This is a genomic window from Flavobacterium sp., from assembly GCF_004211145.1.
In the GTDB taxonomy this organism is placed as follows: domain Bacteria; phylum Bacteroidota; class Bacteroidia; order Flavobacteriales; family Flavobacteriaceae; genus Flavobacterium.
The window spans coordinates 1-57,671 of record NZ_SEBS01000013.1 but is presented as its reverse complement, the minus strand read 5'-3'; the positions used below and the strand labels follow the sequence as shown (position 1 = coordinate 57,671).

At 47.0% G+C, this 57,671-nt stretch carries 58 protein-coding genes and 1 tRNA gene (1 of these 59 running past the window's edge); 7 read left to right on the top strand and 52 right to left on the bottom strand.

All coding sequences use genetic code 11. The annotated features are described in order from the left end of the window. Positions 1-2,562, bottom strand: the 5' portion of a protein-coding gene (locus tag EOO50_RS08240) for a T9SS type B sorting domain-containing protein (RefSeq protein ID WP_290839174.1). 489 nt of this gene lie to the left of the window's left edge; only the first 2,562 of its 3,051 coding nucleotides appear in the window; its start codon is at positions 2,560-2,562; its stop codon lies off the left edge, out of view. Between the two features lie 338 nt (positions 2,563-2,900). Here EOO50_RS08240 and EOO50_RS08235 point away from each other — a divergent pair, with 338 nt between their 5' ends. Beyond that, the gene (locus EOO50_RS08235) at positions 2,901-3,707 is read left to right on the top strand and encodes a hypothetical protein (protein ID WP_290839173.1); all 807 of its coding nucleotides are present in this window, start codon (positions 2,901-2,903) and stop codon (positions 3,705-3,707) included. Between the two features lie 269 nt (positions 3,708-3,976). On the opposite strand, the gene EOO50_RS08230 is transcribed toward EOO50_RS08235, so the two are convergent. The 3 genes from EOO50_RS08230 to mce form a co-directional block, all read right to left on the bottom strand. Continuing rightward, a tRNA-Ile gene (locus EOO50_RS08230) sits at positions 3,977-4,050 on the bottom strand. Positions 4,051-4,241: 191 nt separating this feature from the next. Continuing rightward, entirely contained in the window at positions 4,242-5,123 is an 882-nt protein-coding gene (locus tag EOO50_RS08225; protein WP_290839172.1) for a bestrophin family ion channel, read from the bottom strand. 40 nt (positions 5,124-5,163) lie between these two features. Beyond that, positions 5,164-5,565 carry a methylmalonyl-CoA epimerase gene (gene mce, locus EOO50_RS08220; RefSeq protein WP_290839171.1) on the bottom strand — a complete coding sequence of 134 codons (402 nt, stop codon included), beginning with the start codon at positions 5,563-5,565 and terminating at the stop codon, positions 5,164-5,166. 266 nt (positions 5,566-5,831) lie between these two features. Here mce and rbfA point away from each other — a divergent pair, with 266 nt between their 5' ends. Then, the gene (gene rbfA / locus EOO50_RS08215) at positions 5,832-6,224 is read left to right on the top strand and encodes a 30S ribosome-binding factor RbfA (protein ID WP_290839170.1); all 393 of its coding nucleotides are present in this window, start codon (positions 5,832-5,834) and stop codon (positions 6,222-6,224) included. Next, positions 6,224-7,420 (top strand): FtsX-like permease family protein, encoded by a 1,197-nt coding sequence (locus EOO50_RS08210; RefSeq protein ID WP_290839169.1) that lies wholly within the window; start codon positions 6,224-6,226, stop codon positions 7,418-7,420. Before rbfA ends, EOO50_RS08210 begins: the two co-directional genes overlap by 1 nt. Here EOO50_RS08210 and EOO50_RS08205 read toward each other — a convergent pair whose 3' ends face one another. Next, positions 7,421-8,296: an AraC family transcriptional regulator gene (locus EOO50_RS08205; RefSeq protein WP_290839168.1), complete on the bottom strand. Its 876-nt coding sequence runs from the start codon at positions 8,294-8,296 to the stop codon at positions 7,421-7,423. 91 nt (positions 8,297-8,387) lie between these two features. Here EOO50_RS08205 and EOO50_RS08200 point away from each other — a divergent pair, with 91 nt between their 5' ends. Further along, positions 8,388-8,774, top strand: a complete 387-nt coding sequence (locus EOO50_RS08200) for a DUF983 domain-containing protein (RefSeq protein WP_290839167.1) — start codon at positions 8,388-8,390, stop codon at positions 8,772-8,774. A gap of 94 nt (positions 8,775-8,868) precedes the next feature. Here EOO50_RS08200 and dusB read toward each other — a convergent pair whose 3' ends face one another. Beyond that, positions 8,869-9,861 carry a tRNA dihydrouridine synthase DusB gene (gene dusB / locus EOO50_RS08195; RefSeq protein ID WP_290839166.1) on the bottom strand — a complete coding sequence of 331 codons (993 nt, stop codon included), beginning with the start codon at positions 9,859-9,861 and terminating at the stop codon, positions 8,869-8,871. Positions 9,862-9,991: 130 nt separating this feature from the next. Here dusB and EOO50_RS08190 point away from each other — a divergent pair, with 130 nt between their 5' ends. Beyond that, positions 9,992-11,050, top strand: a complete 1,059-nt coding sequence (locus EOO50_RS08190; RefSeq protein ID WP_290839164.1) for an endonuclease/exonuclease/phosphatase family protein — start codon at positions 9,992-9,994, stop codon at positions 11,048-11,050. A 42-nt stretch (positions 11,051-11,092) separates the two neighbouring features. On the opposite strand, the gene EOO50_RS08185 is transcribed toward EOO50_RS08190, so the two are convergent. The 33 genes from EOO50_RS08185 to EOO50_RS08025 form a co-directional block, all read right to left on the bottom strand. Further along, positions 11,093-12,382 (bottom strand): AMP-binding protein, encoded by a 1,290-nt coding sequence (locus EOO50_RS08185; protein WP_290839163.1) that lies wholly within the window; start codon positions 12,380-12,382, stop codon positions 11,093-11,095. Then, complete coding sequence (locus EOO50_RS08180; protein WP_290839162.1) at positions 12,379-14,055, bottom strand: C45 family peptidase; 1,677 nt, start codon at positions 14,053-14,055, stop codon at positions 12,379-12,381. The genes EOO50_RS08185 and EOO50_RS08180 overlap by 4 nt, the downstream gene beginning before the upstream one ends. Before the next feature lie 451 nt (positions 14,056-14,506). Continuing rightward, the gene (locus tag EOO50_RS08175) at positions 14,507-16,021 is read right to left on the bottom strand and encodes an NAD(P)/FAD-dependent oxidoreductase (RefSeq protein WP_290839161.1); all 1,515 of its coding nucleotides are present in this window, start codon (positions 16,019-16,021) and stop codon (positions 14,507-14,509) included. Next, a complete protein-coding gene (locus EOO50_RS08170; protein ID WP_290839160.1) occupies positions 16,005-19,673 on the bottom strand; it encodes a 1-acyl-sn-glycerol-3-phosphate acyltransferase in 3,669 nt (1,222 codons plus the stop codon). Before EOO50_RS08170 ends, EOO50_RS08175 begins: the two co-directional genes overlap by 17 nt. Continuing rightward, positions 19,673-20,839 (bottom strand): DUF2062 domain-containing protein, encoded by a 1,167-nt coding sequence (locus EOO50_RS08165; RefSeq protein WP_290839159.1) that lies wholly within the window; start codon positions 20,837-20,839, stop codon positions 19,673-19,675. Before EOO50_RS08165 ends, EOO50_RS08170 begins: the two co-directional genes overlap by 1 nt. Positions 20,840-20,853: 14 nt before the next feature. Next, on the bottom strand, positions 20,854-21,336 hold the full coding sequence (locus EOO50_RS08160; RefSeq protein WP_290839158.1) for a hypothetical protein: 483 nt from the start codon (positions 21,334-21,336) through the stop codon (positions 20,854-20,856). Between the two features lies 1 nt (position 21,337). Then, positions 21,338-21,709: a 3-hydroxyacyl-ACP dehydratase gene (locus tag EOO50_RS08155; RefSeq protein ID WP_290839157.1), complete on the bottom strand. Its 372-nt coding sequence runs from the start codon at positions 21,707-21,709 to the stop codon at positions 21,338-21,340. A gap of 1 nt (position 21,710) precedes the next feature. Next, positions 21,711-22,307, bottom strand: a complete 597-nt coding sequence (locus tag EOO50_RS08150; protein ID WP_290839155.1) for a porin family protein — start codon at positions 22,305-22,307, stop codon at positions 21,711-21,713. Position 22,308: 1 nt separating this feature from the next. Beyond that, positions 22,309-22,896: a porin family protein gene (locus tag EOO50_RS08145; RefSeq protein ID WP_290839154.1), complete on the bottom strand. Its 588-nt coding sequence runs from the start codon at positions 22,894-22,896 to the stop codon at positions 22,309-22,311. A gap of 9 nt (positions 22,897-22,905) precedes the next feature. After that, the gene (locus tag EOO50_RS08140) at positions 22,906-23,484 is read right to left on the bottom strand and encodes a hypothetical protein (protein WP_290839153.1); all 579 of its coding nucleotides are present in this window, start codon (positions 23,482-23,484) and stop codon (positions 22,906-22,908) included. Positions 23,485-23,488: 4 nt separating this feature from the next. Beyond that, positions 23,489-24,115, bottom strand: a complete 627-nt coding sequence (locus EOO50_RS08135; protein WP_290839152.1) for an outer membrane lipoprotein carrier protein LolA — start codon at positions 24,113-24,115, stop codon at positions 23,489-23,491. Then, a complete protein-coding gene (locus EOO50_RS08130; protein ID WP_290839151.1) occupies positions 24,102-24,878 on the bottom strand; it encodes a polysaccharide deacetylase family protein in 777 nt (258 codons plus the stop codon). The genes EOO50_RS08135 and EOO50_RS08130 overlap by 14 nt, the downstream gene beginning before the upstream one ends. 102 nt (positions 24,879-24,980) lie before the next feature. Continuing rightward, on the bottom strand, positions 24,981-26,036 hold the full coding sequence (locus tag EOO50_RS08125; RefSeq protein ID WP_290839149.1) for a beta-ketoacyl synthase N-terminal-like domain-containing protein: 1,056 nt from the start codon (positions 26,034-26,036) through the stop codon (positions 24,981-24,983). Next, positions 26,036-27,235 (bottom strand): beta-ketoacyl-[acyl-carrier-protein] synthase family protein, encoded by a 1,200-nt coding sequence (locus EOO50_RS08120; protein ID WP_290839148.1) that lies wholly within the window; start codon positions 27,233-27,235, stop codon positions 26,036-26,038. Before EOO50_RS08120 ends, EOO50_RS08125 begins: the two co-directional genes overlap by 1 nt. A 189-nt stretch (positions 27,236-27,424) precedes the next feature. Then, the gene (locus EOO50_RS08115; protein WP_290839147.1) at positions 27,425-27,682 is read right to left on the bottom strand and encodes a phosphopantetheine-binding protein; all 258 of its coding nucleotides are present in this window, start codon (positions 27,680-27,682) and stop codon (positions 27,425-27,427) included. A 1-nt stretch (position 27,683) separates the two neighbouring features. Then, positions 27,684-28,286 carry a 3-oxoacyl-ACP synthase gene (locus tag EOO50_RS08110; RefSeq protein WP_290839146.1) on the bottom strand — a complete coding sequence of 201 codons (603 nt, stop codon included), beginning with the start codon at positions 28,284-28,286 and terminating at the stop codon, positions 27,684-27,686. A 39-nt stretch (positions 28,287-28,325) separates the two neighbouring features. Then, positions 28,326-29,453, bottom strand: a complete 1,128-nt coding sequence (locus EOO50_RS08105) for a beta-ketoacyl synthase N-terminal-like domain-containing protein (RefSeq protein WP_290839145.1) — start codon at positions 29,451-29,453, stop codon at positions 28,326-28,328. Next, positions 29,450-29,899: an acyl-CoA thioesterase gene (locus EOO50_RS08100; RefSeq protein WP_290839144.1), complete on the bottom strand. Its 450-nt coding sequence runs from the start codon at positions 29,897-29,899 to the stop codon at positions 29,450-29,452. Before EOO50_RS08100 ends, EOO50_RS08105 begins: the two co-directional genes overlap by 4 nt. Next, positions 29,874-31,157 carry an ABC transporter permease gene (locus tag EOO50_RS08095; RefSeq protein WP_290839142.1) on the bottom strand — a complete coding sequence of 428 codons (1,284 nt, stop codon included), beginning with the start codon at positions 31,155-31,157 and terminating at the stop codon, positions 29,874-29,876. Before EOO50_RS08095 ends, EOO50_RS08100 begins: the two co-directional genes overlap by 26 nt. Beyond that, complete coding sequence (locus EOO50_RS08090; protein WP_290839141.1) at positions 31,150-31,899, bottom strand: ABC transporter ATP-binding protein; 750 nt, start codon at positions 31,897-31,899, stop codon at positions 31,150-31,152. Before EOO50_RS08090 ends, EOO50_RS08095 begins: the two co-directional genes overlap by 8 nt. A gap of 1 nt (position 31,900) precedes the next feature. Beyond that, positions 31,901-32,899, bottom strand: a complete 999-nt coding sequence (locus tag EOO50_RS08085) for a BtrH N-terminal domain-containing protein (RefSeq protein WP_290839140.1) — start codon at positions 32,897-32,899, stop codon at positions 31,901-31,903. After that, positions 32,899-33,303 carry a hypothetical protein gene (locus EOO50_RS08080; protein ID WP_290839139.1) on the bottom strand — a complete coding sequence of 135 codons (405 nt, stop codon included), beginning with the start codon at positions 33,301-33,303 and terminating at the stop codon, positions 32,899-32,901. The genes EOO50_RS08085 and EOO50_RS08080 overlap by 1 nt, the downstream gene beginning before the upstream one ends. Before the next feature lie 367 nt (positions 33,304-33,670). Next, positions 33,671-34,156, bottom strand: a complete 486-nt coding sequence (locus tag EOO50_RS08075; RefSeq protein WP_290839138.1) for an ABC transporter permease — start codon at positions 34,154-34,156, stop codon at positions 33,671-33,673. Then, positions 34,156-34,590, bottom strand: a complete 435-nt coding sequence (locus EOO50_RS08070; protein ID WP_290839137.1) for a hypothetical protein — start codon at positions 34,588-34,590, stop codon at positions 34,156-34,158. The genes EOO50_RS08075 and EOO50_RS08070 overlap by 1 nt, the downstream gene beginning before the upstream one ends. Next, a complete protein-coding gene (locus EOO50_RS08065) occupies positions 34,591-35,724 on the bottom strand; it encodes a beta-ketoacyl-ACP synthase III (RefSeq protein WP_290839134.1) in 1,134 nt (377 codons plus the stop codon). It abuts the gene before it with no gap. A 17-nt stretch (positions 35,725-35,741) separates the two neighbouring features. Continuing rightward, positions 35,742-36,644: a dialkylrecorsinol condensing enzyme DarA gene (locus EOO50_RS08060; protein WP_290839132.1), complete on the bottom strand. Its 903-nt coding sequence runs from the start codon at positions 36,642-36,644 to the stop codon at positions 35,742-35,744. Between the two features lie 49 nt (positions 36,645-36,693). Beyond that, positions 36,694-38,349: an NAD(P)/FAD-dependent oxidoreductase gene (locus EOO50_RS08055; RefSeq protein ID WP_290839130.1), complete on the bottom strand. Its 1,656-nt coding sequence runs from the start codon at positions 38,347-38,349 to the stop codon at positions 36,694-36,696. A gap of 34 nt (positions 38,350-38,383) precedes the next feature. Then, positions 38,384-39,271, bottom strand: coding sequence for a lipid A biosynthesis acyltransferase (locus EOO50_RS08050; protein WP_290839128.1), 888 nt, complete (start codon positions 39,269-39,271; stop codon positions 38,384-38,386). Further along, entirely contained in the window at positions 39,271-39,525 is a 255-nt protein-coding gene (locus EOO50_RS08045; RefSeq protein ID WP_290839126.1) for a phosphopantetheine-binding protein, read from the bottom strand. The genes EOO50_RS08050 and EOO50_RS08045 overlap by 1 nt, the downstream gene beginning before the upstream one ends. Before the next feature lies 1 nt (position 39,526). Next, positions 39,527-40,753, bottom strand: a complete 1,227-nt coding sequence (locus EOO50_RS08040) for a beta-ketoacyl-[acyl-carrier-protein] synthase family protein (RefSeq protein WP_290839124.1) — start codon at positions 40,751-40,753, stop codon at positions 39,527-39,529. 21 nt (positions 40,754-40,774) lie between these two features. Then, positions 40,775-41,506 (bottom strand): 3-oxoacyl-ACP reductase FabG, encoded by a 732-nt coding sequence (fabG, locus tag EOO50_RS08035; RefSeq protein ID WP_290839123.1) that lies wholly within the window; start codon positions 41,504-41,506, stop codon positions 40,775-40,777. A gap of 22 nt (positions 41,507-41,528) precedes the next feature. After that, the gene (locus tag EOO50_RS08030) at positions 41,529-42,644 is read right to left on the bottom strand and encodes a WG repeat-containing protein (RefSeq protein ID WP_290839122.1); all 1,116 of its coding nucleotides are present in this window, start codon (positions 42,642-42,644) and stop codon (positions 41,529-41,531) included. Between the two features lie 38 nt (positions 42,645-42,682). Continuing rightward, positions 42,683-44,203 carry an aromatic amino acid ammonia-lyase gene (locus tag EOO50_RS08025; RefSeq protein ID WP_290839121.1) on the bottom strand — a complete coding sequence of 507 codons (1,521 nt, stop codon included), beginning with the start codon at positions 44,201-44,203 and terminating at the stop codon, positions 42,683-42,685. 131 nt (positions 44,204-44,334) lie between these two features. Here EOO50_RS08025 and EOO50_RS08020 point away from each other — a divergent pair, with 131 nt between their 5' ends. Beyond that, the gene (locus tag EOO50_RS08020; RefSeq protein ID WP_290839120.1) at positions 44,335-45,594 is read left to right on the top strand and encodes an NAD(P)/FAD-dependent oxidoreductase; all 1,260 of its coding nucleotides are present in this window, start codon (positions 44,335-44,337) and stop codon (positions 45,592-45,594) included. A 91-nt stretch (positions 45,595-45,685) separates the two neighbouring features. On the opposite strand, the gene EOO50_RS08015 is transcribed toward EOO50_RS08020, so the two are convergent. The 5 genes from EOO50_RS08015 to EOO50_RS07995 form a co-directional block, all read right to left on the bottom strand. Further along, the gene (locus tag EOO50_RS08015; RefSeq protein WP_290839118.1) at positions 45,686-46,267 is read right to left on the bottom strand and encodes a hypothetical protein; all 582 of its coding nucleotides are present in this window, start codon (positions 46,265-46,267) and stop codon (positions 45,686-45,688) included. Between the two features lie 30 nt (positions 46,268-46,297). Continuing rightward, positions 46,298-46,906, bottom strand: a complete 609-nt coding sequence (locus EOO50_RS08010; RefSeq protein WP_290839117.1) for a hypothetical protein — start codon at positions 46,904-46,906, stop codon at positions 46,298-46,300. A gap of 62 nt (positions 46,907-46,968) precedes the next feature. Then, positions 46,969-48,654 carry a hypothetical protein gene (locus tag EOO50_RS08005; protein ID WP_290839116.1) on the bottom strand — a complete coding sequence of 562 codons (1,686 nt, stop codon included), beginning with the start codon at positions 48,652-48,654 and terminating at the stop codon, positions 46,969-46,971. Between the two features lie 99 nt (positions 48,655-48,753). Next, positions 48,754-50,493, bottom strand: a complete 1,740-nt coding sequence (locus EOO50_RS08000; RefSeq protein ID WP_290839115.1) for a hypothetical protein — start codon at positions 50,491-50,493, stop codon at positions 48,754-48,756. 123 nt (positions 50,494-50,616) lie between these two features. Then, positions 50,617-51,195 (bottom strand): hypothetical protein, encoded by a 579-nt coding sequence (locus EOO50_RS07995; protein ID WP_290839114.1) that lies wholly within the window; start codon positions 51,193-51,195, stop codon positions 50,617-50,619. Positions 51,196-51,425: 230 nt separating this feature from the next. Between EOO50_RS07995 and lepA the strand changes: the two genes are divergently transcribed. Beyond that, a complete protein-coding gene (gene lepA / locus EOO50_RS07990) occupies positions 51,426-53,222 on the top strand; it encodes a translation elongation factor 4 (RefSeq protein ID WP_290839112.1) in 1,797 nt (598 codons plus the stop codon). Between the two features lie 104 nt (positions 53,223-53,326). On the opposite strand, the gene EOO50_RS07985 is transcribed toward lepA, so the two are convergent. The 8 genes from EOO50_RS07985 to EOO50_RS07950 form a co-directional block, all read right to left on the bottom strand. Beyond that, the gene (locus EOO50_RS07985; RefSeq protein WP_290839110.1) at positions 53,327-53,677 is read right to left on the bottom strand and encodes a nuclear transport factor 2 family protein; all 351 of its coding nucleotides are present in this window, start codon (positions 53,675-53,677) and stop codon (positions 53,327-53,329) included. 15 nt (positions 53,678-53,692) lie between these two features. Continuing rightward, a complete protein-coding gene (locus EOO50_RS07980; RefSeq protein ID WP_290839109.1) occupies positions 53,693-54,337 on the bottom strand; it encodes an NAD(P)-binding domain-containing protein in 645 nt (214 codons plus the stop codon). Positions 54,338-54,427: 90 nt separating this feature from the next. Beyond that, positions 54,428-55,030 carry a Crp/Fnr family transcriptional regulator gene (locus EOO50_RS07975; RefSeq protein WP_290839108.1) on the bottom strand — a complete coding sequence of 201 codons (603 nt, stop codon included), beginning with the start codon at positions 55,028-55,030 and terminating at the stop codon, positions 54,428-54,430. Positions 55,031-55,122: 92 nt separating this feature from the next. Then, on the bottom strand, positions 55,123-55,845 hold the full coding sequence (locus EOO50_RS07970; protein WP_290839107.1) for a hypothetical protein: 723 nt from the start codon (positions 55,843-55,845) through the stop codon (positions 55,123-55,125). A gap of 6 nt (positions 55,846-55,851) precedes the next feature. Then, positions 55,852-56,379 (bottom strand): hypothetical protein, encoded by a 528-nt coding sequence (locus EOO50_RS07965; protein ID WP_290839105.1) that lies wholly within the window; start codon positions 56,377-56,379, stop codon positions 55,852-55,854. 20 nt (positions 56,380-56,399) lie between these two features. Then, positions 56,400-56,927: a GNAT family N-acetyltransferase gene (locus EOO50_RS07960; RefSeq protein WP_290839104.1), complete on the bottom strand. Its 528-nt coding sequence runs from the start codon at positions 56,925-56,927 to the stop codon at positions 56,400-56,402. Continuing rightward, entirely contained in the window at positions 56,924-57,322 is a 399-nt protein-coding gene (locus EOO50_RS07955) for a GNAT family N-acetyltransferase (protein WP_290839103.1), read from the bottom strand. Before EOO50_RS07955 ends, EOO50_RS07960 begins: the two co-directional genes overlap by 4 nt. Position 57,323: 1 nt before the next feature. Continuing rightward, on the bottom strand, positions 57,324-57,623 hold the full coding sequence (locus EOO50_RS07950) for a PfkB family carbohydrate kinase (RefSeq protein ID WP_290839220.1): 300 nt from the start codon (positions 57,621-57,623) through the stop codon (positions 57,324-57,326). Positions 57,624-57,671: the final 48 nt, after the last annotated feature.

The window sequence follows — 57,671 nt, the reverse complement described above, 5'->3', positions numbered from 1 at the left end:
AATCGTCGCCGATGTCTCGCAGGTCACTGTCGAATAGACAAACCCAGTCGTCACCGTATACGTATCGGGCTGTGAAACGATGATGTCGCTCGTGGTTTCTCCAGTCGACCATAAATACGTATCGAATCCCGCGGGCGCGCTCAACGTCATGCTCGTCCCTTCGCACAACGGCAGAACCGACGGCAAATCGAGTTCGGGTTTCGGGACCGCGTTGATCGTAAACGACGTCGTGTCGAAACAAGTGCGATTCGATTTGTTCGTCACGCGCACGTAAATGGTTTGCGGATTTATCGAATTCGTGTAATTGGCGGGCAAATAGCTCGTGTCCAAAATGGCTTCCTGTGACGTGAGATGATACGTGACGTCAAAATTGGCCGACGATTGGCCCAACAGCGCCGCAACATTCTGGGACGTGAGATCAAACGTTTCCTCGCCGTCATTTCCTTCGTCGCAGATTTCAAGTATCGGCAACGGATTCGCGACGGGAAGTTGGCTTACCGTGATTTGGAATTGCGTCGTTTCGAAACAATCGGGCATCGCATTATTCTGGATGCGGACGAAAATTGTTTGGGGATTCGTCGTATTTTGATAGTTCAACGCCAACGCGTTCGAATTCAGGTCGGCTTCCGCTTGCGACGGATGGAACGAAACCGAATACGCCGCGGCATTCTGTGTACCGAGGACTTCGATGATTTTACTTTGGAGGTCGAAAATCTCAAGCCCATCGTTACTCGAATCGTCGCAAATCAAGTAAGCTGTGGGCGTATTTGCGATTGGCTGACGATATACGTTGACCATAAACGACGCGATGTCGTAACACGCCGGATTTCCCGTATTGAATACTTTTACGAATATTTCAGTCGCGCCGACGGGGAAAGTCGCCATCGTAGCAAGCGGATTCGTGTTCGACGTCGCATCTTGCATCGAGGCGAAATACGCGACATCGAACGTTCCGGTTTGAGCGCCGATTGCGGTAGTGCCGGCATTGAGCAAACTGACCGACGCCGTCGCATTGGCCGAACAAACGTCCCTGTCCGGAATCGCATTGGCAACGGGAACTTCGTAAATCATCACTTCCCTGCTCGCGCTGCTTACATCGGTCGGCGTTGTTGCGGTGAGCGTGACGTTGTACAGTCCGGGCGAAGCGTAGGTGTGCATCGGATTGAAGTCGGTCGAGGTAAATCCATCGCCGAAATCCCAGAAAACCGACACCACGTTCTGCGTATTGGTGATCTCGAAAGCGGTTTGAGCGCCCAGACAAAAATACTGCATCGTGAACGCCGCGTTAAAGAACGAGGTGATGAACGGCGGAAGTCCCAACGTGCTGAACCTGCCCGACGAAAGCGTTTGCCCTATAGGATCATAGTTGCAAGCGACGCCTAAAGCCTCGGGATTATTGATTACGCCCAACGAGGTTTGGTTCGGTATGGCGCAGTAAATCTTCCCGTTCGGAGCGAGCTGCAACGCGTAAAGGTTCACGAAATCTTCAAACACTTTCACTTGCGACGCAGCGACGTCGGCGGCTTCGAGATCGTATTGGGCAAGCGCCATCGAACTGTCGAATTGGTTTCTGTAGGTCGCGTACAATTTCTTTGAATCCGATGAAAATTCGATGCCGTAAGGCGAAACGTTGCTGACTACCGGAACTTCGCTTGAAATAATTCCCGTGTTTAGGTCAAAATCGTAAAGCCGAACCATTCCCGTTCCAAAACTTGTCCCTCCGGCAACAGTTCCGGCTTCTTCATGCGCGATGGCGATTTTAGTCCCGTCGGGCGAGGCTTTCAGGTATCCGATAGAATTTCGGCGATAACCCGAAGTCGGTATAAGCGGGCCGATTTGACTGACCACAGGAGTTGAGACAACACCCGAGGCCGTTATCCTGAACGCATAAAATTTGTCAAGGAAATGTGTAATGACCCAATATTCGTTCGCGACAAAATTCCGGACCGCGGTGATTTTCTCTGAACATTTGAATTTAATTTCTTCACCCGACGGATTCAAATCGTAGGTAATCAAGTGCGTAATGGTCGTGGATATATCGCCTACACTGCCATTCGATCCCGTGAGGCTGAGATCTACTTCGGTGTAATTGAAACCGTTATTGCGCCCGTCGTCGGCAGTTGGGATTACGCCGCCCTCAGGGTTGTATGGCCCTGGAAAAGCATTCGGATAGGTCGTGGCGTTGAGATGATGCGGCTCGTCGACCGTAAAAATGTAATAAACATCGGGGTTTCCGGGCTTGGGAACGATGATTCCCGATTGCGTACTCGACGGATCGCCGTACAAGCCTGTGCCCGAGAAGTAATCGCCGTTCGGCATGATGATGTGGTTCCGGTCCCAGACGGTTCGACCATCAGTGTAGAAAAGAAGGTTTCCGTTGAAGTCGGCAATCGTGCTGCAGCCTTCGTTGGTGTTGATCTGGCCGTTGGAAAGCGGCGTCACGCTGCCGTCGGTGTTGAATTTCAACCCCGCGAACGCCCCAAAATACCAAACACTCGCCTCCTGTTGTGAAAAGGCAAAAAAAGATAGGAAAAACAGTAGGAGCGTAAAATTCTTTCTCATGGCAAGCGTAATTCTTTGACTAAGATAGTATTTGAATCAATTGGGTAAAATAAATTTCGATGAGTTGTTTGAAAAACGAGGTGATTTGTAAACGGACTCGCGCATTGGGATGAAAAATTTCGATTACGGCATCGCGAGTGTGATGAGAAAATTGGAGACAATAAAAAACCGCAAATTCGGGTTGTTATTGTATCTTCTGCTGGATGAATTATTTTTGAACTGAAGAGCGGGTTTGAATTTATTTCCGACATTTCTCACTGTTTTTGATTTTAACTCCGGTTGAGAAAATACCTTGAGAAAAACACATAAATCGCCTCGTTATTTTTAAATAAAATTCCATGATAAAAGCATATTTCGCCCTCATCCTGTTTACTGCGGCTTATAGTCAATCGAATTCTATTTCAGTGGAAACTAACATACCATTTCACCCCGGTAGCAACCTAACTTACAATTTTGACGAAGCTGGTCGTCTCTTGAGTATGGTCAGGAACGATTTAAATAACGATCAACCTGGCAGCTCAATTTTTGTTTATACTGATAATTTGCTGACACAAATTATAATAAACGATTATCCAAAGTCTGGCGAGATTATAACTTACGACTTTTTATATGATGAAAAAAAAAGGTTTACCGCCCAAAAATCATCAAAGGAGATAGACACCATTAAATTTTATTATGATGATAAGAATAGGTTGATTTCCGTTGAGAATTACCGTGGATGCGACATTCAAAATAAATATGGGGCCGAATCCGGTCTTATTGATGAAAAGATTTCAAAAGTCATCAATCCTGAATTGTCTGGATATTATGATATCACAAGATACCATTATGAGCCTGACAAAATCACGGAGGAAAAAACCTTTTATAATCCTTATTGTGAACGAAAGCCGACGGTGACAATAAAAGAGTTCAAGAACAAAAACGTATCAAAAAAGACTTTTTACGACCAAGGTAATCCAGGTCAACTAACCAGAGTTACCGAATATCAATATTCAAAATCGGGATTTTTAAAAAAAATTATTGATGATAACGACATCTCCGAAAAATTTGAGGTCAAGTGCCAAAATTGCAAGGTTTCACCAGAGGTCGTAAAGAAAATTAATCTTATTCTATTAGGCGACTTTGAATCGATGAATTGGTATTGAGGGGGAAAACGAAAGACCATTTTTTACTGACACCAAATTGCTCTGACTCTTAAAAATTACTGCTTAGAACACAAACAAAATGGTGGGAACTTTCAGTAATCGGCTTTCTTTCTATATCGCGACCTCAACAACGTGATAAGCGACGTGAAGCTGAGATTTGAGAAACGCCTCATTAACGATTATTTTTTTGACGAGCCGCCCCTTTTGCCAGAATGGCCAGAGCGAGTCACGACAAAGCACAAAAAAACCCCTTATTTCTAAGAGGTTTGTGGTCCCACTTGGGCTCGAACCAAGGACAACCTGATTATGAGTCAGGGACTCTAACCAACTGAGCTATAGGACCAGGTTAGGAGCGCAATATTACTACTATTTTTTAAGCGTTGCAAGAGATTTTCGTTGATTTTGGGTGTCCGCTTTCGAATTGGAATTTCCGCCAGACCTCATATGTTTTGAAAACCTTCGAGGTCTAAAAGTAAGAATCACGCAATCAAAAAATTACACATTTCAAACCAAAATTCACAATTAGCTTTCGTGTCACATCTCATAATAAAGACCCGAATCGACTTTCATCGGCACATTTTTATCCCCGATGGTTTGTCTTATGTTGATTTCTATAGTCTGTGCGATCGACGTCATGGGCGTATCTACGGGCGTATTCTCGAACGGATCCTGCATGATGACCGCGGTTTTCTCGATCGAAATGAACATGACCGGAAGCAAAATACTGAGTAGAATTTCCACCGACAGTTTATCGTGATCGAGCCCGAACGGCAAAAGCGCCGCAAACGTGTAAATCAACGTCTGCAGCATGATTCCGTACGATCTTGGAAAAACCGTGTTCTTGATCCGCTCGCATTTGCCCATACTGTCGCACAGACTTCCAAGCGTTTCATTGATTCGGACCTGGCGGTATTCTGAAATCGTTCCTTGGCCGACCAACTTTTGGATTTGTTCCGAATGTGCGTCGAGCAAAGCGTTCGGAATGTTCACCGCATCAATGTCAGTCGTATCGATATACGCTTGCACTTCTGGAGAAAACGGCAACTTGCGCAACGATTCACCCATGGCGTACGTCCAGATGATGTGTCTTTCAGCAAGGATCTTCAGCTCGTCTTTCTTGTCGTCAGGCAGGAACTGGGAAAAATCACGAATCAACGTCCTCGAATCGTTCACGATCGCGCCCCAAATGATGCGAGCTTCCCACCAACGTTCATACGATTGGGCCGTGCGGAACGCGAGCAAAAGTGAGACGATCGTACCCATGATCGTAAGTACGCTCAGCGGAATCACGATATTCACGAGTTTGGGATGCAAGTGCAGAAACCCAACCGCCGATGCAAAAAGCACGATCACGATCAATTGCCATTTTACCTGCTTGATGAAATAAAAAATGGAAATTCGTCTTCTTAAGAGCATATTTTTTGGCGTATATATTATTTGAAATTAGGTTTTGGGTTTATGCGATTTCCTGGCAAAGTTCGACAAGCACGCCATTCGTTCCTTTTGGATGCAGGAACGCGACGAGTTTATTGTCGGCGCCTTTTTTTGGCGTCTCGTTGAGAACCGTGAAACCTTCGGATTTAAGGCGTTCGATTTCAGCGACGATGTCCGAAACGTCAAACGCGATATGATGAATGCCTTCGCCTTTCTTCTCGAGGAATTTCGCAATCGGGCTGTCAGGATTCGTAGCCTCGAGCAATTCGATCTTGTTCGGACCTGATTGGAAGAACGACGTTTTCACTCCTTCGCTCTCGACTTCTTCCTGCTTATATGACGCGACGCCGAGCAATTTCTCGAATAGGAGGTTTGATTCATTGAGGTTTTTTACGGCGATTCCGATGTGTTCGATTTTTTTCATGGTTCAGGGTTCAGGGTTCAGGGTTCAGGGTAAAAATAGCATTTTTCTTTTGGAACACTGCCTAGCCCGGATGGAAGAGGAAAGCCTTTTTCGAAAAAAATAACACTTTGCACGCAAGACACAGCGACCAACGGAAGCTCGTGTATTGTGTGAGCAAAGTGCATTTTTTTAAAAAAGCTTGGAACGGACAGCCGGAAAAAGCTCCTAATCAAACATCTTCCGATCTTCCGATCCATGAACTTCCGAACTTTCATTACCTTTGCAAAATGGAAACGAACAGGCAAAAGAAAATTGGAGGCGTCTTGCAAAAAGACCTCGTCGATATTTTACAAGGTGAAGTGCGCAAGAACGGGATTTCGAACCTCGTGATCTCAGTATCTAAAGTGAACGTCACGACCGATTTGTCTGTCGCATCGGTGCATTTGAGTATTTTCCCACAGGAGAAAGCCGCCGAAACTTTGGCCGCCATCAAATCGAACACACCGCTTATCAAACACGATTTATCGCAACGCGTGAAACTCCAATTGCGCAAAGTCCCGAACCTCACGTTTTATCTTGACGACTCGCTCGACTATATCGAAAAGATCGACAACGCGCTTAAAGGTCAGGAAAACCCAATCGAAAACCGCGAATTGCTCGCGCGCCGCAAAAAGATATAGTGAATTTTTCGCTGTACATAGCCAAACGCTACCTGAGATCGGCGAGTAAGAACAATGCCATCAACATCATCAATGGCATCGCGTCGCTGAGCATTATTTTGGGCGCGATGGTATTGTTCGTGTTTTTGTCGGTCTTTACGGGATTGAAGGATTTCAGTTTGTCGTTCAGCAACGATTTCGACCCCGATCTGAAGGCGATTCCCACAGCTGGAAAAACTTTTACGCTATCTCCCGAACAGGAAAAAAAATTACGTGCGATCGAAGGCGTCGAAACCGTTTCCCGAGTCGTCGAGGAACGCGTGCTTTTCGTATTCGACGGTAAGGAACAAGTCGCGTATCTAAAAGGCGTCGACAGTTTGTACGGACAGGTGAATTCAGTAAACAAGACGATTTTCCAAGGACAATGGCTCGAGCCGAATACGACCCAAGTTGTCGTCGGATATGGGATTTCCCAGAAATTGTCGCTCGGTTTGCTCGACTTCAACAATCCGTTCGAAGTATATGTTCCGAAGCCCGGAAAAGGTGATATCGAAAGTGCCGACGACGCGTTTACGAAAGCCGTTTTGGCGCCCGTCGGAATTTATGCGATCAGCGAGGAATTGGATTCGAAGTACGTCTTTTCAGACGTTCGCCTCGCCCAAATTTTATTGAATTACAACGAACAGACGCTATCGGCGATTGAGATCAAAGTCGCGAAAGACGGAGACGTTGACGATATTTCAGAAGCGGTTTCGGCCATCCTCAAAAATACCGAAGTCCGCACGCGCGAGCAACTCAACGACTCGCTCTACAAAATGCTCAATACTGAGAATGTCGTGCTATACCTGATCTGTACGCTCGTAATCATCCTGGCGCTTTTCAGTTTGGCGGGCGCATTGATAGTAATGATCATCGAGAAAAAAGGAAATCTCAAAACCTTGGCCGCGATGGGCGTTGAAGTAAAAGGATTGCGCAATATTTTCCTGTTCCAGGGCAGTCTTTTGAGCTTCGTGGGAGGAATGATCGGGCTTGGTGCGGGAATCATCGTGATTTTGTTGCAACAGCATTTCCAGTTGGTGATGATCACGCCGTCGCTCGCTTACCCGGTGGTGTTTACGATCCAGAATGTATTGATCGTGATCGCGACGATTTGCGCTTTGGGCTTTACGGCTTCGTTGATCGCCTCGTCCCGAGTGTCCGAGAAACTGCTCGAGTAATCACGAATGTTGCGCCTTGAACTGCGAAGGCGTGATCCCGGTTTTCTTCTTGAACAGCTTTGAAAAATAAGCGTAATCTTCAAATCCGAGTTTTAACGCGATCTCATTTAACGGCTCGTTCGAATAAATCAGCATGCGACGCGCCTCGAGCAACACGCGTTCGATGATAATTTCGGACGTGCTTTTATCGACCATGGATTTGTTGATGCGGTTTAGGTGTTTGGCACTCATGTGCAGCATTTCGGCATATTTCTCAGCCGACTTTTCTTCGCGGAAATTGGTCTCAAGCAGCTTTTCAAAACTCCGAAACTTCGCCGCATAACTTGATGAAGCGGTTTCTTCATTATTTTGTCCGACGCCCAAAAACAAACTCAATTTTATATAAACCTGCGTGATCAAGCTAATCAGATAACGGTTTCTCATCGCGGTTCCGCCTAGTTCCGACTGCATCATTTCGGCAATTATCGTTTCGATTTCGCTTGACTGTCCCGATGTCAATGCTATTTTTTGAATGTTTTGTACGGGCGAAAAAAATGCGTAATCGCTCAACCGTTCATCGGCGTATCTCAATTCGTAAAATTCCTGGCTGTGGAAGAAAATCAACCCGTCGGCGTCATCGCTGAGTTCCCAATAATGGATTTGACCGGGCGCCATCAGGAAAACACTTCCGGGCGAAACATCATAGGTCTTGAAGTCGATGCTGTGTTTGCCCGAACCTTTCGTGAACAGCATCGTCGCATAGAAATTGTGCCGATGCGGCTTCTCGATATGCAGATGGCTCGTGGCCAAATGGTTCGCGATCATGTTCGCGTAAAAATCTGAAAACGTATTTGCGCTCTTGAACTGATCGATCCGAAGTACTTTGATATTCACCATAATGTCCTAAAAGTACAAATTTACATCTTGGTTGTACAAATCTGGATTTTGTTATTTCGCGAACTTTGTCTCAGAATTTAAAAGCATCATCATGTTTGGAAAAGGAAATAGGATTTACAGTATGATTACCGGCAAATGTCCGAAATGTCATGAAGACCACATGTATGTGAACCAAAATCCGTACAACATACTCGAAACGATGAAAATGCACGAACATTGCCGTCATTGCGGTTTCAAATACAAGGTCGAACCGAATTTTTTCTTCGGTGCGATGTACGTGAGTTATGCGCTTTCAGTACTAATTGGAATCGCCACGTTCGCGGTGAGTAAGCTGGTTTTCCAAGCCAACATAGCGAACTCATTCATCGCAATTTTCGTAGTTTTAGGATTGCTAACGCCCGTTATCACGCGATTGGCAAGGAACATTTATATCAATTTGTTCGTGAGTTATGACGAATCAATAGCATCGAAAACGTAACCCAGAAGGTTTTGAAACTTTGTAAGTGTAAAATCAAACGAAAAGGTTTTGGGTTAGACCTACAAGGTTTTGAAAACCTTGCAGGTCTTTCGAGTTACACGAATTGGTAATCTGAAAATACGTCCGAGATTTCGTCGAATGCCTTGTAGAGCCCGTCAGCCGTATCGGTCGTAACCAATTTCTGGCGGTATTCCTTGAAGTTCGCGATGCCTTTGAAGTAATTGGTGTAGTGGCGGCGCGTTTCCACGATCCCGACCCATTCGCCCTTCCACTCCATCGCCCAAGTCAGGTGATTGCGGGCGGCTTCGATACGGTCTTGCATTGTCGGCGCAGGCAATTTCTCGCCCGTCTTGAAGTAGTGTTTGATCTCGTTGAAAATCCACGGATAACCGATCGCGGCGCGTCCGATCATGATGCCGTCGACGCCGTATCTATTCTTGTATTCCAATGCTTTTTCGACCGAATCGATATCGCCGTTTCCGAAGATCGGCATCGTGATGCGCGGATTGTTTTTCACGCGTGCGATATGCGACCAATCGGCTTCACCTTTGTACAGTTGTGCGCGTGTTCGGCCGTGGATCGACAACGCTTTCACGCCGATGTCCTGCAACCTTTCAGCGACTTCATCGATGTTGATTGAATTCTCGTCCCAACCCAAACGCGTTTTTACGGTCACGGGCAAATTGGTCGAATCGATTACGGCTTTGGTCAATCGGACCATGAGATCGACGTCTTTGAGAACCGCGGCTCCTGCGCCTTTGCATACGACTTTCTTGACGGGACAACCGAAGTTGATGTCGATCAGATCTGGATTCACGGCCGACACGATCTTCGACGACATCGCCATCGCTTCCTCATCGCCGCCAAAAATCTGGATTCCGACAGGTCGTTCGTAATCGAAAATATCAAGCTTCATGCGGCTTTTGATCGCATCACGTATCAAACCTTCAGATGAGATAAATTCCGAGAACATCAAATCGGCTCCGTGCGCCTTACACAATCTGCGGAACGGCGGATCACTCACGTCTTCCATCGGAGCGAGCAAAAGTGGAAATTCAGGGAGTTCGATGTTGCCGATTTTTACCATGTTGCAAAGGTAAGAGAAAATGGCGCAAGGTGCAAGGTTCAGGGTGCAAGGCCGAAATTACAAGAATTCAGGGGTTGTTTACGAAAGAAGCATTCCGAATTTATGAGTACATTTGAGTAATCCATTATTTATGAGTCCAACGGAAATCTTCCTGCTTGTTTTTTCAATTGTTTTAGTCGTCGCATCACTGATGCCGCTTATCAAAAACGAATATTGGGTGTTTCGCGTTTTCGATTATCCCAGGTTGCAGAAATTTACCGCGACCCTGTGTTGCATTGGCTTGCTGCTTTTCTTTTACGATTCCCGCCAGGCGTTTCCGATGCTTCTGCCATCAGTGATGACCGCGAATCTGCTCTATCTCGGTTACCAGATTGTTCCGTTCACGCTATTCGGCAAAAAACAGGTATTGCGCGCCACGGCGAACAGTCCCGAGAAATCCATTAGCATCATCATTGCCAATGTTTATCAGGATAATGATAATTGTGTGGGTTGTTTGGATGAAGTAAGGCGTGCGAATCCAGACATCGCCCTTTTTCTTGAAACCGATTCGAAATGGGCCGAATATCTGGATGAACTAAAGGATGATTTTCCATATTCTGTTCTCGTTCCATTAGAAAACACCTACGGCATGTTGTTGTATTCGAAGCTGGAATTGAAGGATTCCGAAGTAAAATATCTGGTCGAGAGCGATATTCCTTCGATCCATACAACGGTTTTGTTGAGGAATGGCCAGCCGATCCAGCTTTACGCCGTGCATCCGACGCCTCCCGTTCCCAAAGAAAATCCGCGCTCTACGGAACGCGACAAGGAGCTTTTACTCGTAGCCGATCTCGCCCGAAACTGCAAAAATCCAGTCGTGGTCATCGGCGATCTGAACGACGTGGCCTGGAGCTATACTACCGAGCTTTTCCTGAAAATGAGCAAATTGCTCGATCCCCGACGAGGACGCGGCTTTTACAATTCCTTCCACGCCCATTATTGGTTCATGCGATTTCCGCTTGACCACGCGTTTATCTCCGAACATCTGAAACTGATTGAAATGCGCCGACTCAAAAATTTCGACTCCGATCATTTCCCGATATACATCAGCCTGCAGTTCGATCCCAAGGCGGCAGCCCAGCAAGAGCAGGAATTAAAGCCTGACGCTGAAGACATCGAAATCGCCAACGAGAAAAAAGCCGCGGTTTGACCTAAGCGGCTTTCGATTTTTTTTGCCCCAGAACTTCCGAACTTACTTTCTATAGTCGAAAAAAGTAACCGGCTTCCGACTCATCGGGTTAAAGACAATTGCCGACAAAGCTTCCTTCGTAGTAAATTCAATCTTTGGAGTGACGCGCAATTTCGCCCGAAAGTGATCTTTTATCTCGCGTAAAAATTGCTCCGATTCCTGTTTCACCGCGAGTTTAATCACGATTTCATCGGTTCCCAAATCGTTCGTGGAAATCTCGATCATGTGCAATTCGATATTCGGGAAATCGTTGAGAACGTCGGTCATCGCGGGCGGATACAAAGTCGTACCCTTGTATTTTATCATCTGTTGCTTGCGGCCCAAAACCGGCCCGACGCGCAACGTATTTCGTCCGCACGCACAAGGTTCGCGGTGCAATTGCACGATGTCGCCCGTTTTAAAACGAATGAGCGGCATTCCTTCGACGCCGAGATTCGTGATGACCAATTCGCCCGGCTCGCCTTGGGCAACGGGTTGGTTGTTATCGTCAAGCGTTTCCACGATGATCAGTTCGGGATGATGATGGCCTCCGATCGCGTGTTCACATTCGGTAAACGCCGTCGCCATTTCGGTCGAAGCATAGGTCGAATAAAGTTTTATATCCCATTTTTCGGCGATCTTGCGCGATAGCGTACTGTCGGAAAAATCTTGGTCACGCAACGCTTCGCCTATGCAAACTGCTCCTTTTATGCCCGAATTTTTGTAGTCGATGTCATGCGCCTCGGCATATTCGATGAGTTTCAACAGGAAGGACGGAACCGTAATCAAATACGTGGGTTTGTACTTCTTGATCGAATCCCATTGCAATTCCGGAATTCCCGCACCGACGCGGATCACGCCGACTTTCATCTTCCGAAGACCTAAAAAATAAGCCAATCCGGCCATGAAACGCCTGTCGATTGTGGTCATGAGCTGCACGATATCGCCGCGTTTGATTCCCGCGCAATCGAACGAAATCGCTTCGTTGTACGCCAATCGGTCCAAATCCTTGTCGGTCAGACCGAACGTGACCGGATCGCCTAAAGTGCCCGAAGTCGTCGCATAATCGATGATGTCGGTCGTCGGGACACATAAAAAATCATCGTTGAATTCCTGCAATTCCGCTTTCGTGGTCACGGGAATTTTCGCGAGATCTTCGATGGTCTTGATACTTGAAATGTCGATGTTTTCGCGCGCAAAAAGCCGTTTGTAATAGGCCGAGTTTTCAAAAACATATTGCAACGTTTTCGCCAATTCGATTTCTTGAAACGTCTTGATTTCCTGAGCCGATGCGGTTTCTATCTTCGGGATCATTTGAGTTTTCGATTGATTTTCTTGAGATATTCCTGAGCGTGCTGCTTTGCGGGAAGCGTCGTGATTTCCTTTGTCAGCGCCATTTCGAATTCGGATTTAGCCTTCGCATATTCCTTTCGCCCGAAATAATATTGCCCGACTTTGTAATGCACGATCCACAAATCAGGGTTCAAAGATTGGTAATTTTTGGCGAAATCCTGGGTCATTCCCGATTCGTTTTCGAGGAATTCGTCCATTTTGCGGTCTTCGATACGATATTGCTCGTATTTTTTGAACGCGTCTGAATTCACGAACGGATCTTCAGGAATATCGAATTTCACCGACGCCAACGTCTCGAGCGATTTCCCGTCGTGGGTTTTTCCGAAAATCGTATTCAGATCATAACACACGAATTCACCCAATTGATACGGATTGCTCGAGACCCAAACCTTCAAATCATTCGGCTGGAAAATTACGCCGTGATGCGCCAACAGTTGATTCAGCGCTTTTTCATTTCCGTAGCCCAAAGGCAATCCGCCTTCTAAAGATTTCGTATCGCGCAGGATCGAAGCCGCTATTTGAGGATTTATCTTCGGGTTCTGATTGAAGTCTTCGGTCAATTTTTCATAGCGATATTTGGAATGTGAATTCTTGATCGTCTCATTGTTGCGCTTGTCGTCTTTGTAGGCGTCCGACTGGAAATGGTTCGAACACAGCAATTGATCGTTCGAATTAGGAACTTCGTAAACTCCGAAATTCTTCGGGGAAACCTCAATCAAAACAGCTTTCCCGTCTTTGGCGCTTCCGACCATGATCGCTTCTGAAACGAAAACCTGACGTTTTTTAGCGATTGCAACTGCTTCATCGATCGTCGACGCATATTGCAGGATCTCACGCGTCAAAATCGAGACCGGCGTCTTGGCTATTAGTGGAATTTTCGATTTTCCTGCGTTAATCGTAACCGTCAAACCTTGATCGTTCATGCCCGAAACCGCGCCGATCATTCCGGCCCAAGTGACCATCATGAACGCATTTCCTTTGTCGGGTTTTACGAAAGCGACCATTTTATCTTTGGCGAAATCGTCTCCGGCGTAAAAATCGAAGTTGCGTCCGAGAATCAGTTTTCCGTCAGCCGATTTATCGCCCCAAGCCGCGAACGACGAACATCCGACGAGCATCAAATCCTGCAGCGCGTGCCCGATGTCGTGCGCACCGTGCAGATACAAACTGCGCAGATATTGTGGCGCGATGAAGTCATAATCGTGAGACGTGTAGCGCGAAAGGCCGTAGATTTCGGTTTTGTATTCCTCGGGAACGTTGAGATATAATTTGCGGTTGTACCAGGTGAGTATTTTCCGAAGCAGCTTTTGCCTGGTTTTCGACGGAACGATTTCCTCGATTTTTAAAAAGAATACCTTCTCTTGTTTCTTCAACAGCGAATCTTCGAGCGCGCCGGTGGTCATTCCGATTTGCAGCGGATCGCCTTGAACATACAATTCCCAGAGTTGTTGTTTGTTTTTGAGTAGGAAATTGTCGCCTGAGACGAATCGTTCGGATGATATTTTTTCGACTTTCGGTGTTGAGTTATCGTAACCTTGAGTAACTGGTTTGTGGTGCAACGATCCTGAGGTTCCGCATCCGAACATTAGTAAAATAAGTAGGATTGCGCAGGTTTTTTGAACCATTAAGGGCATTAAGTTCATTAAGGATTTGCTTCGCAAGTTTGGGAACGATTCCAAAGTCCTTCGTCTTTCGTCATTCGTCATTCGTCTAAAAAACCGACTCGCCCTCGCAAGAGAAAACTCGCCCGACTTTACGACTTTCGACTTTCGACTTTCGACTATTTTCTTCCGACTTTCGACTCCATTTTTTTGAACAATTAAGATAGTTAAGGAAGTTAAGCGTTCACGGAAATCAAAACGATTGGACGTTGCAATAATCGATTCGCCAGTCCTTTGTCGTTCGTCTTTCGTCATTCGTCCAAAAAACCAACTCGCCTTCGCAAGAGACGATTCGCAAGTCCTTCGTCTTTCGTCATTCGTCATTCGTCTAAAAAACCAACTCGCCCACGCAAGAGAAAACTCGCCCGACTTTACGACTTTCGACTTTCGACTTTCGACTATTTTCCTCCGACTTTCGATCATATCAAACATTACGCACGATCTTATCCACCAAATATTCCTTCCCCAAAATCTCCGAACACGTCACGACCGCTCCGATCGTTACGCCCAAAACGCCGTGAACACTCACGCTTTGTCCGGTCAAATACAAATTTTCGAGTTTGGTTTTCGCGGCAATAAATGTTTTCATCGGATTCTGGGAATCGCGCACATAGCCGTACATATTTCCCTCGTAACCGCCAATATAATCGCGGTACGACAATGGCGAAGACGTGTGAACCGATTTGATGCAATCGCGTATTCCGGGAAATTTCTTCTCGATTTCGACCAAAAATTTCTCGACTTTCCGCTGCTTGAATTCGTCATAGGATTCGCCCCGTTCCGCTTTCTCGGCGGTCGTGTTGTGCGTGTCTTCCCAGGCTTTCACGTCGTCGTATTTCATGTAGGTGATGAACGTCATGCCGTCGGCCCATTTGTCGTGCTGGCTGTTGGCGTTCATCGATGCCATATAACCTTTGGGCCACGATTCCTCGTCGTAATCATGGACGTCCCAAACGCCCGTGCTGTCCTTGAAATGATAATAATTGTGGTTGATGTATGGGAAACTTTCGGGCTTGAAAACGATGTACAAGCTGAACGCCGACAACGAACCTTCGAGGCTTTTTATACGTTCGAAAAACGCCTTTCGGAACTTGCTTTCGCCTACCATATCAAGCGTCGTCTTAAGTTCGATGTTCGAGATGATGATGTCGGCAAAAACCTCCGAACCGTCTTTCATCACGACCGAAGTCACGCGATCGCCCTCGGAATTTATCTTTTTCGCTTCCTTGTATTTATATGTTTCGCCTCCGTACGCCTTGAGTTGCTTGATGAGCAATTTCGTGATCTGGCTTCCGCCGTGGATGCAGCGCCAAGAACTTTGGATATACGAATTCACCGACAATGCGTGCAGGTAGAACGGCGACTTGTCGGGCAAACCCGCGTAAAGGAAATTCGAGCCCGCCAAAACAGCACGCAAACGCTCATTTTCAGTTACGTCGTCGATTGTTTTTTTCGCGTTCAATCCAAGAACTTCCTGGTCGTATTTGCCGTCGCTCTGCAAGTTGTAAAGCGGGAACGAATCGCAGGTGTCGCGCACCATGCGGCAATATTCTTCGATTTGGGATTTTTCCTCGGGAAAGAATTCGGATAGTTTTTCGACGAAATTCGAGTAACCTTGGGCGTGCGGATATTCGCTCGCGTCGTCCTCGAACGAGATGACATCGAAACCGTCCTCGTCCATTTTCTTGATGTTCAAACCATCCATTATCCCGATGTAATCGAAATATCGGTGCAGGTTTTCGCCCTCGCCAAGCCCGCCGATATAATGGATTCCCGTATCGAAAATCGTTTTATCGCGCACGAACGTCTGCAAATTCCCGCCGAACTGGTTGTTCTTCTCAAGCACGCACACGCTGAAGCCTTCCTTTGCGAGGATGACGCCCGAGACCAGTCCGCCGAGGCCGCTGCCGATAATCACTACGTCATATTTCTCCTTCACGTTTCAGCACTTTGATTTTGTCTTCGTGTTGCGCGATCTTGAATCCGAAACGCGCAAACGCTTCTGCAAAAATATCGTTATCGAGTAGAATAATCGTGTCTGACAGCTTAGAAATCGCTTCGACGTCGACTTCCTTGGCCGAAATCAATGTCAATTCGTATCGTTTCTCAGGATTGTCGATGTAGGTGATGTCGCGTTTCTTGAGTACGAAATTCGTATTCGCGATACGTCGGTTCTCCTCATCGGCAATGTACGATTCGATTTTCCGCGTCGCCTGCTGGAACGAAAGCAGCACATCCAATTGCCCGAAATCGTCGGCCACATGCAGCATTTTCGCCTTCGCGGGAATGTGTTTGTCCAATCGATGATACAATTCGAGATTCGCGTCGATGTCTTTTTTCACCGCCTTTTCGATTTCATATTCCTTGAAGTCGAAACTGCCCAAAACGTATTTTCTCCAGTAACGCGCGCCTTCAGTTCTCTCGCGCAGTTGCTGGAATTTCAGTCGCATGTAGGCGTTTATTTTCTTGGTTCGCTCGGCGTAATCTTTCCCGAATTCTTGATTTTCAGGCGTGATGCGCGCCAGGATTTCGATCGTGGTCTTGTTTCCGTTCAGGATGAAGTCGTTTTTGGGTACGACCTCTGAAAATCCATGGATCAGAACCGGCAAGATATCGAGCTTGAATTCCTCGGCCAAATAAAATGCGCCTTTGTGGAAACGCTTCATCAGGTTGTCTTCACTTCGCGTGCCTTCAGGAAAAATCATGATCGAAAAACCGAGTTTGATCTTCTCGCGCAGATGTTCGACGCCACCTTCAAGCCCGTGAGACGCCGGATAAAAGCCAGCCATCCTGACGCCGGCCCCGATAATCGGATTGTTGTATACGTGGTCGCTGACCAGAAAAATAATGCGCGGATTCATGCCGCCCATCGCCATCACATCGAGGAAAGACGTGTGATTGGCAACGATGATCGCAGGTTTTATGAAGTCTTCGTTATTCGGATTTATGACTTTTCGGGAAACCGCGGGATACGTATAAAATACCGAATCCATGTATTTCGACATGATCCAATGGAACACGCGCAGCTTCTTGTGTTGGGACGCGGGATTTATTTTCAGAAGCACGTAACCCAGGATCGAAACCAAAAAACCGGCGATTCCATAATAGGCAAGCGACACGAACGAATGCAGCGTGCGGCGCAATCGCAAAGGCGCGAAACCTTTCTTGATGCGCGCGAAAAAGAAAATTCTGAAGATGATCGGATACAAAATAAAAATCATACAGATCGCCGCGAAAACACCGATCAAAGCCGCCGAAGATATTGATTTCAACGATGGATGTCCGGCGAAAATCAAAGCGCCGACGCCCAAAATGGTTGTAATCGCCGCGAGGATGATCGACGTCCTATAAACTTTGCGCTCGTTGCGTCCGTCGGTGTATTCTTTCTGCAACGCCGAGGTCATGAAAATACTGAAATCGACGCCATGCCCAAAAATCAACGTGCAGACGATCGTACTGAAAATATTGAGTTCGATTCCGAAAATTCCCATGATTCCAGCCGTCACGACGCCGGTCAATACGATTGGGATCGTTGCGATCAGCACCAATTCGATGCGTCGGAAGAAGATAAAAAGAATCGCGATCACGGCGATCAACGAGTAATTCACGAGCGAATTGAAATCATCGCGCAGTTGCGTCAGGAACGTTTCGTTCATTTGCTGGCGATCGATCGCGACGACATTTTTTTGTACCGACGCCCGCTTCACGAACGCATCTCGTTGCGCATTCGAAACCTTGACGAGCGTCGAAACCGTATAAAAACCGTTTTTGCCCGACACGAATTCCCTGAGTTGCAACGCTTGTATTTTCTCGAATTCGGGCACCGAAACGGGTTTGAAATCTTTGTTCAGTTCTTCGTAAAATGGTTCGTACGTGTTGGGTTTGAATCCGATTTTCGTGCCTTCGGAAATTAATGAATTCCGGAGTTTGGCTTTCTTATCGGCCGACCAGAATGCATTCCAGCGTTCGATTTTCGCGCGTTGTTCGGCTTGAGGCAAAACCAATCCACCAACCGAAGAAAAATTTAGGATTTTGCCGTTTTTCTTGTCGGATTCCAGACTTGAAAATAGCGTGCGATTGTTCGAAAGCGCCTCGTCGAGCGTATTTCCGTACGATGCAACGTAAATCGTCTTTGACGTCAAGCTGCTGTTGCGTTCGAGCTGTTTTTCGGCGGCCTGAATGTCGGTCGGAACATAATTCAAATCAGACAAATTGCTGTTGAATTCGACTTTTCCAGCCGTGAAAAAACAAACGACGACGAGAACCAGGCAAGCACCGATGAGCCATTTGTTGTTGTCGAACGAGAAACCCGCCATTTTATCGATGAAGTTGTCTTTGTGCTCGAAGCTTCCCGTTTTGGGTTTGTATAGATGCGGAATGATGATCAGCGAGAAAAACGCCGATCCCATGACGATCGCGGCCGCGAAAATTCCCAGATCCCGCAACGCCTCACTTTTCACGAAAAGCAAACACAGAAACGCCAAAGCCGTCGTCGAACTGCTCATGAACAGCGGCTTCGTGATGATTTTATAGACGTGTTTTATGTCTTGGTTGTGTTTGTAATGCGTGAGGATGTGCAGCGAATAATCGATCGTGATCCCAATCAAAATCGCGCCGATGCCAAGCGAAATCGCCGAAATGGTTTCCTTGACGAAATACAGCAATGCGAGCGCGAAACCGGCACCGAAAATCGTCGGGATGAACACGATGATCGGGATTGCGATCTTGCGGTAATACAGCATCAGGATGATCATGAGCGCACTCATCGCAAGGATCGTCGTGAGCATGACGTCGCCTTTGATCTGCGTCGCGTTGGCAACGGCAATCAGCGGTGAACCGAAATAACTTACGTTTACGCTTTTCGATTTGGCGTTCAGGCTGTCCTTTATCGAATATAGTTTTTGCGAGAAAATCGTGTTCTTTTCATTTTCGGATGACGACTGTTTCGGCGCGATGAACAACAAGAGCATCTTGCGGTCTTTCGTCATCACGAAGCCATTCTCGAGCGTGAAATCGTCGCCGAGACTGAGTTGTTGCAATTTTTTAAGCCCGATGAACGAAATGCCGAGCGGATCGCGCTGGATGAACTCACGCGTGACCATTCCAGAAGGCGACAAAATCGAGCGATAATTTGCTTCTACGGTTGATTTTATGCTATCAGATGAAAGTTTCTTGTCGATCTCGGCGTAATCTGATTCGGTCAGGAACAATGGTAGATTATCGAACACGAAACCGATCGTTTCATCGATATTTTCCTCGGCGATCTTGCCTTGGATTTCTTTATAAAATGGCTTGCAGCTTTTTTCGAGACTGTCGATGAAAACCGTGGCCTGTTCTTGTAAATCCTCAGGAGTTCCGTCTTTTTTGGCTTCGAAAATCACCGTGATCTTGTCGGCAAAATTCATTTGCTTCAGCACTTTGGCGGTGACGTCGAGCTTATCGTTGGCCGGCAGCAGTTTCGTTACGTCTTCCTCGAATTTCAGCCTCGATGCGAAGAATCCGAACACGCACAAAATCGCCAATCCAATCCCGATCGAAACGACCTTGTTCCGACTCACGAACTGATGGATGCCAAAGAAAAATGTATGCATTAAACCGACTCTTTTTTGATTGCGCTGAGCAAACCATAAGCGACAAAACCGCTCACGACCGCCGTAACAGCCGCTAAAGTAAGACTTCCTATGATATATTGCCCAAAGTGCGCGCTGAGCTTTTGAAACGTGATCGGCAATTCAGGGAACAAAGGCGCGCCCGTGTCATAAAACAGGCTGCCGACCCAAAGCGAACCCGCGACCACGAATGGAATCATGGGCGGAATGCTCACGTTTGAAAACGCGAACGTAATGGCTTTGTTCAACTTGAAAAGCGTCGGAAGAAACAACGACAAAACCGTCTGAAATCCCCAAAATGGGCTGATTCCGATGAATACGCCGAGCGCGATCGACAATGCTTTTTTTCTGGGCGAATCCTCACTGTGGATCACGTTTTCGAGAAAGAACCGCTTAACGCCTTTTTTTTTTAGTTTGAGGAAAATGTTGCGCGGGAAAATCCACAGCAAACAAATCGTGACCAAAACGGTGTTCAAGATCGAGATTCTCGTGAAATCCTTGAATGGACGAAAATGGGAAACGCGTTCGTTCGGGTCGTACAAAACCTGTATCGGAACGTTTTTGACGGGAACGAAACGCCACGCCGAACGCACGATCACTTCAATTTCAAACTCGAATTTCTTCGTGAAGTACGTCGAAGGAATTCGGTTCAACGGATACATACGATAACCCGACTGCGTGTCTTGCAACCTGATTCCAGTCTCGAACCAAAACCAGAAATTCGAAAAATTATTCCCGAAACTGCTCTTTTTTGGAACGCCTTCCTGCGTCATGTTTCGGCCGCCGATGAGCAATGCTTGGCCGTGGGCTTCGATTTCGTTTAGGAAAACCGGAATGTCTGAGGCGAAATGTTGCCCGTCGGAATCTATCGTGATCGCATATTCGAAACCAAGTTCACGCGCTTTGGCAAAACCGTTTCGCAACGCCATTCCTTTGCCGATGTTGTGCGGATGTTTGACATGGGTAAGCTGCGGATAATTCGAGAGGATTTCAGACGTCGCGTCGGTTGCGCCGTCGTTCACGACAATAACATCGTTTGTGTAAGTAACTACCGAATCGACGACCCGTTTGAGCGTTTTCGCGTTGTTGTACGTGGGAATGATCACACATACGTTGAGGCGTTCAAGAGTTGCTTTCACGTCGTCCATTTGGGGAATACCGATTATTTATAGGTCGCTTTTTCAGCGTCGGTAAAGCTTTTCGAACGCAATATGAAATTTTTGATGTAATCTTTAAGTGCGCCGCTTTTGGCGTAATTCGCGACGATGAAAGCCTTGTCTTCTTTCATGTTTTTCTTGTAGCCGACGATTTTGGGCACGCTTTCCTGCACGCTCAATCGGATCATACGGATTTCGATGTTGTCTTTGTCGGCGGCAACGGCTGCATCGATCAGGTTCGCGCCCGCTTTCATGTGTTTCGTCTTCTTTCCGATCGTATTGCCGTATTTCGACAACATGGTTTCAGCCGCACCTTTGTAAGCGACGAGCGCTTTGTTGGTTTCGGAATCGGCGACGGTTGCCATTTTCGCGTGGAATGCTTTCGCGCTTTCCTCGGTTTTTGCGGCGTCGGGATATAATTTTCGGATTTCGGAAATGTCGGTCGCAACCAACAGGAACAAAATTATGATCGAAGCAAGCACTTTCATCTTAGACTTTTTTATACGTACTGGCGAGCTTAAGTGCCACCGTATCATTAAAATACGTCGTATTCTTGACTTTCACAAGGGAATCTTCGGTTTGTGATATATTTAACTCGAGGCGCAATTCAGGCGTTTGCTCAGGATTTATGAGTGCCATGAACTTCACGTTGGACAAGCTCTGCATGAACAGAGACGAGCCGTTTATTTCCTCGGTAAGTTCCTTTATGATCTGCATCATGCAAACGCCGGGCATCACGGGATTTCCGGGAAAATGGCCTTTGAAAACTTCGTGATTTGGATTCACGCGGATCATTACGAGATGGTTTCCCGTTGACGTTTCCTCGTTCGAAACGACGCTGTAAAAGTCGGTTAGTAACATATTACTTGATATTGAAGGTGTAAGTCAAACCCAATTGCAATACGAGGTTTGAGGTTTGGTCGACTTCGAAAAAACCTGCGGAATCGGTAAAAACATCATCGTCCAATGTACTGACAAAGCCTTTTTTGACACGGAATTCAATTCCCAACTGGTCGACCAATCGGCAACCTACGCCTAGCGTCAAGCCCACGTCGGTGTCGTTCTTGATATTGACATTATCGCTGTTGTCAACCAGAAAATCAACCGTCGGTCCGACCAAAATCGAAACGCGATCCACAAACGTAATTTTGTTGATGATGCCGATTGAAAAGTACTGAAGCGAAATATCGATGTCCTCAGTTTGAATCGACGACCCGTTATCGTACTCAAAATCGCCTTTCGCTCCTTGTCTGGAATATCCGAATTCCGGCTGCAACGTGTAATATTGCGTAAATTTCACTCCCGTAAAAACAGAGGCGTAAAAGTCTGGCTTGAAACCCAGGTCGGTATCCGAAATCTTTGAAAAGTTCACACCGCCACGTATCCCCGGAGCGAAACTAGGTTGCGCAAAAGCTACGGCAGCGCAAAGACAGACAACAAGTGTAAACAGTTTCTTCATATTATTTCTTTTTAAGGTCGAATGTGTAAGTTACGCCAATTTGGATCGCCCCGTTCAAATGTGTGTATTCATCGTAGTAATCCTCATCGAACTCGTCTTCAAAAATATCGATCAATCCGCCTCTGAAGCGCAATTCCACGCCCAATCCATTCTTGAAATCATAACCGATCCCTAGATTCAGTCCAGTGTCGGCATCGCTATTCGGATTGATGTTTTTCGAATTTACCAAAAAGTCGAGATATGGCCCGATTTGCAGGTTCAATCCTCTAAAAACGTAAAACTTATTGTTGATCGTAAGACCAACGTAATCCAAATCCCAATTTACGTCCATGCTCGAAACGGCGGGATCGAAACTCGTGTAACGCGCCTTCATTCCTTGGCGCGAATACGCGATTTCAGGTTGTAGCTTATACCATTTCGCCAATTTTATCGCAAGGAAAGTTCCCACGTAAAAGTCGTTGCGGTTTGTGCCGTTGATGTCGGTCACGTCCGATGTCACGAAACCACCGCGAACTCCCGGTCGAACGGTAACTTGAGCTGATACTGAAAGTGAAACGATTGCAAAAGCAAGTAAAAAAATCTTTTTCATTTGGGATTTTTATTGGGTAAAACGATTCATTTCGATCTTGAGCTTGATGTTGAAATGCTCGATCTCGATTTTGTCGGCAAAAATATCGTTTTCGGATTGAAATCCTATCGAAACCTCGTCTTTCTTCGCGTTTCCTTTCGAGATGGAAATCAATTTTTTATCAGAGTAGGAAATGCGGTAACGGTTGCGTCCGTCAACACAAACGTATGTCATCTTTTCATGGGGCTCGGTCATTTCGATATTCGAACTTGGAAATTTCTCCCGGAAAAGCAACCTAAAATCGTCACGCAGCGTATTCACGACGATTTTCCGATCCAAATCTTCGACGATGGTGTTCTTGGTAAATGTATTTTGTCCGACCTCGAAATCGAATAACGTATTGCCGAAATCGGTCGTCAAAACCACGCGATGAATCGAATCAGAAATTTTTTTCGCAATCAAAATTCCGTTAAGCTCATTGCCGTAAACCGTAATCTTCGTACGATAGACATAATCTTTCGACGTGTCCGAAAAATAAGGATTGAAAGCGGTCGCGATTTCTGAATTCGCGCTGAATTTAGGCTTCGTCGCACATCCTAAAACCAGCAAGAAACTAATTAGTAAAAACGCTGTCGTCGACTTTCGCATTGAGGATTTTGTTTTTGAAGACGATTTTGGTGTAGTCTTTTTCGCTTTCCATCAAACGAACTTGCTCGACGGTCGCTTCTTTTTTATCGAAACTGAGCTCGACTAGCTTGATGTATTTTTTGAGTCCGGCGTCCTTCGGGATAAAGCGCGCGATGTTGAAAGTTCCCGACTTGAAGTACGTGATCGTGAATTCCTTGTCGTCGAACATATCGCCCGAAACGCTGCCCACGATGAGTTTGTTGATTTTTGAGAACGTCTTGTTGCTCTTGGCGTCCATCTGGCTTTTCTTGCCTTCGTCGTTGATGTAGATTTTCCCCGACTTGAAAACGATCGAATAATTGTACGGCTTTTTGTATTGCCAGGCGAGAGAATTCGGTTCCCTGAACGCCATTTTTCCCGAGGTTTCGACGTCTTTCGCAAGGAAATCCATGTGTTTGTATTGGGTAAAATCGGTCGTCATCGTTTTGATTTTGGCCGACGCCGCGTTCACGTCTTTCTTGAACGCCGCGATTTCAGCCTGAGTCATCGCATCCTGAGCGAATCCCGAAATCCCAATGAAAAATAACAATAGAAAATAACTAATCTTCTTCATAAGCCTTTAATTGCAGCAGTTCCTCAAGTGAAACGACCTCAAATTTTTTGTCGCGCAAAGTTAACAATAACTGTTCCAATACGCTAACGGTTACCGCCGATGTGTCGTGCAAAAGTACGATCGCGCCGGGTTTCAATTGGCTCACGATGCGTTTCAGGATCGCTTTCTCGTCTTTGCTCACGCCGTCCATCGAACGGATATTCCAGCCGATCACTTTGTGTTTGCTGGCTTCGAGCGCACGCCTGATCTTTGGATTCGTGACACCGTATGGCGGACGGAAGAAGTTCGCTTTCTTGCCCGAGTATTTTAAAATGGCCGCGTCGGTCTTTTGCAATTCCTCGAGAACGGCGTCGGTTTTCTTGAAATCGAAGTCGCGTCCGTGCCAGTAGGAATGGTTTCCGACCAAATGACCTTCTGAAATCGTATGCTTAAAAATATCGGGATGCTCGTCAATATTCTTTCCGATGCAGAAAAACGTGGCTTCCGCATTATGTTCGCGCAGGATGTCGAGAACGGGAATCGTGAAAATGGACGGGCCGTCGTCAAACGTAAGCGCAATTTTCCTGTCGATCTTATTCTCGCCCGAACAATACGCCTTCACATGGTAATTGCTTTCGATCCAAGCCGAACCCGTAAACGCGATCCCGAACCAAAGCAAGCCCGCGATCGCAAAATACCACCAGTTTATAGCAACAAAAAGGCTCAAAAGAGCCAGTGTTGAAAGTATCGTGATAAAAGTGATATTGACGATTTTGTGTTTCATCACTTCAAGATTCGTTGTTCATTGTTCGATATTCGTTATTCAAAAGTCCGTTTTTACAATACTGATCGCTTACTGAACTTAACGCTCTTAATGGATTAAAACTCAAATCGAAATCAAGGTAAAACTATGGTCGATGCCGCGGTATTGGTTGTACAGCAAAATCTTGTGGTACGACGGTTTTTCGACCTCGTTCACCTTCAATTCCTGAGGGATTTCCTGGATTTTCAAGATGTTCGCCCCGACATACAACCCAAAAGCCGAAGCCGTGTTGTATTCTCCCGAAACATGTTTGTAGTAAACCTGTGGCGTAAACCCGAATTCACGAGCGAGTTCCTTGTAATAAACATCGTACTCGACATCACCATCAAAACCGAGGATTACGGCATCGACATCGTGTTGTTGCAAACCGTTCTGCTTTAAAAAATCGATCGCTTTTTGACCGACTTCATCCGTTTCAAGACGATTTATAGTTTCGATGTCAACAATTTCGGCATAAGTCGATTCGGACCTTTTGCTTTCGAGAACGAAGAACGTCGCGCCTTCGCTAAAAGCTGTTCCGGTTGTCTCAGAACCTAAAACTTTAAACGTCTCCGAATCGTCGGGCTTTATGAAACCCGCGAGTTTGAACAGCGATTTCGTGTATTCGGTCATTTCGTCTATGCCGCCGACCAAAACCGAATTCGCTTCATCGGCATCGATCTGCAACTTCGCATCCAACACCGCCGATTCGAACGAAACCGCGCCGTTGACATACGTGAAATTGTACGACTTGCAACCAATCCCGATCGCGATAGACGATGCGACGGTATTGTGCGTCGATTGGATGAATGACGTCGGCGTTAAAAATTGTTCGCCATTGTCGATGATCGCCTTCAAGAATTTATCCGAATCTTCGATGCAACCCATTCCCGTTCCCGTTATGATCGCGTCCGGTTGTTCGATTCCGGCTTCCTTCATCGCCATTGTCGAGGCGACGATGCCGTTCTTGACGCCTTTGGCCATTCTTCGCGAGGCTATCGGAGAGAAATAATCCTTGTATTCTGGTTTTTGGAGTTCGAGGAAATTCGTGGTTTCGTCGATCGTGAATTCCGATGGAAATCCGTTTGTCGTAGCCTGTGCCGAAATACAGCCGATGCCGTTGATGTACGTTTTTCCCATCAGTTCTTAGAAAATATTACGGTCGAACAATTGCCGCCGAACCCGAATGAGTTCGACAACACGTGGTCGATGTTTTTATGCTTCAACTCGGTTTGCGGAACCAGATCGAATTCCTGCATTTTCGTCCTGAAATTCAAATTCGGATACACGACGCCGTTGTTGATCGCCAAAACGCTGTAAACCGCCTCGATCGCAGCCGCAGCCGCCAACGTATGACCCGTAAACGCCTTGGTCGATGAAAAATCGGGAACGTCTTTGCCTTCGTAGATTCGGGCGACGGCGCGACCTTCGCTCAAGTCGTTGTTCGGAGTCGCGGTTCCGTGTACGTTTATATAGTCGATCTGCGACGGATCCATTTCGGCAATCTTGAACGCCTTTTGCATCGCGAGGAATGCGCCGTCGCCATTCTCGGACGAAGCTGTTTGGTGAAAAGCATCATTCGCATTGGCATAACCTGAAACGCGCGCCAACACCTTTTTGCCCGTTTTCGCGATAACGTCATCAGATTCCAACACGATAAATGCGGCCGCTTCGCCAAGATTCAAACCCTTTCGGTCGTTGTCGAATGGCGTGTTGTAGGTATCGGTCAAAATCATCAGTGTTTTGAAACCGTTTATGGTGAACTTTGCGAGTCCGTCGGTTCCGCCGACTATGACGCGGTCGAGTTTTCCGGCCTTGATCATTCGCGCGCCAAGCATGATAGCGTTGGCAGCCGAGGAACAAGCCGTGGAAATCGTCGTCACAAAACCTTTCAACCCGATTTCGTCGGCGATTTTTTGTGAAACGTCGCCTCCGTCGTGGGCCGCAATATATTTTACGGTTTCGGGATTCTCGAAATATTCGTAGTAGTGCTTTTCAGTCGTGTCCATTCCGCCGACCGAAGTCGAGTTGATCAATCCGGTCCGGAATTCGTTCACGTCCTCGATTCCCGCGTCGGCAACCGCCTGTTTCGCGGCGTACAAGCCCAGCAATGCCGTTCTCGTGTAATTGTTGTCGGCGGGCAAATTCAATTCGGCAATCAAATCGGCATTCGATTTCTTGATTTCACCGAACATGATTTCGCCTTTGTGGACGGTGTCGATGTTGTCGGTTTTTGTAATCGCCTTTTCCGAATTCACAAGCGAACGGAAATTTTCCTCGACGTTGTTCCCAATAGCCGAAATGATTCCCATTCCCGTAATCGCAATTCCTTTATTCATTTTTTTAGATTGACAGATTTCAGATTTTCAGATTTCAGATTCGCACATGACAATGGAACGAATCGTTAACTCCGCAATCATAAATTCGATACCTTTTTTTGACAGATTCTCAGATTCTTCATATTTCGCTCGTCAACGCTGACGTTAAAAATCTGTAAATCTAAAATCTGTAAATCTGATAATCTCTATTTATTTCGTCCTATGCGTCTCCACATAACTCGCCATCGTATCAATCGACTGGAAAATCGTCTTCCCTTCTTTCGGGTCGGTCAATTTGATGCCGTAATCCTTGTCCAAAAGCACGATCAATTCCAAAGCGTCGATCGAATCAAGGCCCAAACCTTCGCCGAATAGCGGATCCTGATCGGCGATATCTGACGGATTCACGTCTTCAAGGTTCAATACCGCGATGATCTTCTCTTTCAATTCTTGTTTTAATGCTTCCATGTCAGTTTGTATAAAGTAGTTCTAAATTTCGTATCGTATGTTCGGTTTCGCCTTCGTTTGAAACGAGGTACAAAAACGCTTTGTATTCTTCTTGGAAAAACTCGGTCCAGCCGCAAAGCACTTGTTTCGCTTTTCCCGTATTCAGCAGTGATTCAGCATATCCGAACAGAAATTCGGCATTGAACGCGCCAAAGATAAAGAAAGAATTTTCGGTTTTCAACCCGTGACGAATACTTATTTCGCCCAGGCAGATATTCGGCAACGTGTACACGAAAACCGCCGGGCTCGGGTAGTAATTTTCCTTGCTCGCGATCGATTCCTGATACGTGACGTCGGTATCCAACGAAGACGACGAATTTGCCAAAAGCAACGCCGTTTGCGGTTCCTGATTGTCTTTTAGCAATAATTCCGAACCCAGAAACGCGAGTTTAGAAAGCGCGTCCATTTTAAAGAACTTCGGATATTGGATTCCGAAATGACGCAACGCTTCTTTTGAAAAATCATTGAAAGATTCAGCTTCCGACGAAAAAACGCGCGTCCCATCGACCCAAATCCCATTCGCCTCAATCGTGCAAAAACTCGTTATGTAATATTTATTTTCCAAGCGTCGAACCCATTTTCAAATTTCCAAATTTCCAAATTTTCAAATTACCTTCCCAAAAACCACGGCCGTGTTGCAACCGCCGAATCCCGAAGCCGTCTTTAGAAAATATCGCATTTCTTTTTCTTGATTTTCTTCAATAACATTGATGGGCTGGCTCACTCCGATTTCATCGAATCCCGCCGACGCCAACAATTTATTTCGCGACATCGCCTCGATTCCGATCACCGTTTCGAGCAATCCCGACGCACCTAAAGTATGTCCGTAATAACCTTTCAAACTATTGATCGGAACGTTTTGCAAGCCATGACGGTTGAACGCGATGGCTTCCATTTCGTCGTTGAACGGAGTTGCGGTTCCGTGCGCCGAGATATAATCGATGCTTTCATATGGAATTCCCGCTTCGTTCATCGCCGATTCGACGCTCAAAAACAAACCTTCGCCTGTTCTTGACGGACCTGAAATATGGTTCGCGTCGTTCATCGAGCCGTCACCGAGGATTTTCGCTTTTGCCAAAGTTTCGTTCGACGTAACCAAAACCGCGGCCGCCGCTTCGCCCAAAGTAACTCCGGTTCGATTGGCCGAATACGGTTTGCACGGCTGATCGCTCATCGCCTGGAACGAATTGAATCCCGACAATACGAATTCCGAAACCAAGTCTCCGGCAACGACGAACGCTTCGTCACACATGCTCGACTGGATCATTCTTTTCGCGACGCTGACGGCCAAAACTCCCGAAACACACGCGTTCGAAATCACGATCGGTTGCGATTTGAACCCGAAAAAGTCGGCAATGGTTTGTGAGAGTTCGTGCAGTTGCGCCTTCTCGATATTATTCGATTCGAGCGCCGTGATATTTCCTTTGGTCGTCGACAGCAAAAACGCCGTCCGTTCGCCAAGGTTCGAATTCGATTCGGACACTACGGGATGCAGCGCCAGAATCATCATCTTTTCTAATTTCGTATAGGTTGCAATCGGAGAAATTTCGGAAAAAGCCGAATCCAATTTCGATTCGTCGACGACTGCCGCGAAATACGCATTCGGCATCCACGAATTCTCGTGCTTTTGGATTCCCGATTTGCCTTGGAGGATGTTTTCGATATTTTCATCAACCGAAAACCCGAGCGGCGTCACGCAATTCATCTGCGATATGTAAACGTCTTTGCTCATGAAATCAAACCTACTTTTCGTTTCCAGGTTTCGTAGAACGGCGGATTCGTGAGTTGTAGTTCGCCTTTCCTGTCGATGAAAACCTGAATGGTTTCGCCCGTGCACGCGATTTCGCCTTTTGTGTCGTAAATCGTGAACTTGAAGATTATCTTGGCCGCGGGCGTTTCGTAGAATTCGGTTTTTATCGTGCAGACATCGCCGTAACGCAGCGACAATTTGTGCTCGCAACTTGATTTTACGATCGGCGTCGCGTAACCGCTATCGGCGACATCGAGATACGAGATCCCGTGTCGGCGCCCGAAAGCCTCGCGTCCGTCCTCGAAATACTTAATGTAATGGCCGTGCCAGACGATTCCGAGCGGATCGCATTCGTTGAATCGCACACGCGTTTCGAATTCGGTCGTGAGTTCAGGAACTAACCTAGACGGATCTTTTCTTTTTGTCATACAGCAATGCTATGGTTATCGTGGCTACGAAGAATAAAAATAATAAGGTGATTTCGGGGAAAATCTCGACGATTCCCGAGTTGCGCAAAAATACGTCATAAAATGCGTCCAATCCCCAATTCATCGGCGAACACATCGCGACGACCTGCATGAATTTCGGCATCGCGAAAACGGGAACCCAAACGCCGCCCAAAGCCGCGAGGATAATCACCGATGTCGCGCCAAAAGGAGCCGACTGTTCCTGGGTTTTTGCAATCGTCCCGACCAAAATCCCGTAGCCTGTCGCGGCCAATCCTGAGAAAAGCGCCACGATCGTGAGCATGAATAAATTCGCGTCGACGTTCAAAGCCGGCAATCCCATAAGCGGAAAAAGCCAGATCCCGACCGCGATCATCATGTAAAACTGAATCATGCAAATGATCAAATACGTAATCGTTTTGCCTGCGATCACGACCGCGCTCGACACCGGATTGGTGCGCAAACGAATGAACGTGCCCTGGTTTTTTTCCTTGACCATGTTGATCGACAACGGAATCACGATGAAAAACATCGCGAACAGCGTCCATGCGGGAACGTTGTGTTGCACCGCATTCGGTTTTACTTCCTTATTGTTGACGGTTTGGTTGATTTCCTTGAACGCGATGAAATTCTGGTTTTCGAACGGATCGGGTTGGTCTTCGCCAAGCTGCTCGCGGAACGCCGCGTAGATCGATTGGGTTTCGATTTTCGAGATCATCTTGTCGATGTTGCTCATCACGGCGCTTTTGAAACTCATCTGCACCGCGGGATCGAAATATAAATTCACATCTTTCTGCGTGATGATGCGCGCTGACGGTTTGGCTTTCAATGAATCCTCAAGCCCGAAACTCGTCAGAATCTTATCGACGTTCTGGTCGATCTTGATTTGAAGGTCGGAACTCAAATTCGCCGGAATCACGATCGCCAGTTGGTATTCGCCTTTAAAAACCGATTGTTTCGCGGTTGCCTCAGTGAGTTTTTTCCCATCGATTTCGGTAATCAAATCAAAAGCGTTGCTCGATTTCATGTTCTCGAACACCGATTTCGCGACTTCACCTTTGTCGTTGTCGACGATCAGAATCGGGATCTTTTGGTCGCCCGAGCGTTGGTACGCGGCGTTTTGGATCAACGTCACGGCAATGATCAGCACGAGCGGCATCGCGAATAGGATGATGACTCCGCCCATGTCGCGACGCAGCAACAGCAATTCCTTTTTTATGGACATTCCCAGTTTATGCATCGCGAAGTTCTTTTCCGGTTAGCGAAAGGAAAACATCTTCGAGATCGCGTGCGTTTTGGGTAGTCGAAATCAATTCGCGCGGCGTTCCTTCAGCATAGATTTTCCCGCGGTCCACGATCGCTATGCGCGTGCAGAAATCCTGGGCCTCGGTCAAATGATGAGACGTGTAAATGATCGTCGTGCCGTTTTGGTTGATTTCTTTTAGGTAATCGATGATGACGTTTCTCGAATGTACGTCGACGCCGACTGTCGGTTCATCGAGGAACAGGACTTTCGGCGCGTGCATGAGTCCGGCGATGAGATTTATGCGGCGTTTCATTCCGCCCGAATACGTATCGATGCGTTTCTTGGCGAATTTCGTAAGACCGAGACGTTCGACGTTGTCGGCGATCGATTTCTTCAATTCCTTGCCTTTCAATCCGTACATCGAACCGAAATATTCGAGGTTTTCGTTGGCCGAAAGCGTCGGATACAATGCATATTCCTGAGGCACGACTCCAATTATCTTCTTGAGTTCCTTATCGTTTTCGTCGTAGGTTTTGCCGTCAATCGTGAACGTGCCCGACGTCGGTTCTATCAATCCGCACAACATCGAGATCAACGTGGTTTTGCCTGCACCGTTGGGTCCGAGCAAGCCGTACACTTCGCCTTTCTCGATTTTCAGCGACAAGGGTTTGACCGAAAAATCTTCGGCTCCTTTGTACTTCTTGGAGAGTTCGTGTATGTCTATGATAATCGGCAAATCAGGCAATGGCTTTTTTGAGTTTTTTGAAGAAATCTTCCTCAAGGTCGGCAATTTTGAGCATTTCGTCTGCCAATAAATTATAAACATCCGTTTTGGACGAGCGATTTTTATACACGCGCGACGCTTCTACGGCAAAGTCACGCCAGCGATCGCCGATTTTCGTCATTTCGAGCGACAGTTCACGTAGCTTCGGATTGTGGAGAATCACCGATGATTCCTGCAAAAACGCCGCGAAAATATATCGGAAACCGCCACCGCCAGTCCCGATTTCTTCCTGCATGCGCACGATTTGGGCGAGGTAATGGTTGGCTACTTTCACACCTTTTTTTTCAGGCCATTTTCGGATCATGTTCGCAACGGTTCGGATTCCTTTCACGCCGACGATCGGCACGGGAGCCAGCATATCGCGGCACGTTTCCTTGATTCCCTTGATGATCGCTCCGGGTAAATCGGCTTTGTTCGGGATCGACGTCGGAAAATACATTTGGCCTTTCGGAGCGAACGCGCCTTTTGCGAAACGCACTTTTTCCATGTCTTTGTGCGTCAAAGTCGTGACGTTTTCCATTACGGGATCGCTCACGAGATAATCGGTTTCGGTTTTCCCATAAACCACGCAATTGTGCGCGTTGAAATGGAAACGGTATTCGTCGGGGAAATAAGTCAGTCCGTACACGCCGACCTGCAATCCCGTGGGAATATTATTTTTGAGGTTTTCGTCGAGCGCTTCCTGAGCCGCTTTCGGATTCGAGAACTTGATGCGTTTTACCTTGAAACCGAGTCGTTTCGCGGCCTTGTTGAAAATCGTTCCGGGCATCGGGCGATACGAGATCGCGGGCGCGTGGTTGACTTTCAAAAACGGGATGTAAACGTAGAACAATCCCGATCCTATCCCGAAAATCATCGGTTCACTGATGTCAAAACCGTTGTGTTTCAAAAGGTTCGACGCGACGCCGTTTTCGCAATGCGCCGCCTGATGGTGTGTGAATCCTACTTCCATTAATCGGCTTTGAAGTTTTTAAGGTCGTCAATCGAAATTTCGAACGCCTCGGCGTATTTCGATAGTAACTTGTCGCTGAGTCTATTGAAAACAGCGGGCTTGAAGTGACGTTTGACGCGCCATTTCCACAATCCGACATAACTCGCGAGAATGTTGAGATCCATTTTGCAGGATTCCATGAAGTACACGATCGGGCTTGCGGTTCCGGCCTTGACCTCGGCTTTTGCGGCGGCGACGCGTTCGTTTATATCTTCGAGTGAATTGGAAAGCGCGATGGATTTCGGTTCCCAGCCCGTGCTCAACGCCGTCGTGTAATTACCCTGATCGTCAGTGGCATACAGTAATTCCCGGACATTTTTCTTGGAAAGGTTGCCCTCGTCCTGCGGCACTTCGTCTTTCTTCATAATTTCGAGTTTAGGATTGTTCCCGAACTGGCAAAAATACTTAACTAATTTGAACTTTCATATGTTAAGCGAAAAACTTAGAATGTGCTTGAATAGTTTGTGGGATGCTGTTTGCTTTTGCCACGAAGGCACGAAGGCACGAAGGCACGAAGTTTTAAAAGCGTTCGAAAGCGACGCAAAGAAACGTATTGCAAAAGTTCGATTCATAAAAACTTTTTCCTTCGTGTCTTAGTATTTTCACGCCTTCGTGGCGAGAATACTAGTTTTGAAAGCGCTCGAAAGCGACGTAAAGAAATGTATTGCACAAGTTAGATTCACAAAACTTGTTTTCCTTCGTGTCTTCGCGCCTTCGTGGCAAAAAAATAAGCTATATATTGGATTTTACAGCAGTCGGAACAGATTGTTGCTGCTTAATAAACAAATTAATTTCGCCTTCAAGCAGCAACGTTTCGTCCAAAAAAGTCTGGCAATTCATCGTACACAAACTGTAATCGTCGGTCACAAAATTCGAAATAAGCGTCGATTTGGTTTTGATCGTGCTTCCGGCTTTGGGCAATGCATGTATTTTCAACGTTTTGATCGCACTGATGAATCCGATAACATTGGTGTCAGGTTTGTCTTCGAGATTTTCGTCGACATAGTATCCTTTCGCGACGATTGCCGAACAGGTTTGGGCCGCGTTTTCGATGAGTCCGGCCTCGGCGAACAAACCGTCGGGTTGGATGAAAAGATTGTCGGATTTGATCTCGAACACGGTTTCCACGACCTCATCGTCCATGCGCACGATCGTATCGACCATCAAAAATGGCGTGCGATGCGGCAGATAACGCGTGATGTCGATTCGTATATCCATTATTTTGCGAGTACGGTTTTCATTTGTCCGCGTGCGATTTCGATGTCATTTCTAGTCGTGACGAGATCGACGAGCGTTATGCCTCCGAACTCCTGGATAATCGTGACGAGCGTTTTGATCTCTTGCCCGACCTTGGGCAATTCGGAAATCTGGAGTTGGTTTATCGAACCGATGTAACCCGTCGGGGCCGGTTCGTTGAGCAGATAGAATTTGTATCCGGTGTGCAGCGCGACCGATTGCGCCATGTGTTCGATGAGTCCCGATTCGCGGAACGTTCCGTCGTGGCAAAAAATGTTGGTGTCGGGAATGGTCAAGCCGGCCTCGATCGTTTCATCGGTAAATGAAAAGAGCTTGTCGACCATGACGAACGGAAACTTTTGCGGGATCAGTCGCTCGATCACATTCTTGTCGAATATGGCTTTCGCGGCAGTCATTTAGCAAACGGTCAAATAGGCGTACGCGAAGGAGAAACGGCCGCTTTCAGGAACCGACAACAGGATCTTCTGCCCTTTTTCGAGCTTTCCTGAATTCATCAATTCCTCGAGCGCGAGGTAAATCGACGCCGATCCGACGTTGCCGACGCGTTGTAAGTTCATGAACCATTTATCGTCAGAAGGACAGATTCCTTTCTCGGCGAAAATAGTTTTAAGTCCGGCCACGAAATAATGAGACGAAACGTGCGGAAGGAAATAATCGAGATCGTCAACGGTAATATTGTGCTTTCTCAGCGTGTCGCCCATACTTTCCGCGCCTTTTTCAAGGATGTATTTGTCGAGCAATTTCACGTCTTGTTTGATCGAAAACACCGATTCTTTAAGCCATTCGCTCGGATCGTATTCGCTCCAAGGTTTGATCGAACCGTCTTCGTTCTTGTCGCCGCCCGCGTACATGCAGGCTTCGAGTTCGTGAGCGTATGAGTAAGCGTCCATCCATTCAATGCGAAGGGAAAAGTCGCCCTTTGGTTGATTCTCTAAAAGGAAAGCGCCCGCTCCGTCGCTTAGCATCCAACGCAGGAAATCCTTTTTGAATGCGATGATCGGTTGTTCTTCGAGGCTTTTAAGGTTGGTAACTTCTTGTTCGTACTTGTCCGACAGCATCCAAGTCGAAACCTTTTCACTTCCCGTACAAACCGCATTCGCTGTATTCCCCGATTTTACCGAAAGATAACCGTATTTAAGCGAGTTCATTCCCGCGCAGCAAACTCCTGTAGACGAATTGAGTTCAACCGATTGGTTCTTGAGCAAGCCGTGAACCATGGCCGCGTGCGACGGAAGGAAATTGTCGGGAGTCGATGTTCCGCATGAAAGCAATTCCATGTCTTTTGCCGTGAAAGTCCCATCAAAAAGATTTTCGATGGCAAGTTGCGTCATTTGCGCATTATTGTGCGTGCTTTTGCCATCCTTATCCAAAGCATAGTGGCGGCTCACGATCTTATTGTTGCGCAAAATCAGGCGCCTTGCTTTTGATGCCGTTTCATTGATCATTCCAAGATAGCTTTCCATATCGTCGTTCTGGACAGCTTCATTTGGCAAAAACTTACCGGCTTTGGTAATATATACTTCAAACATAGTTATTCGTCGACTCTCTAAACCCCTTGAAAATAAAGGGTTTCTCTCTTAATTTTATTGATTTTCAGCGGGTACGTTAAAAGGTGCAAGATATATACAATAGGCGATATAACCCAAATTGCAAGGAATAAATAAACATAAAATACTTTCAGCCATGATTTTCTCGAATTTTTTCTCGATTTGATAAAATTCGACCACTTATTAAAGATTTTATTACCTGTGCGATCGACCAAAACCAAATAGGAGCTGATTTTTACGGCATTATTCGCGAGCAATTCAGGCTGCAGGCTTTGCAACGTATCAGCTTGTAAATGTTGTTTGATAACCGTTCCGAAGCGCGACGAATCACTGATATCCTGATCCGAAACGCCCGGCAATGGCAAAATTCCCCACTTCTTGCGCTTTACGCCGCCCATCATCCAATCGACGATCGTAATGACGCTGACGAGATTTCCGACGCGGTCGACCAACGCTATGTTTCCCTTGAGAAGCGCGCCGTTTTCAGTGAGTAATTTCTTGACTTTTTCCTGCGCCATAACCCACATATTTCGCGATCCTGAAATCGTTACGACAGGCGTGTTGTGCAACAATTGCTTAGCGTCGGAACTTTTAAGGAACGAATTCACGGGAATCGACGGCGACAGATACCAAACCTGATAATGCAACAAAATCAAGTCGTATTTTTTATCGAGGATGTGTTGTGGAACGGGTTCGAGCGCGATCGGGATCTGAAGGAACGATTCGGGGAACGCATCGAAAAACGCATCGCTGTCCCACGGAAAAGGAAACGGCGTAACCGGCCGGATCTCATGGAAATCGACGTTTACGGCGCTGTCTTGCTGAAGCGGCCGTGAAACGCGCTCGGCGATCTCCTTTAGCTGTCCTGACTGTGTGTAATAGATGACCAGAACGTTCTTCATTCAGTGTTTGTTTTCGGGCGCAAATTTAGCAAAAAAAACGACATTGCTTTTACGACGGGTCTATTTGCCTGAACGTGCGTATTTTATCCGATCGTTTCACGTGAACCCATTCGGGCCAGGACTCAGGATTCTCGGCATCGTAAATTCGGAGTTTTTGCTGTTTGTCGTCGGGAAGCAAATCGTCTTGCGTACAGCCAAGGATCGCCGCCGCAGCATTCACACCCGAATACGTCGCGCCCGCAACACCATGCGACAACGTGCTCGCGCCACACAGGTACAGGTTTTCGATTTCCGACGCCACTTTATAAGCGAACGGCCCGACGTTTTTAAGCGTTTTCGCCGTGCCATACACGTTTCCTTTGGTGGAATTCACGTAAAACTGGTTCGTTTTGGGCGTTCCGAGTTCGGCCTGAACTACGTGATCTTCGACATTCGGAAGAACTTTCGACAACGTCTTTAGCATTTTCTTGACGACTTTTTCCTTGAATTCCATATACGCCGGCGTGTGATAATCATCAGACGTTCCGAAATCCGGAAGATTGTCGTAATTGATATACGTCACGACCTCGAAATTGTGGTATTTCCCGTTGAAACTCACGGGATCCTTGAGTGTCGTGCAACTCACGAAGACCGCCGGGAACTCGTCACCGTCGGCTACGTTTTTCTCCATGAGTTCTCTAAAACTGCCGTCGATGTCGTGATCGCGCATGAGCCAGACGTTGCCGGAATCCATTCCGTGGGCCGTGACGTCCATTTCGACGGTCAAGAACAAGATCAATGACGTGACCGAATATTCTGTTTTCTCGAGTTTTGACAGCAATTTTTTACTGAGGTTTTCCTTTCCGACGAGATCCAGATACGTGATCGACGGATCGGCGTTCGAAATAACCACATCGGCGAAAATTTCATCGCCGTTCGCCAATCGGATGCCAATCGCCTTGTTGTTTTCAATCAGGATTTTCGCGACGTTTTGTTGGGTCTTGATTTCGCCTTCGTGGCGTTTTAGCGCATTTGTCATCGCTTTTACGATTCCGCCGCCGCCGCCCATCGGGTAAAATCCGCCCTCGAAATAATGGTTCAGAACCGCGCAATGCACCGGGAAGCACGCGTTTTCAGGAGGCAAGCCGTGATCGCCGCATTGGATATTGAGCACCGCGGTCGCCATCGGATCTTTTATGTACCAGCCCAAAACCCGTTTGACGCTGAACAAAGCTGTTTTCCCGAAATTCTTGGTTCGGAACGGAACGGTGATTTTTTGCCACCAACCTTTTAGTTTCGGGATTTTTTGAAGTTCGACATTTACGTTGTAGACCAATGTCAGGTATTCGGTGATTTTCTTGGCTTCAGACGGAAAACGTTCGCACAGACTTCGTTTAAGGTTCTCGAAACCTTCGGGCAAGTCGATTCGCACGTCGCCTATCTGGCAATGTTCGTAACCCTCAGGATTCATTCGGAAGAAGACAATATCGTTCGCGATGCCCAAACCGCGGTATAAAATATCGGTCGATTCACCATCGGCAATTTGCCCTACGTAATGCACGCCCGGGCTGAAACGTTGTCCACCCAATGTAAAACTATGGCTCCAGCCGCCGGGAACCGAATGTTGTTCGAGCACGAGAACTTTCTTGCCGGCCCGCGCCAGACAGATCGCGGCAGCCAATCCTCCTACGCCTGAACCTACAACTATGCTATCATATTTTTTCATGCGTAACGAGTTATGAATGACTACTTTCTAAAATCTATGAGTCGCGGTCGAGCTTATTCCAAAAGTCGAAGTAATTGAACCATTGCAGCGGGTACTTTTTGAGCATCGCCCCAACGTTTTCAGCATACGCCTTGAGAAGCGCTTTTTCGTCGCGGTGCTTGACCTCGGCGCGACGCGTATACAAATGATAATGCAGTTTCGGTTCTTTCATCACGTACACGAAAGCCACGGGAACTTTTAGTCGCGATGCTATCAGGAACGGACCGGCGGGAAAACTCGCGACCTCGCCCAAAAATTCCTGCTCAAGCGTTTTGTTTCCGGGGAAATATCGGTCGCCCGTAAAACAGACGAGTTCGTTGCGCGCCAACGCCGCATTGATCTCGAAAATGTGCGACATGTCGTCCTTGATGATAATGAACTTGCGGCTCGCTTTTGACGTGACGCTTTCCAAGTAATCGCGGATCGCGGAATGTTCCAGATCGGTCGTGACGATATTGATGTTGAACTCGAGGTCGATGTCGGCGAAAAAATGCTCGGCAATCTCAAAATTCCCAACGTGGGCGCTGATCAATACGCCGCCTTGTTTTTCAGCGAGCAATTGCTCGAGGATTTCCCGTCCGTCGAATTCGTAGGTGAAACTTTTGCGAAGCCCGGCCGAAATGGCGACCTTATCAATTATCGTCTGCCCAAATGTGTAGTAGCTTTTGAAAAGCATTCGGGTTTTCGCGAATCCTGAATAACCTAATCGCTGCCCGAAGTAATACGACATGGCGCGATTGCTCCTTTTTTGTGTAAGGAAATAATAACCGGCAACAAAGTTCAGGATGAAGTAAGCCGCGCGGACACCCGCTTTCTTGATTAAAAAAACGAATATCTTATAGCCTAGAACCGTGCCTTTGGATTTGCCTTCCCATTGGGCCATTAGGCGGTCTTGGCTTTTAGCTTGTTTTCAATGAGGTCGTAGAAGGTTTGGAATGTCGAGATTCCGACGAAATCAGCCTCGACGAGTTTTACACCGAAGTTCGCCTCGATTGAAACTACCAAGTCCACATAATCCAAACTGTCAAGGCCGAGCGTGTCTTTGAGGATCGCATCGGGTTGGATATCATCACCATCAACTTCGAATTCATCGATCATGAACTCGTTAATCTTCTCAATAATTTCTTCTTTATTCATCTTATTCAGTATACTTTTTTATGACCAAAGCCGAGTTGGTTCCTCCGAATCCGAAAGAATTCGACAAAAATATGTTTATTTCTTTATTCAACGTTTCGCGTGCGATATTTAATTTGGCCGAATCCTCATCAGGGTTTTGCAAATTGATGTTAGGTGCGACGAACGAATTCTGCATCATCAATATCGAATAGATGACTTCACTCGCGCCTGCCATCCAACATTCGTGTCCTGTCATGGATTTCGTGGAACTTACGGGCGGTCCGTCGGGCCCGAAAACCTCGAAGATCGCCTTGGCTTCATTCGCATCGCCCACGGGAGTCGATGTCGCGTGTGCGTTTATGTAATCGATTTCCGATGCTTCGACTCCGGCTTCCCTGAGCGCTTTTCGCATGGCGGTCGATGGTCCGTCGACATTCGGAGTTGAAATATGTCCGCCGTTTGATGAAAATCCATAACCGATGACCTCAGCGATGATGTCCGCGCCTCTCGCGATCGCCGATTCGTAGCTTTCGAGGATCAACGTCGCGCCGCCTCCGCTCGGTACCAAACCGTCACGGCCTGAATCGAACGGGCGCGATGCTTTCGACGGATCTTCCTCACGGGGTGAAAACACGCCGAGGCCGTCAAAACTGCTCATCGCATATTTGTTGATTTCCTGTGCGCCTCCGCAGATAATCATGTCCTGCATGCCGCTTTTGATCAAATAATAACCGAGACCTATCGCGTGCGAACCGCTTGCGCAGGCCGCGCTGATGGTCATGTTCACGCCTCGCAATTGGAAAATCGTGGCCAGGTTCATCGTCACGGTCGAGTTCATCGACTTGAAGATCGCGCCAGAACCGATCAGTGCCGTGTCTTTCTTTTCACGTATGATGTCGGTCGCTTCGATGATTCCTTTCGAGACGCTGTCGTTTCCATAAAGGATCCCGACCTCGCGATCGTGGAAAAATTGCTCGTCGATATTGGCGTTACGCAAGGCTTCGATGGTTGCCATATACGCGTATTCCGTTTCCTCGCCAATGCTGATGCGTTGCCTGCGATTGAGTAGTTCTTTCAATTCAGGTTTCGGAACCATTCCGGTGAGCGACGAACGGAAACCGAATTCCTTGCGCTCTTCGTCGAAACGAATACCCGATTTACCTTTGTAAAGCGAATCCTTCACCTCATCGAGCGACGTGCCGATACAGCTCCAGATTCCCATTCCGGTAATTACAACTCTCCTTTCCATTATATCGCTTTCGGTGTAATTTTATGAATAGATTCCTCCATTTATGTTGATGATTTCTCCTGTGATATATCCGGCTTTGCGCGAGGCGAGGAACGCGACAAGATCCGCGACTTCCTCAGCTTCCCCGAATCGGTTGGCCGGAATCATTTTGATGAGTTCCTTTTCGTCAAGATCGGCCGTCATGTCAGATCTCACGAATCCCGGAGCGACCGCGTTTACCGTAATATTGCGTTTCGCGACTTCCTGGGCCAACGCTTTCGTAGCCGCCACGACAGCTCCTTTCGCCGCCGAATAATTCGTTTGTCCCGCCGTTCCTTTCACGCCCGAGACCGACACCATGTTCACGATGCGCCCGTATTTGTTGCGCAACATTTTCTGGATGAAGAAATTCGTGACGTTGAAGAACCCGTTCAGGCTCGTATTGATGACTTTCGTCCAATCGTCGTGCGACATCCACATGAACAAACCGTCGCGCGTGATGCCCGCGTTGTTCACGATGACTTCGACGATCGCCTCGGGATTCTTTTCCTGCCACGCTTCGAGAACCGATTTGGTCTGCTCGGCATCGGCCACGTCGAACTGCAGGATTTCGCCTGTGTTGCCGTGTTTCTTGACATCTTCAAGCGTTTGCTCGGCGGCCGACGCATTCGATTGGTAATTGATCAGGATATGATAATCGGATTCGGAAGCGAGTTTTATGCAAACCGCCTTACCGATACCGCGGGAACCGCCCGTGACTAAAGCACATTTCATTCGTTGTATCTGTTTGCAGGAATTAATTCTGGAACAATTCGACGTTTTCGTACCATTGGTTGCCCAAAAGGCTGCCGTCGGTTTTAAGGAAACCCCATTGTTTTTCGTTTTTCACGCGCGCCAATCCGTCGACATAACCGACCGCGTCATCGCGAAACAGGTTGAAACCGCCGCCGATGTTGATCGCGTATTGCATCGGTACGACGACTTTGCCCGATGAATTGATGAAACCCCATTGTTTGTCTTTTACCGGAGCGAGCCCGTCAGCACTGAAAACATCGGCGTCATTGTATTGGGGCTCGATCACGAGTTTTCCTTTCGTATCGATGAATCCCCATTTTTTTCCGACCGCGACAGGCGCCAACCCTTTCGAGAATGCTTTCGCCTTGTCAAATTTCGGTTCGATTGCCCATTTCCCGGATTTGTCGATAAACCCGACGCGTTCGCCTTGCTTGGCGTAAGTTAAATCGCTGTTTGGCGTGAAATCCCAGATTTTCGTCGCACCGTCAACCGCCGTGAATTTGCCGTTGTTGATGACGCCGAAGTTCGTTCCATTCTTGGCCCAAGTCGTTCCTTTTACATAGTCGCCCAAGTCGTCGTAAATGATTTCAACCACGACTTTCCCGGTCTTGTCGATGATTCCCCAACGCTCGTTGTTCTTCACGCGTGCGAAACCGCCTTGAAATTCCTTGATGATGTCGTATTTCGGTTCGACGACCATTTTCATCTTGGCGTCCATGAAACCGGTCTTGTTCGCGATTTTCACGAAAGCGACACCTTCGTGGAAGTCGAAAACCTTGTCGGTCGTCGGGCCTTGGACGGTAGCGCCTTTCTTGTCGATGTAAAACCACTTCTTGTCTTTGGCGACGACCGCGAAACCCGAATTGAATTCCTTGACCGCGTCGAATGTTGCCGGGATTGCCCAGGCGCCTTTCTTGTCGATGAAACCCCATTTCCCCTGGTCTTCGACCGCGGCAAGACCTTCAGAGAACGTCGACGCTTTTTTGTATTGCGGCTGGATTACCAATTCGCCCGATTTGTTGATGTAACCGAATCGGCCATCCTTGCGGACCAAAGCCAATTCCTGAGCGCTTACGAGAGTCGTAGCGAGAAGCAGTAAAAAAAATAGTTTTTTCATTTTCAAACCTTGTTTTTAATTGGTTGCTAACGAAGTTACTAATTATTTATCAAATGATTTTTGACCTTCTGGACGAACGGATACATCGCCTGATCTTCGCTGAATGCCGGGATGATCTGTCGCACATCGTCGTACATTTTTCTTGAAACCGACGAGATCTTGTCTTTCTGTTCCAACAGATCGATCGCCTGGACGATGGAAATAAGTTCGATCGCCAAAACTTCAAATGCGTTTTCGATCACTTTTGACGTGATCACGGCCGCGTTCGTTCCCATCGAAACGATGTCCTGGTTGTCGTTGTTGTTCGGGATCGAATGTACGTACATCGGGTTGGAAAGCGTCTGGCTCTCGGCCGTCGTGGAAACAGCCGTAAATTGCGTGCCTTGCATCCCGAAGTTGAATCCGAGTTTGCCCATGTTCACGAACGGAGGCAAAATCTCGTTGATCTTCGCGTTCATCAGGTAATTCAATTGGCGCTCGGCGAGCATCGTGAGTTTCGTGATGACGATTTTGAGTTTGTCCATTTCGAGCGAAATATAATCGCCGTGGAAATTTCCGCCGTGCCAAACGTGTTTGTTCGCCACGTCGATGATCGGATTGTCGTTGGCCGAATTGAATTCCTTTTCAAGGATCGACGCGACCGAATCGATCGTTTCCTTGACGGGACCCAAAATCTGGGGCACGCAACGCAACGAGTAATATTCCTGAACTTTTTCCTTGAAGACAGTCTCGGTATTTTCGCCCGAATACAAATGGTCTTCGCGTTTGCGTACCAATTTGCTGTCGGACAGGTTTTCGCGCATCGTCGAGGCGATGTCCTGTTGCCCTTTGTGGAGTTTCGTGTTGTTTAGTTCGGCCGACAAGTGATCGTCATACGCCTGCACGATTTCGTTGATCGCACATGACAATTTCACGGCCCAATCCAATATTTTTTTCGCGTTCACGACATTCACGACACCGATTCCCGTCATGACCGAGGTTCCGTTCATGAGTGCCAAACCTTCGCGGAGCTCGACATTGATCGGTTGCAGGCCTTCGGCAGCGAAAACATCGGCAGTCGCTTTGCGTTCGCCTTTATAGAAAACTTCGCCTTCGCCGATGAGCACCAACGCCAAATGCGCCAATTGTACTAGATCGCCTGAAGCGCCGACGCCTCCGTGTTCGAAGATAAGCGGCGTGATATCGCGGTTGATGAGTTCCTTCATCAAATGGATCACCGAAGGATGAACGCCCGAAGTTCCCAAAGAAAGTGTATTCAAACGAGCCAGGATCGCGGCTTTCACGCAAATCGCATCCATTGGTTTGCCTGTTCCTGACGAGTGGCTTCGGATCAAATTGTATTGCAGTTGGATGCGGTCTTCGTCGTTTATGCGGTATTGCGCCATCGGACCGAAGCCTGTATTGACTCCATAGATGACTTTATTTTCAGAAAATTCCTTTAAAAAATCAAAACTGGCATTCACCCTCTGCAACACTTCGTCACTGATCGCCACCTTGTTGTTTTTGAATACTACGGCTTCAAATTCTTCCAGGCTCAAATATTCATGTATCGTATTCATTTACACTTGATTTAATAGAGATAATAAACGTTAAAAGTTTATTTTTTTATTAGATTGGATTGTCTTTATTTTGAAGCCGCAAATGTAATATAAATTAAGAGATTTTTAAGAACGAAAAAACACTTATTCCAATGTTAAAAGAAGTTGTCGATGTGTTGGTGATTGGGGCCGGACCGTCCGGATGTGTTTCGGCATCTCACCTGCACAATAACGGTGTAAAGGTAAAAATGGTCGAGAAGACGAAATTCCCGCGATTGGTTGTCGGCGAAAGCCTCATCCCGCGAGTGATGGACCATTTTGACGAAGCGGGATTGTTCCCGGCTTTGGATGCGATGAACTTCGAAAAGAAACTCGGTGCGCGCTTTATTCGCGGCGAGGAAATCTGTGTTTTTGACTTTAGCGACAAATACGGCGAAGGCTGGGATTGGACGTGGCAAATTCCGCGCGCCGACTTCGATAATACGATGGCGCAGCAATGCGTGAAGAACGGGATCGACCTTGAGTTCGAATCAGAAGTGATTTCGGTGGAATTCGAAGGCAAGAAATCCAGGACCGTCGTGAAAGACAAAGATGGAAATCTCAAGGAAATCCACGCGAATTTCATTATCGATTCAAGCGGTTACGGACGCGTTTTGCCGCGCTTGCTGGACCTGGACACGCCGTCATCACTCGATCCACATTCGTCGATTTTTACGCACGTGAAAGATTTGAATCGTCCTGAAGGCGAAGAAGGCACGTTGATCTCATTCGACATCCTGGAAACCGAAGTCTGGCTTTGGGTGATTCCATTCTCAAACGGAAATACCTCGTTAGGCGTTGTCGGGCCGACTACGTTCATCAACTCGCTGTCGGAAAACAAAGACAACAGGGAAGCGTTGAACAATGCGATCAAACTTTCAGATTATTACGTGAAACGTTTTGGAGGCGTCGACTTTTTGTTCGAGCCTGTGAAACTCGAGAATTATAGCCGTTCAGTAAAAAGCATGTACGGCGACGGTTTCGCGCTGACCGGGAACAGTTCGGAATTCCTGGATCCGGTTTTCTCGTCGGGCGTTTGTTTCGCCACCGAATCGGGCATGAAAGCCGCCAAACTCTACCTCAAGGAACAGCAAGGCGAAAACGTGGATTGGGAAACCGAATTTACGGGCTACATGCGCCGCGGAATCGGTGTCTTCACGACCTACGTAAAAGAATGGTATACCGGAAATCTGCAAACGTTGTTCTTTCACCAACCTGAAAATCCGGACGTGAAACGCAAGATCTGCGCGGTTCTCGCGGGCTACGTTTGGGACGAGACGAATCCGTTCGTGAAGAAACACGACAACGTGATTAAGAACATGGCGTATATGATCAATCAGGAAAAGGAAACGCAGAAAGCGGCGGAACTATAAGCCGATTTTTTAAACCATTAAGGGCATTAAGTTCTTTAAGAAATCGCACTCTTAATAAACTTAATGCCCTTAATGGTTTTAGACATCTGCCCTACAGGACCTTCTTAATTTGAACCACAATATTCTTCGCGATCTTCTCATACGCGCCCGAAATCCGTTCGCCCGGTTTATTCGGGTCGTGGTTCTCAAAACCGATGGCCTTGTCGAATTTCACTTGAAGCAGAATATTTGTGGGATTCGCGGTCTCGAAGACCGTCACGGTCGCTGAAATCTTGGGCGGCTCACCGCTCGGCCCCATTCCGTAACCCGGATACAGCCAGGTCGTCTTGATATCCATCGTGTATTTGGCCGACGAATCTTTCACGACTCTCACCTCGCCTTTATCGAAACGGTCGTTAAAGTAAGCGATGAACCGCGGCTCGTATTTGTTGGTGCGGTCGGCGTACCAATTTTCAGCGAATGCCTGGGCTTTTTCGGGATGGTTTTTCCGGATTTCCACTTTTCGCTCCACAAACGCTTTCTCCGACTCGTAACCGTGGACTTCCATGCCGTTGTAATCGAACGTGATGTTGTACTCCGAAATATACCTGAGCGCTTTAAAATCGCCCGAAACCAGATCATAACGTTGTGCCGATGCCGACAGCGAAACCAGCATCATAAAAAAGTATTTCATATCGTGAGCATTTGAGGTCCGGAACGGATCTTATTTCGTGTTCTTTCGGATGTCGTTCGCAAATTCCTTCGCGAGCTTTGCGTATGATTCTGATATCCGATAACCTGAATTATAATCGAATCCCATCGCTCCTTTTCCCGCGACTTTCAGGAACTCGACCGAAAGCAGCACGTTGTCGGGATTCGCCGTTTCATAAATCGAGACCACAAAAGTGACGGCCGACGTACTGCGAACGACACCCGCGTTGAATCCCGGATGGATCCAAATCGTTTTGACTTTCATTGTGTACTTCGCATCAGGGAAATTCTTGTCGGCTTTAATTTGGCCATCGTCAAACCGCTTGTTGAACGATTCGATGAATTTTGGCTCGTAGCGATTTTGTCTGTCGGCGAACCAGCCTTCCCTGAATTGCTGTGACTTTTCGCCCTCGCGCTTGTCCATGCGATCTTTTAGGAATTCTTCTTCAGTCGATTTGTCCACCGTGAGGTTTTCGTAATCGAAAATAACGTTGAACGCTGAAATTCCCTTCAGATTTTTGTAATCGCCGGTAAGAACCGTCCGCTTTTGCGCAAAAACAGACGAGGTCAACATACATAAAATCAATATCGCTTTGCGGGTTTTACGAATTGCGGGTTTCATTTAAAGTCGGATTTTTGAATTGTTTTACGCTCGATTCCTGGCTGTTATCGAAATTTCGGTTTCTATTTGAGAATCACTTTTACCATCACGTCTTCTTTCCCTTTTTTGTAGGCTTCCATCAAGAACGTATTGTCGTTCACTTTAATGATGCGGTTCGTGGAAAGTTGGTGCAATTTGAAATCGTCGGCTTCCTTGACGTTGATGATCGATCCGCGCGAGGTCGAACCGTCGGCATCGGCAACGCGAACTGCGGTCAAGTAACCTTTTTTGCGGTCGCTGTAGCCTTTTGGCACTTCATCGGCCGGGATTTCCACGTTATCAGGATTGTCGAAGAATACCAAAAAGTGATCGCTTCCGGCTTCATAATGCTTGAAACTCATGCTTCCGCGTCCTTGGGTCCCGACTTGTTGTTTCGGGATCTTCTTCATCCAACCCAGTGTTCCGTTGGCCAAGAGCTTCGCAATCAGGATTTCGTTGTAATGATAGGTGTAATACGTTCGCGACGGCATGTTCGGGCCGCCCGCAGTCGTGTGCACTTTCACGTAATATTGTTCGGCGAGGAAAATGACGCTTCCGTCGTCCTGGATCTCGATTCCGCGTGCGTGAAGATCGGTAAACTTCGCACTTTCTCCGTCTTCTTCTTTCTTGGCATTCTTGCGGATCGTTTTCTTGCTCTCGTTCTGGTTGAGCAATTCCACGGGAATTTCATACGAACGCATGTCGCCGAAAGTGCCGTCGGGCTTCATTTTGAACGTGACCAAACCGTCGCAATTCGCGCGCGAATCGAAACCTGCATATTCGCCTTTGCTGAAGAATCCGCCTTTCGCGAGGTTTTTGTTGTAGAATCCTGCCGCGACGATCTCACCTTTCGGGCCATCGTAAATAACTAATTGGTTGATGAAGAATTGCTGGCTTTCGACTTTCGAAATCTTGAATTGATCGCTTCCCGGCTTGAGTGTGAACAACTCGATATGGTAATTTGGCGCCACGTCGTCACCTTTCTTTTTCTTCTCCTTGTGGCTGTCGTCCTCGAAAACCTTGTTGAGTACATAGACATTTCCTGAATTGTCCAATTGGAAATCGAGGTTGTCCATTTGTTTTTTGGAATACGGCATCTCCACTTCACGCGCCGATAGTTGGTTCAGATCGCCATCGAACGCGACGAGCCCATACTTTTCATGGTAACCGTCGTCCTGCTTGTCTTTCTTGTCGAGACGTTTCTCGTATTGGACCAGGAAGTTGCTTTTGTCGAACGATGTGTAAATCGGGAATTTATCGGTCAAATTAAAATCCATCATGCGGCCCGAACCTGAACCCACGACGCGGCCTTTCACCTGCAGGATTCGCTTCGCCTCGCCTTTGAATTCGCCTTTGTCGACGTCGATTTCCTGCACGAACAATTGCTCGATCTCATCGTCGCCGTTCCATTGCGTAAAGAACAACATCACTTTTCCCTTGACGATTTCCATGCGTTCGTACACGGCGTTTTTAGGGAATGCGTCTTCATATTCCTTGACGCTGATCTGCGACGGTTTGTCGACATCGAAACGCTGCACGAAAATGTCGCGCTTGCGGATTTTTATGGCGATGACCTTTCCGTCGACCGACATGTAATATTTATCGTCGGCGTCGATTACCTTGTACGGCTCGCCGACCTTGTATTCGTAGTCGCTTGATAGCTTCTTGTCTTTTTGCGCATGGCAAAGTCCCGCCGCAAACACCGCGAGCAGAAGTAAAAGTCGTTTCATTGTTATTCCGGTTATTTGGTTTGTAGCAAACATAGTATTTTTTACAAATAAAAAAGCCCCGAACTAACGGAGCTTTTTGAATATTAAATCGGACCGTCGTTATTTCAAGACGATTTTGATTAAAACGTCCTCTTTGCTTTTTTTATACGCCTCGACCACGAACGATGTCGCGCTTGTCTTGACGACGCGATTCGTGCTGAACTGTTTCAATTTGAAATCTTCGACGTCGCGTGAATTGAAGATCGAGCCTTTGTCGTAGCTTCCGTCGGCGTCTGAAATCTTTACCGATGTCAGGTAACCGCCGTTTCCGTCAGAATGGATCGCTGGCTCTTTATCAAGCGACAATCCGACGTTTTTCACGTTGTCGAGAAACACGATGAAATGGTCGGTCTCGTTGCTGAAAAATTTGTACGACATGCCGCCCTGAGGATTGCGTACATTATCACCGATCTGGCGTTTCGGCACTTTGCTCATCCATCCCAAAGTTCCGTCGGCGTTGATCTTGGCCACGAGAATATCTTCAAAATGATACTTATAGGTCGTATTGGAATTCATGCCGCCCATGCCCATTCCGCCCATGGCGCCGCCGCGGTTGTAGACTTCGGTGAAAATCTGTTCGCCTACCAGAATCACGCTTCCGTCCTTTTGGTACACGACATTCTTAAGCGTAAGGTCAGTGAATTTCGCGCCTTCGCCTTTCTCTTCGTTCTTGGCGTTTCTCTTTTGCGTGCGCTTGCTTTCGAATTCGTTTATGATCTCTACCGGAATGTCGTAATTCTTGATGTTCGAAACGCTTCCGTCGGCCAACATCTTGAACATGATGATTCCGTCGCAATTGCTCGCTTTATCATGTTGGATCCAGAAATTACCGACCATAGGCGTCGCAATGCCCGGATAGCTGTTGTTTCTCCTGCGGCTTTTGCCTTTTCCGTTGTTGTAGTAACCCGCCGCGACGAGTTCATCGTTCGGTGACGGGAAAATCCAAAGCCTGTTGATGAAGTTGTTGCCGTTGTCGACTTGGGCGATCTTGATGTCGTCCGCGCCTTTTTTCATCGTGAAAAGTTCGATGTGATAGTTTGCAAGCGTGTCTTTCTTGCTTTTCTTGTCTTTGTTCGTGTCGTCGTGGAAAACCTTGGCGAGCAAATACAAATTGCCTTTGTTGTCGATCTGGTAATCAAGGTTGTCCATGCGTCTTTCGGTGTACGGCATCGTATATTCCTTATTCGACAACTTATTGAGATTCGTGTCGAACGTGTACAGCCCGATTATATCGAAACTCTTGGTATCTTTCTTTACCTCAGGACGTTTGCGGTATTGCACCATGAACATTTTTTTGTCGTACGACGGAACGATGTCGAATTTACTCCAATCGGCCGTAGACGAAGCGTCCAACGATCTCCCCGAGCGCGAAACGCGTCCCTTGACTTTGAACAGCAGCACGGGTTTTCCGACGAATTCGCCTTTTTCAAAATCGATTTCCTGGGCGTAGAGTTGCTCGGTTTCGTTGGGTTTGTCCCAAGACGAGAAAAACAGGTACATTTTGTCATCGAAGACGCGTACGCTTTCGATATCGTGTTTTTCAGGTAAAAAATCCTCGTATTTCTTTTCGCTGATGAAACCCGGTTTGTCCGGATCGAAACGTTGGATAAAAATTTCAGGTTTGTCGAACTTTAACGCGATCACCTGCTTGCTGCCTTCACGCGAGAAATAGAATTTCTGGTCACCATCGACCACGCGGTACGGTTCGCTCACCGTGTATTGATAATCTTTTGAAAGCGTTTTTTGCGCATAACCGTGCATAAAAAACAGCACGGCTACGGCCGAGAATATTTTTTTCATTCTATGTTTGTTTTGGTTTTGGCAAACATAGGATTTTTCGCAACATATTACACTTTCTCGCATAAAAAAACCCTGCTAAAAATACAGGGTTTCAAAACTTTAGTGGCAAATCGAAATCACACGTTACTTTATATCGTTCGCGAGCTCTTTCGCGAGCTTGGCATATGCTTCAGAAATGCGGTAACCCGAATCGAAATCGCCTCCGAAAGCGCCTGACCCCGGACTTTTCTCATATAAAACCGAAACCAGTACGTTTGACGGATTCGCCGTTTCAAAAACCGTAATGCGCGCCGTCAATTTCGAATCGCTCCTTGAAATCCCGATGTTGTAGCCCGGATGGATCCAAATGGTTTGGATTTTCATCGTGTATTTGGCCGACGTAAGGTTCTTGTCGGCTTTGACCTTGCCCTCGAAACGCTTGTTGAACGACTCGATGAATTTGGGTTCGTACCGCTTTTGGCGATCGTTGAACCAGCTTTCGCGGAATTTTTCATCGAGGTCTTTTTCTTCGCGCTTCTTCATCTTGTCGGCGAGAAATTCTTCTTCAGTCTTGAACTTGTCGACGGTAAGGCCTTCATAATCAAAAACGAGATTGAATTCCGAAATGCCTTTGAGCGCTTTGATATCGCCCGATTCCTTCTTTACTTTTTGGGCAAAAACCCCGGCCGAGACCATAAACAATAGTAGAAATGCTTTTTTCATGATACGATGGTTTGATGTATTCAAAAGTATCGCGCCGCATCGTGATTGGAAATACGGCATTTGCCTTAATTTCGAACGGATTTTTTTGAGCGCTTATCTTCTTGCGGCGTCCAACTTTAGCGTTATATTTGCCGATTAATTCCAAGCTGGGTCAAAGGCGCGTGTCCGTAAATTTCAATTTTAACGGATTTCAGCGTAGAGCCTAAAACCTACAGCTTAAAGCAAAGACAATGAAGAACATACGCAATTTTTGCATCATCGCCCATATCGACCACGGTAAAAGTACGTTGGCCGACCGTTTGCTTGGCGCGACACAAACCGTAACCGCACGCGAGGAGAAAGCCCAGTTGCTCGACAACATGGACTTGGAACGCGAACGCGGCATCACGATCAAGAGTCACGCGATCCAAATGGAATACACGCACAAAGGCGAAAAATATATCCTGAACCTTATCGATACGCCCGGACACGTGGATTTCTCGTATGAGGTTTCGCGTTCGATCGCCGCTTGCGAAGGCGCACTTTTGATTGTCGACGCGGCCCAAAGCATTCAGGCCCAGACGATTTCAAACTTGTATTTGGCTCTTGAAAACGACTTGGAAATCATCCCGGTTTTGAACAAAGTCGATTTGCCGAGCGCGAATCCTGAGGAAGTGAGCGACGATATCGTTGACCTTTTGGGATGCAAGATCGAAGACATCATCCACGCGTCGGGAAAAACCGGATTCGGCGTCGATAAGATATTGGAAGCGATCATCGACCGTGTTCCTGCGCCGAAAGGAAACGTCGACGAACCGTTGCAGGCGTTGATTTTCGATTCGGTCTATAATCCATTCCGCGGCATCGAGGTTATCTTCCGCGTCAAGAACGGACAGATCAAGAAAGGCCAGAAGATCAAGTTTATGGCGACCGGAAACGAATATTTCGCCGACGAGATCGGAACATTGAAATTGAACCAGGTTCCAAAGCAAGTAATTTCAGCGGGCGACGTTGGTTACCTGATCTCGGGAATCAAGGAAGCGAAAGAGGTGAAAGTCGGCGATACGCTAACCGATGCCAAAACGCCTACGACCAATATGATTACGGGTTTCGAAGATGTGAAACCAATGGTTTTCGCAGGGATTTATCCTGTCGATACTGAAGATTACGAAGAATTGCGCGCGTCGATGGAGAAACTCCAGTTGAACGATGCGTCGTTGGTGTTCATCCCTGAAAGTTCCGCTGCTCTTGGCTTTGGTTTCCGATGCGGATTCCTGGGCATGCTGCACATGGAAATCATTCAGGAACGTCTCGAGCGCGAGTTCGACATGACCGTGATCACGACGGTTCCCAACGTTTCGTATTACGCGTATTCAAAGAAAGATCCGGAGACGCCGATCATCGTGAACAATCCATCGGATTTGCCCGAACCATCGCGAATGGATCGCGTCGAAGAACCGTATATCAAAGCGACGATCATCACCAAAGCCGATTTCGTGGGTAACGTTATGTCGTTATGTATCGAAAAACGCGGCGTGATCACGAATCAAACCTACTTGACGACCGAACGTGTCGAATTGACGTTCGACATGCCGCTCGCCGAGATCGTGTTCGACTTCTACGACCGACTCAAAACCGTTTCAAAAGGGTACGCATCGTTCGATTATTCCCCAATCGGAATGCGGACGTCGAACCTCGTGAAGGTCGATATCCTGTTGAACGCTACGATCGTCGATGCGCTTTCAGCGTTGATCCACAACGATAACGCGTACAACATCGGAAAGAAAATGACCGAAAAATTACGTGAACTGATTCCGCGCCAGCAATTCGACATCCCGATCCAGGCGGCGATCGGAGCGAAAATCATCGCACGTGAAACCATCAAAGCCTTGAGGAAAGACGTTACCGCAAAATGTTACGGTGGCGATATCTCGCGTAAACGTAAACTCTTGGAAAAGCAGAAGAAAGGTAAGAAACGCATGCGCCAGGTTGGTAATGTGGAGATTCCGCAGGAGGCGTTTATGGCGGTTTTGAAGTTGAATGATTAATTGAGTGCCTGAGTGCCTGAGTGCCTGAGTGCCTGAGTGCCTGAGTGCCTGAGTGCAAAAATATAGAATCCCGAAACTGATTTTGGTTTCGGGATTTTTTTTGGTTATAAAATATGTGTGGCGACCGTGTGCGAGACAATTTTTTCGTTTTGGATGACGAAAGTGTCAGTTCCGAAAACGATGTTCGCCGTTTCCGATTTACTTGCCCAGATGATGTGCGCGATGTTTCGGCTAACCGTAAGTTTCTTCATTTCGAAGAACGAACCCGTCGGAATCAATTCGAACATCGATTCGAAAAATTCGCGGATCGCCTGCAAGCCTTTGTATGTTCGCTCCAATGTCAGGATCTCTGAATGTTCTTCATAATCGCTTAAAATCGCGTCCATATCATTATTGCCGAACGCCGTGAGATGGCGCATCAACGTGTCATTCGTACGTATTTCTTGCCGTGTCATTATATTTTGATTGATTTACAATTTGGACTTCGCTTCCTCGACCGTTACGGTTTTTCCAAGCGCGCCGAATTCGTGCAAATCGCCAAAAACTTCCAATCGGATCGAGTTGTTCAAATCTCCGACGCGAACCGCCGCAAAACCTGAATCGGCGATGAGTTGTTCGACTGTGTCATTTACGGTCGCGTCGTCGGTCGCATAAAACAATACGTTTTGAGGAGACTGGAAGGCAGCGTTTTGGAGTGAGGCCGCACCCAAAGTCCCGAACGCTTTTACGAGTTTGGCATTTGTCGGAAGTGATTTTGAATTGACTTTTCCCGCCGATTCATCAGCTGCGATAATTTTCTTGAAACCGCCTTTTTCATCGGGCGCGATCGGATTCGACGGATCGATAATGATTTTGCCTTCCAAATCCGAAGCGAAATCAGTTTTGAAATCGTTTATGGCTTCGAACGGAATCGATAAAATCACGATGTCAGCGGCTTTAACGGCTGACGCGATATCAGTCGGCGTTGCGCTTGACCAATCTTTTGAAAGCTGTTCGGCCTTCGAGACATCTCGGTCGGCGGCTATAAAATTCCTGTTTGATTTCGCAAAATTCGTTGCGACGACCTTACCGATATTTCCCAATCCGATAACAGCCACTTTTGGTTGTGTTGACATACTATTCCTTTTTTAAATTAGTATTGCAAAGTTGCATCGGAGGCGGTTTTCGCGCCAATGACCTGCATCAAGAAATAGCATTGATCTGGTTTAAGGTTTTCGCGAAACCTGCTTGTTGCGCAAACGGCTCAGGAATTCGGGCGTGATGCCCAAGAATGCTGCGATTTGCGTCTGCGGCAATCGGTTGGTGAGTTGGGAATACGATTGTAGAAAAGATAAATAGCGATCTTCAGCCGTCGAGCTGATGTTCTGCAACAATCTTCTCTGGAGCGACACGAAACTGTTTTCGATCAGCACCCTGAAAATCAAATTGAATTTTGGCGCTTCGGTGTACAACAGGATAAGGTTTTCGTAGCTGATCTGCAACACCATCGTATCTTCGACCGCATCGATATCAAGTTCTGACGCAAGCCGACCATGGAAACTCCCGATGTTCATGAGCCACCAATTCTCGGGCGCGAACTGAATTATGTGCAGACTCCCTTTTTCGTCCACTTTATACATCCTGAGGCAGCCGCGCACCACGAAATTGAATTGGTTGCACACGTCGCCTTGTTGCAAAACGTATTGTTTCTTTCGATAAAGCCGCGGCTTGAAAAGTTCGTTGACCAAACGTTTTTCGTCGTCGGTCAACGGGATCATCGCCTGGAAATAATCGAGAAGCGGTTGAGATTTTGGTTCGGATTGTTCCATACGTTTTCGAAAATTGACACGACCGATAAAAACAAAGGTCGCAAGTCTCAAAATTCGGGCTTTCTTCGCTTAAGCCGACATAAAACGCGGTATTATTTCACGACGTTATTTTCTTTATCAAGTTTGTACGTCGCCTCGATTCCGCGCATCAGATAATTGAAATCCACGCCGTACGCAAGTTCAAAATCGCCGCTTATCGTAATTTTTTGTCCGAATTGATTGAAAACGCCGCTTTGGTCGTGATCCTGATTTCTCGATTCATCGAAATAATTTACGCTGTACATTCCATTTCCGACGACGCCGACTTCGCAATCGGTACAAGGCCCGATGACAAAATTTCCATCGTAATCGATAACCGCCGAAGCATCTTTTGAATAAATGGCGATCAGTCCGTACTTTTCGAAAGATTCGTCAACTTCCGTAAATTCTTTCGCTATTGATTTTACGATTTTCCCGTTTTCGTTTATCAGAAACAATTCTTCGTAAGTACCGTTTTTATCGGCTTTCCGAGTCGCTATCGCGCGGTTACCATAGAAATTGGTTTTAACCGAAAGACGCTTGAACTTACCGGATTTCGTTATTTTACCCTTTTTAAGATGGTAAACGTCCTGTCCATCGGCGAGTAAATCCCAACTCGGAAAATGGCTTCCGTTCAAGGCATTGTGCAGTATCGTGTTTTGGTCGTACCGATACTTGAATCCTTTATAAATCAGAAAATACTTGCCGTTGAGATCATAGACATTCGTAAGGCTGTCCGACATTACGTAACCAAGCGGCAATTCTCCAAAATACGTTTCCTTTCCTGAAGCCGCCACCTCAACTTAGAACTTCTTATCGCTCAACGAATCGATCCTGTAAATTCCGTAATTGTCTTTTTGGTATTTGAAACCGGTTACCAATTCACCGAATTTCGTGATATAGGCGTATTTGTCGCCTTTTCGGGCGAGACCGACTAAAGACGCACGTAAAAAATCTTTAATTGCGTCCTGAGCTTCTTTTTGTCGGGTCCTGAACGTCGTTGGGAATTTGTCCACGTAGGTTTCATTGATGGCATTGAATTCCTTGACAACCTTCATCAAAGGCACAACCTGATAATCGTCGTTCCCGTTTGAATCGCGTGGATCTCGCCAATTTTTCCTGTCGTAAAAAATCAGGCCGCCCTTAATAAAATTGTGGCCTGGAAAATAATCACTGTATTGCAATCCTTCGCCGTTTTTGAAAGTCAGTCCTTTCGCACTATCCTGAACCGAATAAATCCCGGTGACGACCTCAACGTTTTTCGAAAGTTCAGCGTACGTGAAATCCTGATCGTACTGACCGAACATGGCATTGCCAAAAAATAAGTTCAAGAGACTTAAAAGGATATTTTTTACCACTTGAGTTGTTTAATTTCCCGTTTCATCAACAAATCGAATTGCAAATCCTTACCCAGCCAAAATTCGTGCTTTCCGAAAATTTCGAAACCGTTACGTACGTAAAATTTGATTGCGCCGTCGTTGTGTTCCCAGACGCCAAGCCAGATGAAATCGAAGTTTCCGTCTACCGCGATTTTGATAGCTTTCTCGAACAAATTTTGACCGATTGTCTTTCCCTGGAACGCTTCATCCACATAAATACGCTCGACCTCCAACGAATTTTGGTCGCGGCATTCGGTTTGCGCCTGTTTGGTATTTATTTTCAGGTAACCGATTGGAATTTCATCGGACAACGCAAAATAAAACGCCGAATCCGGGTTCGAAAATTCTTCAAGTAATTTTTGAGGCGAGAGATTTTTTGAAATGTAATCGCTCATGTCGCTTTCCGCATTCTCCGAGGCGAATTTATCGTTAAATGTCTTGACGCTTATTTCTCGAAGCGTTGCAAGTTCATCGGGTTTGACTTTTCGTATCGCTATCATTTCTTCAAAAACATTCCTTTCGACATCGGCATCGCATCCCGAAATCCGAATTTCGAATATAATTTATCGGCATCTCCGTCAGCAAGTAAACTTATGTAACACGATTCCGGAAGCTGTTCATCGACGAATTTCATCAAATCCTGCATGATCATTCTCCCGATACCACGACCTTGGAAGCCGGGCAGCACGCAAATGTCGACGATTTGGCAAAAACAGCCGCCGTCCCCAACGATTCGTCCGATGCCGATGGTTTGGCCCTCGTGAATAATTTGAACCGAATGCAGCGAGTTCTTCAATCCGATTTGGGCGGCATGCAGTGATTTGGGCGACAATCCGCTCCCAACCCGCAATTCGCGATAGGCTTCCACGGGTATGATTTCGTTCGAGATCTCCATGTCACGAGCGCTTTTGCAGCCAATCGAATAACCGTTTCGCGTCTTCGGCCTTGAATAATTGCGTACCGTCGTTCATCGTGGCTGCCGATCCACACGCGACGCCCCATTGCATGACTTCCTTGAGCGGTTTTCCCTGCGATAGCGCCCAAACCATGCCGCCAACCATCGAATCCCCGGCGCCGACCGTACTTTTCTTTTTCACATGTGGCGCGGGAACATGGAACGCCTCATCTTTTGAAACCAGGATGGCACCTTGCGGCCCAAGCGATACGACGACGATTTCCACTTTGCCTTCGTTTATGATTTTTCGGGCGGAGATGAATACTTCACAAAAAGAGAAATTCTAGCC

Excerpts from the sequence above, each read along its gene's own strand:
- EOO50_RS08040 (WP_290839124.1), bottom strand. The coding sequence starts at position 40,753 with ATGGAAAGGAGAGTTGTAATTACCGGAATGGGAATCTGGAGCTGTATC.
- EOO50_RS08185 (WP_290839163.1), bottom strand. The coding sequence starts at position 12,382 with ATGATCCCGAAGATAGAAACCGCATCGGCTCAGGAAATCAAGACGTTT.
- EOO50_RS08160 (WP_290839158.1), bottom strand. The coding sequence starts at position 21,336 with ATGAAAGTGCTTGCTTCGATCATAATTTTGTTCCTGTTGGTTGCGACC.
- EOO50_RS08235 (WP_290839173.1), top strand. The coding sequence starts at position 2,901 with ATGATAAAAGCATATTTCGCCCTCATCCTGTTTACTGCGGCTTATAGT.
- EOO50_RS08100 (WP_290839144.1), bottom strand. The coding sequence starts at position 29,899 with ATGACAAAAAGAAAAGATCCGTCTAGGTTAGTTCCTGAACTCACGACC.
- EOO50_RS07955 (WP_290839103.1), bottom strand. The coding sequence starts at position 57,322 with ATGGAGATCTCGAACGAAATCATACCCGTGGAAGCCTATCGCGAATTG.
- EOO50_RS08085 (WP_290839140.1), bottom strand. The coding sequence starts at position 32,899 with ATGGAAGTAGGATTCACACACCATCAGGCGGCGCATTGCGAAAACGGC.
- dusB (WP_290839166.1), bottom strand. The coding sequence starts at position 9,861 with ATGGTAAAAATCGGCAACATCGAACTCCCTGAATTTCCACTTTTGCTC.
- EOO50_RS08050 (WP_290839128.1), bottom strand. The coding sequence starts at position 39,271 with ATGGCCCAATGGGAAGGCAAATCCAAAGGCACGGTTCTAGGCTATAAG.
- EOO50_RS07995 (WP_290839114.1), bottom strand. The coding sequence starts at position 51,195 with ATGAAAAAAGCATTTCTACTATTGTTTATGGTCTCGGCCGGGGTTTTT.
- EOO50_RS08070 (WP_290839137.1), bottom strand. The coding sequence starts at position 34,590 with ATGACTGCCGCGAAAGCCATATTCGACAAGAATGTGATCGAGCGACTG.
- EOO50_RS08055 (WP_290839130.1), bottom strand. The coding sequence starts at position 38,349 with ATGAAAAAATATGATAGCATAGTTGTAGGTTCAGGCGTAGGAGGATTG.
- EOO50_RS08000 (WP_290839115.1), bottom strand. The coding sequence starts at position 50,493 with ATGAAAAAAATATTCTCGGCCGTAGCCGTGCTGTTTTTTATGCACGGT.
- EOO50_RS08155 (WP_290839157.1), bottom strand. The coding sequence starts at position 21,709 with ATGTTACTAACCGACTTTTACAGCGTCGTTTCGAACGAGGAAACGTCA.
- EOO50_RS08025 (WP_290839121.1), bottom strand. The coding sequence starts at position 44,203 with ATGAATACGATACATGAATATTTGAGCCTGGAAGAATTTGAAGCCGTA.
- EOO50_RS08015 (WP_290839118.1), bottom strand. The coding sequence starts at position 46,267 with ATGAAATACTTTTTTATGATGCTGGTTTCGCTGTCGGCATCGGCACAA.
- EOO50_RS08075 (WP_290839138.1), bottom strand. The coding sequence starts at position 34,156 with ATGGATATACGAATCGACATCACGCGTTATCTGCCGCATCGCACGCCA.
- EOO50_RS08205 (WP_290839168.1), bottom strand. The coding sequence starts at position 8,296 with ATGGTGAATATCAAAGTACTTCGGATCGATCAGTTCAAGAGCGCAAAT.
- mce (WP_290839171.1), bottom strand. The coding sequence starts at position 5,565 with ATGAAAAAAATCGAACACATCGGAATCGCCGTAAAAAACCTCAATGAA.
- fabG (WP_290839123.1), bottom strand. The coding sequence starts at position 41,506 with ATGAAATGTGCTTTAGTCACGGGCGGTTCCCGCGGTATCGGTAAGGCG.
- EOO50_RS08180 (WP_290839162.1), bottom strand. The coding sequence starts at position 14,055 with ATGCCCTTAATGGTTCAAAAAACCTGCGCAATCCTACTTATTTTACTA.
- EOO50_RS08105 (WP_290839145.1), bottom strand. The coding sequence starts at position 29,453 with ATGAGCAAAGACGTTTACATATCGCAGATGAATTGCGTGACGCCGCTC.
- EOO50_RS08030 (WP_290839122.1), bottom strand. The coding sequence starts at position 42,644 with ATGAAAAAACTATTTTTTTTACTGCTTCTCGCTACGACTCTCGTAAGC.
- EOO50_RS08060 (WP_290839132.1), bottom strand. The coding sequence starts at position 36,644 with ATGAAGAACGTTCTGGTCATCTATTACACACAGTCAGGACAGCTAAAG.
- EOO50_RS08150 (WP_290839155.1), bottom strand. The coding sequence starts at position 22,307 with ATGAAGAAACTGTTTACACTTGTTGTCTGTCTTTGCGCTGCCGTAGCT.
- EOO50_RS08010 (WP_290839117.1), bottom strand. The coding sequence starts at position 46,906 with ATGAAACCCGCAATTCGTAAAACCCGCAAAGCGATATTGATTTTATGT.
- rbfA (WP_290839170.1), top strand. The coding sequence starts at position 5,832 with ATGGAAACGAACAGGCAAAAGAAAATTGGAGGCGTCTTGCAAAAAGAC.
- EOO50_RS08170 (WP_290839160.1), bottom strand. The coding sequence starts at position 19,673 with ATGCATACATTTTTCTTTGGCATCCATCAGTTCGTGAGTCGGAACAAG.
- EOO50_RS07975 (WP_290839108.1), bottom strand. The coding sequence starts at position 55,030 with ATGGAACAATCCGAACCAAAATCTCAACCGCTTCTCGATTATTTCCAG.
- EOO50_RS07960 (WP_290839104.1), bottom strand. The coding sequence starts at position 56,927 with ATGATAGCGATACGAAAAGTCAAACCCGATGAACTTGCAACGCTTCGA.
- EOO50_RS08045 (WP_290839126.1), bottom strand. The coding sequence starts at position 39,525 with ATGAATAAAGAAGAAATTATTGAGAAGATTAACGAGTTCATGATCGAT.
- EOO50_RS08080 (WP_290839139.1), bottom strand. The coding sequence starts at position 33,303 with ATGAAGAAAGACGAAGTGCCGCAGGACGAGGGCAACCTTTCCAAGAAA.
- EOO50_RS08095 (WP_290839142.1), bottom strand. The coding sequence starts at position 31,157 with ATGCATAAACTGGGAATGTCCATAAAAAAGGAATTGCTGTTGCTGCGT.
- EOO50_RS08115 (WP_290839147.1), bottom strand. The coding sequence starts at position 27,682 with ATGGAAGCATTAAAACAAGAATTGAAAGAGAAGATCATCGCGGTATTG.
- EOO50_RS08165 (WP_290839159.1), bottom strand. The coding sequence starts at position 20,839 with ATGGACGACGTGAAAGCAACTCTTGAACGCCTCAACGTATGTGTGATC.
- EOO50_RS08130 (WP_290839151.1), bottom strand. The coding sequence starts at position 24,878 with ATGAAACACAAAATCGTCAATATCACTTTTATCACGATACTTTCAACA.
- lepA (WP_290839112.1), top strand. The coding sequence starts at position 51,426 with ATGAAGAACATACGCAATTTTTGCATCATCGCCCATATCGACCACGGT.
- EOO50_RS08145 (WP_290839154.1), bottom strand. The coding sequence starts at position 22,896 with ATGAAAAAGATTTTTTTACTTGCTTTTGCAATCGTTTCACTTTCAGTA.
- EOO50_RS08190 (WP_290839164.1), top strand. The coding sequence starts at position 9,992 with ATGAGTCCAACGGAAATCTTCCTGCTTGTTTTTTCAATTGTTTTAGTC.
- EOO50_RS08120 (WP_290839148.1), bottom strand. The coding sequence starts at position 27,235 with ATGAATAAAGGAATTGCGATTACGGGAATGGGAATCATTTCGGCTATT.
- EOO50_RS08020 (WP_290839120.1), top strand. The coding sequence starts at position 44,335 with ATGTTAAAAGAAGTTGTCGATGTGTTGGTGATTGGGGCCGGACCGTCC.
- EOO50_RS08125 (WP_290839149.1), bottom strand. The coding sequence starts at position 26,036 with ATGGGAAAAACGTACATCAACGGCATCGGCTGTATTTCGGCACAGGCT.
- EOO50_RS08135 (WP_290839152.1), bottom strand. The coding sequence starts at position 24,115 with ATGAAGAAGATTAGTTATTTTCTATTGTTATTTTTCATTGGGATTTCG.
- EOO50_RS08200 (WP_290839167.1), top strand. The coding sequence starts at position 8,388 with ATGTTTGGAAAAGGAAATAGGATTTACAGTATGATTACCGGCAAATGT.
- EOO50_RS08005 (WP_290839116.1), bottom strand. The coding sequence starts at position 48,654 with ATGAAACGACTTTTACTTCTGCTCGCGGTGTTTGCGGCGGGACTTTGC.
- EOO50_RS08065 (WP_290839134.1), bottom strand. The coding sequence starts at position 35,724 with ATGTTTGAAGTATATATTACCAAAGCCGGTAAGTTTTTGCCAAATGAA.
- EOO50_RS07980 (WP_290839109.1), bottom strand. The coding sequence starts at position 54,337 with ATGTCAACACAACCAAAAGTGGCTGTTATCGGATTGGGAAATATCGGT.
- EOO50_RS08225 (WP_290839172.1), bottom strand. The coding sequence starts at position 5,123 with ATGCTCTTAAGAAGACGAATTTCCATTTTTTATTTCATCAAGCAGGTA.
- EOO50_RS07985 (WP_290839110.1), bottom strand. The coding sequence starts at position 53,677 with ATGACACGGCAAGAAATACGTACGAATGACACGTTGATGCGCCATCTC.